The sequence below is a fragment of the Lactobacillus rizhaonensis genome, from assembly GCF_036246345.1.
In the GTDB taxonomy this organism is placed as follows: domain Bacteria; phylum Bacillota; class Bacilli; order Lactobacillales; family Lactobacillaceae; genus Lactobacillus; species Lactobacillus rizhaonensis.
On record NZ_BTTV01000001.1, the window covers coordinates 1 to 57,671 of the forward strand.

Genomic DNA, 57,671 nt, shown 5'->3' on the forward strand with positions numbered 1-57,671 from the left:
GGTATTGGGCGCATAGCTAAAGCCTTGATCTAAGAGTGCACCATGCATACGTCGATAACCGTAAGTCTCATCACTTTCTTGGTAGAAGATAGACTTGATTACGCCTTTAACAGCAGCGTATTTATCTAATCGGTTCAATCGGTGACTGCGGTTGTCGTAATAAGTTTTGCGGTTAAGGTGCAGCTTGGCAAGCAAAAGCTTTAACGGCACCTCAGGTCGCTCAGCCCGAATCTCCACGACTATTCTGGTTTTTTGCCGGTTGGTGAGCGTGGATATCGGGCAGCCACTTTTTTTAGGATTAAGTTATCCAATTCTAAGTCGGCTTTTTGTGCCTCTAGCTCAGCAACCTGACGACGCAATTGTTCTACTTCGGTTAGCTTCTTAGTGGGTTTAAGCTTCTTCTGACGCTTCTTTTTAGTCATGGTTGGTGGTCTCCCCTTGGATTTTGGGAGCAGCCCAGAGTAGCCTGCAGCCTGATAAGCCGCCAGCCATTGTCTTACTACTGACCGCGAAAGATTAAAAACTGCAGCTACCTGGAGTACTCCCATGTGATGTTCATGATAGAAGCGTACCACATTTAGCTTGAATTCAGGCAAATAAGTTTGTCGGGTGTGAGTAACCTTTAAAGCGGCTAAGCCATGTTTACGGGCACGTTCTGCCCAGGCCCTAATCTCGGTATGATCAATGCCGTATTCGCGTTCTAGTTTAGCTAAAGAGGTTTGGTGGGATAAGTATTTACTGCAAATTTCCATTTTCAAAGTAGTTGAATATTTAGTCATGAAAAAAGTGCTCCTAATAGTCAGATTAATGTCTAACTATTATGGAGCACTTCAATTCCGGGGGTTAACTTCATTCACTGCTGTTTTTTTATATCTCTTGGAACAAGTTGTTATAAGTTAATAAATATTTTTGGTATATCTCCTCAATTATCTTGCTGCTATGATTTCCACTAATAGTGGCAAGCTCCAAAACAAATTATATAATTAAAAAAATTGAAAGATTGGTATGATTTGTATCCTTTTTGATGAGTAAAAAAAGATTTACATTGGTGGAGATACTGCCTTTGTTATGTTTGATAAAACTTAAAATTACCAAATTTTATATAAGTAAATTGTTGCAATGAGAAGTGTATCGGCAACATCATCTTTTATTAATAGCAGAATATATAAAAAATTGAAATGAAAGATTTGCCAATGAGGTTAGCTAAAAACAATACCTTCAAGTAAAACTACAGACTATAACTTGTCTTTTTTTGACTTGAAAATTAATTGAAAGAGCAATAAGAATATCTCTATTTAAACATAAACTTTTAAACAGATTTTGGGAAATAAAAAAGCAGAAGAAAACTTCTGCTTTAAAAACTTTTTTATTTTACGCTAGGCACGGGTAACTTTACCAGATTTTAAAGTCTTAGTTGAAACCCATACACGCTTTGGTTTGCCATCAACAAGAATACGAACTTTTTGAAGGTTTGGCTTCCATGCACGACGGTTTGAATTCAACGCGTGTGAACGTGTGTTACCAAAAGTGGTCTTTTTGCCAGTGATATAGTCTTTTGCCATTTGCTAAACCTCCTTTATTGTGTTTTCATACTAAGTTAAGATAGCATAAGTTTAAGATCATTGCAACTCCAAAAGTATTTTTTATGAAGGGAATTTTGTATTTAAACTTGATTACTATGATAAAATAGATTCATAATATTGAGAACAATGATACGGAGGTAAACATGGCTGTAAAAATCAAAACAAAGAACGGTTTGATTGATATTTCAAACGGAGTGATTGCAACTGTTGTCGGAAGTGCGGCTACATCCAATTACGGCGTTGTTGGCATGGCTTCAAAAAATGCTATCCGTGATGGTTTCGACGGAATTTTAAATCGAGCAAATTATAAACGTGGTGTTGTTGTCAGGTCTGAAGATAATCGGATTACGGTTGATGTCTATATAATTGTCGGCTATGGTCTAAAAATATCTGAAGTAAGCCGCAATGTCCAGGATAGTGTTAAATTCAATTTGAAAAATCAACTTGGAATTGAAACTAAAGCTGTCAATGTCATCGTTCAAAGTGTTAAAGTGCTTGACGAATAACTCAAGCGGAGGTTAAAAATATTGGTTTTAAAGGAAATAGACAGTAAAAAATTTAGAGATATGGTTCGCGTTGCGACACACAGACTTGGACGCAATGCAGAGTTTATTAACTCTTTGAACGTTTTCCCGGTTCCTGATGGAGACACTGGAACAAATATGAATTTAACTATTGAAAGTGGTGCAAAGGCTGTTGCCCAAAATAATAGTGATAGCGTAGGGGACTTGACAGAAAGCCTCGCAAAAGGAATGTTAATGGGAGCTCGGGGCAATAGTGGAGTTATTTCTTCTCAGCTATTTAGAGGAGTCTATAAAGCCACTCAGGGCATGAAAACACTTAATGCACAAGAATTAGCCAACGCTTTTTCAAATGGAGTTGCCACTGCATACAAAGGCGTCATGAAACCCGTTGAAGGAACAATTTTGACTGTTGCCCGAATTGGTGCTCAGGAAGGTGCTAATAAAGCCAATGAAACCGATGATGTTGCAGAAGTCATGAAAGCGATTGTTGAAGGCGCCAAAAGAGCGTTAAAATCAACTCCTGACCTATTGCCAGTTTTGAAGCAAGTTGGAGTAGTCGACTCAGGAGGACAAGGACTTTTATTTATTTATGAAGGATTTCTTGAAGGACTTCTAGGTGAAGAATTTGCTGATCGTTACCAGCCGGACGAAGGTGAAATGGATGAAATGATTAATGCAATGCATCATCAATCTGTCCAATCTCAGCTTTCCACTAAAGATATTGCTAATGGTTACTGTACTGAAATTATGGTTGATTTAACTGCTGACGTTCCTGCAAAGAAAACCTTTAATTTAGATGAATTTAGAGAGCATTTGTCTAAACTTGGTGATTCTCTTTTAGCTGTTTCAGATGAAGAAGTAGCAAAGGTTCATATTCATACAGAGCAACCTGGAGCTGTTTTTGCATATGGCAGTCAGTTTGGTCAGTTAGGAAAAATAAAGATTGATAATATGCGAATTCAACATGAAACTATTGTCAATAACAATGAAGAGAATCAAGAAAGCGTTGATTTTGCTGTTATTGCCGTAGCTTCAGGTAATGGTATTCGAAAGCTGTTTGAAAGTGAGGGAGTTAACCGGATAATTTCTGGTGGACAAACTATGAACCCTTCAACTCAAGATATTATCGATTCAATCAAAAAATCTGGTGCCAAAAAAGCAATTGTAATGCCAAATAACGGTAATATTATTATGGCGGCTAAACAGGCTGCAGAAGTTAGTGATATTCCTGTTGGTATAGTTCCTACTAAAACTATTTCACAGGGTTTGACGGCGATGCTTTCGTTTGATCCGGATGATTCTCTTGATGACAATGTTGCTAACATGACTGATGCACTTGATACTGTTGTTTCGGGAGAAGTTACTAAAGCTAACCGTGATACAACGATTAATGATATAGCAATTCATCAAGGTGACTTTTTAGGAATAATTGATGGAGATATTAAAGTAGCAGCTTCTGATCTAATTGTTGCTGCCTCCTCTATGATAGAAAAAATGCTGGATGAAGATTCAGAAATTATCACAATAATGTATGGACGTGATTCTAATAAAAAAGAAGCCCAAAAGCTTGTCGATGAATTAAAGAAAAAGCATGATGACCTTGAGTTTGAGCTTCATGATGGCGGTCAGCCTGTATATAATTTCCTGATTTCCGTTGAGTAATTATGATAGCAAAAGAACTTTTTGCTCCAGTAACCGATTTGAAAGGTGTGGGAACAAAGACTGCTGCTGCTCTTGGAAGTTTGGGAATTTATAGCGTTTATGATTTGTTGTATTATTTTCCATTTCGTTATGATGAGCTTCAAACGATTCCTCTTGATCAGATCATGGATGGTCAAAAGGTAATGCTTAAGGGAATTGTTGCAACAGATGCTTTTGTAACCAGGTTTGGTTATAAAAAAAGCCGCCTTAGTTTTAAGTTAAGAATTGACCATGATGTCATCATGGTCAATTTTTTTAATCAACCATGGTTAAAAGAAAAAATTGCAGTTGGCAAAGAAGTAGCAATTTACGGTAAGTATAATGCTGCTAGACAAAGCCTGGCTGCCTTTAAGTTCGTTGCAGCAAAAGAAAATGACAGTGGTATGGCACCCATTTATTCAGTAAACCGGCAGATTAAGCAAAAAAAACTAATAGATTTAATCAATCTTGCCTTAGATGATTATTTAGCTGAAGTTGATAATGTAGTTCCTACTAAGATAAGGCAAAAATACCGCTTGCTACCTGAAAGTAGTATTGTACAAGAAATGCATCATCCACAAAATGCTACAGAATCTCAGGTTGCTAAAAGAAGTGCCATTTTTAGAGAGTTTTTTATATTTCAAACTGAACTAGCCCAGTTGACTGAATACAATCCGCGTAATAAGGGGATTGCTAAAAAGTATAACTTAGATGAAATTGCCAAGCTTACTAAGTCACTACCATTTGAACTATCTGCAGATCAAAAGCATGTAATTAACGAAATTTTTACTGATTTATTTTCTTCAGTTCAAATGCAGCGACTGTTGCAAGGGGATGTGGGTTCTGGAAAGACAATAGTCGCTGTTTATGCACTTTTTGCGGCAGTGACAGCCGGCTTTCAAGCTGCACTGATGGTTCCAACAGAAATATTAGCAACGCAACATTTTAAAAAGATTGATGAGTTGCTGAAACCTATGGGAGTTCGCTGTGCTCTTTTGACGGGTTCTACCAAAACTTTGGAGCGTAGAGAAATTTATAATGAACTAACTGATGGTACTATTAATGTTGTGATAGGTACTCACGCTTTAATTCAATCTAGTGTGATTTTTAAAAAATTGGGATTAGTTATTATTGATGAACAACATCGCTTTGGTGTTAATCAAAGACAAGCCTTAGTCAATAAGGGAAATTTGCCTGATGTTTTAGCAATGACAGCCACACCAATTCCGCGAACTTTAGCTTTAACAGTGTATGGCAACATGACTATTTCCGAAATACACCACCTGCCGGCAGGACGAAAAAAGATAGTTTCCTGGTGGAAAACGAGCACGCAAATGGATCAAGTATATCAACTAATGCGTGAGCAATTAGAGCAGGGATTCCAAATATATGCTGTCACACCTTTAATTTCAGAATCGGAAGACTTAGATTTAAAAAATGCTGAACAGCTTTACTACAAGCTAAGTCGTGACTTTCCTAATGAAAAGGTTGCTTTACTTCATGGGCAAATGCCAGGAAATAAAAAAGACGACATTATGGCTGCTTTTGCCGCAGGTGATATTAATATCTTGGTTACTACTAGCGTAATTGAAGTAGGAGTAGACGTTGCTAATGCTAATATGATGGTCATTTATAATGCTGATCGCTTTGGTATTAGTCAACTGCACCAGTTGCGTGGACGAATTGGTCGGGGAAAAACTCAGAGTTACTGTATTTTTTTAGCTGATCCCAACACCCAGGCCGGTAAATCCCGCATGAAAATAGTGGCATCAACAACAGACGGATTTAAGTTAGCAGAAGAAGATTTAAAGATGCGCGGTGAAGGTGATCTGTTTGGTAAGGCACAATCTGGTTTACCTGAATTTCAGGTAGGAGACGTTGTTAACAATTACAATACCATGGTAGTGGCACAAAAAGAGGCCAAAAAATTGATTAAAAATGATCCTCTCTTGCAAAAATCTGAAAATAAAACTTTAAAACAAGTGTTAGAATATAAGCAATTACAACAAAAAAGAACTTAGTAAAGGTTGAGGATAAGATGAGAACTATTGCCATTGATGCAATGGGCGGAGAAAATGCTCCTGAAGCAATTATTCAAGCAGTATTGCAGGCAAAAAAAGAACTGCCGCAAACGAAATTTATACTTTTTGGCGATCAAGCGAAAATAACGCAGTTATTAGGCGAGGATAAAAGTCAGACAGAGGTTATTAATACCACTCAGATAATTAATGATGAAGATGAACCAGTTAAGGCAATTAGGTCTAAAAAGGATTCATCACTTGTCGTGGCGGCGCAATTTGTGAAGCAGGGCAAGGCAGATGCACTTTTTTCACTAGGAAATACGGGTGCCATTTTAGCTTGTGGTATATTTATAATAGGACGAATTAAAGGAGTAACTCGTCCGGGTTTTATGCCGACCCTGCCAGTAAAGAATTCTGATGATGGTTTCAATATGATCGATGTTGGTGCAAATGCCAAAAGCAGACCGGAATATTTGCTGGCTTGGGCTAAAATGGCCTCATATTATGCTGAAAAAGTCAGAGGAATAAAAAACCCCCGGGTTGGTCTGCTTAATAATGGGTCTGAAAATGATAAAGGTGATGATGTTCATCAGCAAGCCTTTCAATTATTGCTGAATAGCAAGCTTAATTTTATAGGTAACATTGAGGGCAACGAATTATTGGACGGTAAAGCTGATGTAATTGCGACAGACGGTTTTACAGGCAATGCAGTTTTAAAAAATATTGAAGGCACTTCTGGTGTTTTAATCCATCTGTTAAAAGATAGTTTGCTCAATAATGGACCTTTTGTTAAATTAGGTGCATTGATGATTAAAAAGGCACTAAAAAGTTTAATTTCAAAATTTGATGTAGCTAAATATGGTGGTGCTGTTTTACTCGGAGTTAATGCTCCTGTAGTTAAAACACACGGTCGTTCAGATCAGCGTGCTGTATATTTTACAATTAAGCAAATTGATAAAATTTTACAGGAAAAAATAATTGATAATTTTAAAGCAGAATTTGCTAACGAAAGCAAGTAACAACAAGGAGTAGCAACATGAGTAAAGAAGAAATTTTTAATAAAATCAGGGATATTTTAGCAGATAATTTTGAAGTTGATAAAGACAAAATAACCGATGAAACTAATTTCACTAGTGATTTGGACGCTGATTCCATTGACTTAGTGGAATTCATTTTACAATTAGAAGATGAATTCGGCGCCGAGATTTCTGATGAAGATGCAGAAAAAATTAAAACTGTTGGTGATGCTGTTAATTACGTTGCAAATCATCAAAACTAATTAAAAAAATTAATTATTAGTTTGCATACAATTTGTTTCACGGTTATAATTAGAAATTAAATAAATTTATTAAATATCTTTAATAAATTCATTGAAGATTTGAGAGGGGAAATGACCTTTGGAAAAACAAAGTGATCTCTTGCTAGATATCCAGCATTTACATACAGCATATCGTTTAAATGGGAAATTTTATGATGCTGCAGATGATATTAATTTAACTTTGAAAAGGAATGAAATTTTATCAATTGTAGGTGAATCTGGTTGTGGTAAGAGTACAATCGCATCTAGTATTATCGGTTTGTACGACCATAAAAATACAAAAGTAACAGGTGATATTCTTTATAATGAATTGAACTTGGTAGGCCTGAATGAATCACTGTTCGATAAAATTCGTGGGAATAAAATCGGAATGATTTTTCAGGATCCTTTGGCCAGTTTAAATCCACTAATGAGAGTTGGTGATCAAGTAGCAGAAACTTTGTATTACCATACAGATATGGATGAGAAACAACGTCATGCACGTGTAATTGAGCTTTTTAATCAGGTGGGTATGCCGAAACCTGAAGAAACATACGCCATGTATCCATTTGAATTATCTGGTGGATTAAGGCAACGTGTGGTTATTGCCATGGCTGTTGCATGTAAACCTGAAATTATCATTGCTGATGAGCCGACAACTGCCCTTGATGTAACTATTCAAGCACAAATTTTGGACTTGCTTGAAGATATCCAAAAGCAGTCTCAATCTGGTATTATTTTAATAACTCATGACTTGGGAGTAGTTGCTGAAACAGCTGATGAGGTTGCTGTTATGTATGGTGGTCAAATAGTAGAAAAAGCTGATGTCAAAACAATTTTTGAACATCCACTTCACCCTTATACCCGATCTTTGTTAAATTCAATGCCTCAATCTGAAGATGAAGAAGAAGATTTACATGTTATTCAAGGAACAGTTCCATCATTGCAAAATATGCCTAGAAAAGGTGACAGGTTTGCTGCTAGAATACCGTGGATACCTGCAAGTGCCCATGAGGAAAATCCAGTAATGCATGAAGTTGAACCAGGGCATTGGGTTAGATGTACTTGCTGGAAGACGTTCCACTTTCAAGATGAAGTGAGTGGGGAGTAGTTTATGGCTAAAGAAATTATTGAAGTAAAAAACTTAAAAGTTCATTATCCTATCAGATCTGGTTTTTGGAATCGTATCACCGATTATGTTCGTGCCGTTGATGATATTAGTATTACTATTAACGAAGGAGAAACTTACGGACTTATAGGTGAATCTGGTTCAGGCAAGTCGACTACTGGCAAGGCAATTGTTGGAGTTGAACCTGTTACCAGCGGCAGTATTATATATAAGGGTGTCGATATTACCAAATCTAAAAATCGCCACAGACTCAATTACAATAAAGACGTCCAAATGATTTTTCAGGACTCTCTGTCAAGTTTAAACCCGAGAAAACGAATTGAGGATATTATTGCAGAGCCAATACGCAATTTTGAGAATTTAACAACTGATCAAGAACGTGACCGTGTGCAAGAATTACTTGACATCGTTGGTATGCCGAGTGACTCAATATATAAATATCCGCACGAATTTTCCGGTGGTCAAAGACAAAGAATTGGCGTAGCCAGAGCGGTTGCTACTAATCCACGTCTGGTTGTCGCTGATGAGCCAACAAGTGCCTTAGATCTATCAGTTCAAGCACAGGTGCTAAACTTTATGAAGCATATTCAGCAGCAGTACAATATTGCTTATCTCTTTATTTCTCATGACTTAGGTGTCGTTAAACATATGTCCGAGAATTTGGCTATTATGCACCGTGGTCGTTTGGTTGAAATTGGTTCAAGAGAAGATATTTATCAGCATCCAATGCACATCTATACGAAAAGGCTGCTTTCTGCTATTCCGCAAGTCGATGTTGAACACCGAGATGAACATAAGAAGCATCGTCAAGAAGTTGAACAAGAATTTCAAAATGATCAAAGTAAGTGGTATGACAAAGATGGCCGTGTTTTTCCACTTAAGCATGTATCAGATAATCATTTAGTTGCTTTACCTGAAAAAGAAATAGTCGAAGAAGAAACAAATGATAAGGAGGGAGCATAATCATGTGGAAAACTGTTTTAAGACGTGTTTTAATTATGATCCCACAATTGATCATTTTAAGCATCTTAGTCTTTTTCTTGGCAAAAATGATGCCGGGAGACCCATTCACGGGACAAATTAATCCTAATACTGACCCTAGGCAACTAGAAGCTCTGAAAAGAGCTGCCGGACTATATGATCCGGCCCCTGTTCAATATGCTCGTTGGGTAGGTAATATTTTTAAAGGCGATTTAGGTACCAGTTATATACAGCACGTTCCGGTGACCTCTTTAATTGCCGATAGAGCTGTAAATACATTTTGGCTTTCGCTGTTAACAACAATAATTAGTTACAGTATTTCAATACCTCTTGGTGTGATTGCTGGTAAACACCAGGATGAATGGCAAGACCAAGCTGTACAAATTTTTAATTATGTTACTTTTGCTATTCCTGCTTTTGTATTTTACATTTTAGGTATCTGGCTGTTTGGTTTTCTCCTAGGCTGGTTTCCTATTTCAGGTTCGGTTTCTCCTAATGCTTCTGGTTTCTGGGGTACATTGGGTAGTCAGCTTTACCATATCATTTTTCCAGCTATCTTGAGTGCGTTGATAACAACTACTGGAATCGTACAATATTTAAGAACGGGAATTGTTGATAATAAAGTTGAAGATTACGTCAGAACGGCTCACAGTAAGGGTGTTCCTGAAAAGGTTGTGTTTAATAAACACATTTTACGTAATTCACTGTTACCAATAGCTTCCTCATTTGGTACAGTTATAACTGGTCTGTTAAGTGGTTCAATGATTATTGAAACTGTCTTCAGTTATCCTGGTATGGGAAAATTGTTCTTAGACTCAATACAACAGCGTGACTATACTACGCTAACTGCATTAATTTTAATCTTTGGTTTTCTTACTCTACTCGGTAATTTATTATCAGATATTATAATGAGTATAGTAGATCCAAGAATTAGGATAAAATAAAGAAGGGGAGACAAATGTTGAAAAAAAATAAAACCACTTCGACTGATAAAGCCAAGAAAGTGCAAGTTTCTCCTCCTGCTTCAAGTTTTAGAGTAGTTGTACGAGAAGTTGTAAAGGACAAGAAAGCTTTAACTGCCTTCATAGTGATAGTCTTAATTTTGTTATTAACTTTTGGCGGTTCATTATTTCTGAATTCTGATAAAGTCACTGAGGCAAACATAATTGAAGCTTATACAGGCTGGTTCACTGATGGTCATATTCTGGGAACGGATGATGGTGGACGAGATGTTCTCAATCTATTAATTATGGGTGGTCGTAATTCTATCCTTATTGGATTAGGGGTTACTGCTGTTTGTGAGACTGTTGGTTTAATTGTCGGTCTCGTTTCAGGATATTATGGTGGCTATATTGATGCAGTCATTATGAGAATAGTGGACTTTGTGCAGGTTTTGCCTGCAACGCCTATAGAAATTGTCTTGGTAACTGTTGTACCGCATTACAGTCCTGTTACTTTAGTTTGGATTATTTCGATTTTTGGCTGGACAGGTACGGCAAGGTACTTTAGAGCATTTGTTCTTTCTCAAAGAGAAAGAGACTATGTTCTGGCATCAAAAACTTCTGGTTCATCAGACTTGAAAATAATGTTTAGAGAAGTCCTACCAAACATTGGCTCTATGCTGATTATCGATGTCGTACTAACAATTGCCGGTAACATCGGTATTGAAACCAGCTTGTCGTTTATTGGCTACGGCTTACCGCCTACAGTTCCTTCCTTGGGTACTTTAATTGGTTTTGCCAACGATCCGGTTAACGTTGTCAACAGGCCTTGGCTATGGTTGCCGGCTACAATATTGTTACTAGCTATTTCCTTAAGTATCAATTATGTTGGTCGTGCTTTACAAAGAGCTGGTGACGCCCGGCAAAGGGAAAATTAAAACTGAATTTTTAGCAATTATATTTTAAAATCTCTGCTAATAGATAATATCGTGAGTTTGCTATATTATTTATTAGCAGTTTTTTCTCTAATTTCTCTATCACTAATTTTTATAGCAAAATTTTCAACATTAAACTGTTTAATTTTTACCCCATAAAGACTGAAAAAAGTAAGTATTAGGTATTTACGGCAACAATTAATATCAGAAATTGCTCTTTTTGAAATAAATATCTATTAAATAAAAATGAATAAACCGTTGCTTTTTTAATTTTATGTGGTAATATTTAATTATTAACTTGTTTTGAAAATTAAATTTTCCTGATAATAAAAAGGAGTTATGTAGAGATGAAAAAATCTAATTTATATAAATCATTGGGGGTAGTAACAGCAGCTGCTTTAACGCTGGTAGCTTGTGGTAAATCTAATAATACGGCCAATGACAATTCTAATGCTAAAACTGCTAAGAAGTTCCCAGAAGCAGTGCCTAAGAAGGAAGCTAAGCAGGGTGGAACTGTTAAAGTTGCCTTGGAAACTGATACGCCATTCACAGGAATTTTTTCTGATGAGTTAGCTATGAGTGCAATTGACAGTTCAGTTGCATCTCCTGGTGAAGAATCACTTTTTGATACTGATGACAACTACAAGATTAACGATAAGGGTCCAGCTACCATGAAGTTGGATCATAAAAATAAGACTGTCACAATCACTATCAAGAAAGGTGTTAAGTGGTCAGACGGGAAGCAGGTTAATGCTAAAGACATGGAATATTCTTATGAAATATTCGCTAATAAAGCTACTCAATCAGAAAGATATACCAGCCAGTTAGCCACTATTAAAGGTTTACAAGCATATCATGATGGCAAGGCTAAAACAATTTCAGGTATTGAAATGCCTGATGGCCCTAATGGTAGAACAATTGTAATTCACTATCCTGAATTAAAACCAGGTATGAGCAACAGTGGTAACGGTTATTTCTGGGAATCTGCGGCTCCATATCATTACTTAAAGAATGTTCCTTTTAGTAAGCTAAAGGAATCTGATCAGATTAGGAAAAAGCCTTTGTACTTTGGCCCATTTAAGGTTAGCAAACTTGTTCGTGGTCAATCAGTAACGTGGACACCAAATAAATATTACTGGCGTGGTAAGCCAAAACTAGATAAGGTCATTTACCAGGTTATTAATCCTAATTCAGCCAGTCAGGCCATTAAGAGTCACAAATTTGATATCATTGGAGTTATAAATTCACAATGGGATCAAGTTAAAAAGACTAAGAATGTTAATTTTATTGCCAATATTCCTTTGTCATATAGTTATTTAGCATTTAAAGTTGGTAAATGGGATGCCAAAAAGGGCAAAAACGTTATGGATCCAAATGCCAAGATGAATCATAAGCCATTGCGGCAAGCTATTGCATATGCGATGAATATTGCAGAAGTTGATAAGCACTATACTAAAGGACTTTCTTTCCAAGTACCTACCCTGATTCCAGCGCAATTTGGTGATTATTATAATAAGGATCTTAAGGGTTATACCTACAATCTGAAAAAGGCGAACGAGATTTTGGATAAAGCCGGCTATAAGAAGAAGGGTAAATGGCGTACTCAACCAAATGGCAAGCCATTGAAGATTCATTATATGGCAATGTCTGGAAATGCTACGGCTGAGCCTATTGCACAGAATTATTTACAACAATGGCATAAAATTGGTTTAAATGTTTCTTTGGTTGGTGGCCGTCTGACAGAATTCAATTCATTCTATGATAAAGTGCAACACGATGATCCTTCTGTTGATATGTTTACAGCAGGTTGGAACCTTTCAAGTGAACCATCTCCAGCTGACCTTTACAAAGAAGCAACACCATCCAATTACTCACGCTTTGTCACTCCAGAAAACAGTAAATTACTTGATGAAATTGATTCTCAAAAGGCTTTTGATCATAAATACCGTGTTCAAAAGTTCCACGAATGGCAAAAATACATGTTTGATCAAGCTTATGTAGTTCCAACATCAAATGCTTATGGCATCGATGCTGTAAATGATAAGATTACTGGATACTCCTTGAAACCATCACAAAATAACAATGGTCACCAGTTATGGTACCAAGTTGGTTATGTTAAATAATTGAATTTAACTAAAAATATCAAACTAGCAAAATAGTTTGATATTTTTTATTTTTGCTTTTTAAAACCACTTTTTATGATTTTCTATAAAATAATTTTTGATAACACATTATTAAAATTAAATTTTTAAGCTTTTAAATCTAAATTCTTTCTGGTATTGGCTGACTTATACATTTGAAAGAATTTCTATTATTAAATAATATGTATTTTGATTACTTTACTATTTATAAATAGTATAATTTCTGAATTTGCCTTGCTTTTTTAATGATTAATGTTAACATTTATCTGTTAGCTTGTTTCCAAAATACTATTAACTTTGCATATAAAGGAGACATGTATGATGAGAACAAGAAAAATTTTGAGCTCAGTCGGAGTTGTAACCGCAGCTGCGTTAACTTTGGTAGCTTGTGGCAAGAGCAATAAGACCGCCAGCAATGAGGGAGCTAAGACTGCCAGCAAGTTCCCAGTTGAAACCCCAGTTAAGACTGCCAAGAAGGGTGGAACAATTAAAGTTGCTGAAATAACTGATACACCATTCACCGGCGTCTTTAATGAAGAATTGCAAATGGATCAACCGAGTGCTGATGTTGCAAGTCCTGGTCAAGAATCATTATTTGAAACAGATGATGATTACAAGATAAACGACAAGGGTCCAGCTACTCTTAAACTCGATCGTAAAGCAAAGACTGCCACTATCACAGTTAAAAAGGGTGTTAAATGGTCTGATGGCAAACAGGTAACTGCCAAGGATATAGAATTCGCATATGAGATTATTGCAAACAAAGCAACTAAATCTCAAAGATATGCCAATCAACTCAATATTATCAATGGCTTGAAGGAATATCATGAAGGTAAGGCCAAAACAATTTCAGGAATAGAAATGCCTGACGGTCCAGATGGACGAGTTGTAGTGCTGCACTGCAAAGAATTAAAGCCTGGTATGTATTATAGTGGTAACGGCTATATTTGGGAGGCAGCCGCACCGTATCACTATTTAAAAGATGTTCCGTTTGATAAACTAGAATCTTCAGATAAGTTGAGAAAGAATCCTTTGTTCTTTGGTCCCTATAAGCTTGATAAAATTGTACGTGGTCAATCTGTTACCTGGGTTCCAAATAAATATTATTGGCGTGGTCAGCCAAAACTAGACAAAATTGTTTACCAAGTTGTTTCTCCAAACTCTGCTTCACAAGCAATTAAAAATCATAAATTTGATATTATCAGGGTTACTAACAGTCAGTGGAAACAAGTTAAGGATACTAAGGATGTCACATTTGTAGCTAAAATTCCTCTATATTACAGTTATTTAGCTTTTAAGGTTGGTAAATGGGATAGTAAAAAATCAAAGAATGTGATGAATCCGAATGCCAAAATGAATAACAAAGCATTACGCCAAGCTATAGCTTATGCAATGAATACTGATGCTGTTTATAAACATTATACTGACGGCTTAAGCTTCCAAGTTCCAACTTTGATTCCAGCACAATTTGGTGATTATTTTGATAAAAGCGTAAAAGGCTATACTTATAACATTAAGAAGGCCAATCAAATCTTAGACAAAGCTGGCTACAAGAAAAAAGGTAAATGGCGTGTACAACCTAATGGCAAGCCATTAACTATTCACTTCATGGCTATGTCTGGCAATTCCGTTCAACAACCGATCATGCAAAACTTCATTCAACAATGGAATAAGATTGGTTTAAATGTTAAATTAGTTGGTGGCCGCTTGACAGAATTTAATTCATTTTATGATAAAGTTCAACATGATTCACCTGACGTTGACATGTTTATGGCTGCATGGGGTCTTTCGTCTGAACCTTCTCAAGAACAAATGTACAGTGAAGGGACAATGTCCAACTATTCACGTTTTGTCACTCCAGAAAATACGAAACTAATCAAAGAGATGGATTCTCAAAAGGCGTTTAACCATAAGTATCGTGTAGAAAAATTCCATGAATGGCAAAAATACATGTTTGATCAGGCTTATGTTGTTCCACTTTACAATGCATATCAAATTGATGCCGTTAATAGCAAACTTACCGGTTATTCACAAAAACCATCCAAGCAAAATAATGGGCATCCACTTTGGTACAAGGTTGCTTATACAAAATAAAAGTTAATATAGAATAAAAATTAGAAGGCTATTGTTTTTTTGAAACAATAGTTTTCTTTTTTATACTTAAAAACTGGTATAATTTAGGTTATTAAGGAGATGATAGAATGGTTAGTACCAAGTTTATTAATCGATTAGATAAGAAATATAAAATTAAATTTAACGATCAGAAGTTATTAGAAGAAGCCTTTACCCACTCTTCATATGCCAACGAGCATCCTGGAGACGGCATTCGTGATTATGAAAAGTTGGAATTTTTGGGGGATGCAGTTTTAGAATTAGCAATATCTGATTACCTTTATCGTAATTTTTCGAGTCTTAATGAGGGTGAATTAACCAGGATGCGTTCTAATATTGTTGATACTGAAGGCTTTGCGGAATTTGCTCAGAAATTTGGCTTTCCGGCTGAAATTAATCTAGGTCATGGTGAGGAAAAAGCTGGCGCGCGTTCTCGTAAGACACTGCTAGAGGATGTTTTTGAAGCATTTAACGGAGCGCTTTTTCTTGATCAGGGCATGGAAGCAGTCGAACATTTTTTGAGTTTAACAGTGTATCCATTAATTGATGCTGGGAAATTTGATGCTTCACGTGATTATAAGACTGATTTACAAGAATTATTGCAGCAAAATGGACCAGTAAAGATTGAATACGAAGTCTTAAAAGAAGAACAGCTGCCGTCTAGTTTTACGGTCCAGTTAGTTGTCAATGGCAAAGTATTGTCTCAAGGGCAAGGCCATAATAAAAAAGCTGCAGAACAAGAGGCTGCGAAAACTGCTTTAAATAAGCTTAATTAGGGAGATGAGTGTGTGCCACTAACTGAACTAATAATTGACGGCTTTAAATCTTTTGCCGAAAAAACAAAAATAGAATTCGATACTGGTATTACAGGCATAGTTGGTCCTAATGGTAGTGGTAAAAGCAATATTACCGAAGCAATAAGATGGGTCATGGGAGAGTCAAGCGCCAAGTCTTTGCGGGGCTCAAACATGAAAGACGTGATATTTGCGGGCAGTGAATTTCGTAAGCCGGCCAACCACGCTGAAGTTTCCCTTATTTTTGACAACAAAAAAGGTGAACTTAATTTTAAGGATGACCAGGTAATTGTAACTCGGCGAATTTTACGGTCGGGAGATAACGAATATTTAATAAATAAAAAAAATGTTAGACAACGAGATGTCCGAGCCTTGTTTCTGGATTCTGGCATTTCACAAGAAAGCTTAGCCATTATTTCACAGGGACGGGTTGATCAAGTATTAAATTCCCGTCCTGAAGAGCGGCGCTCACTGTTTGAGGAAGCAGCTGGAGTATTACATTTTAAAAAGCAAAAAGAAGAAGCAAAAGTTCAATTACAAAAGACCACCGATAACCTGGTACGCATCAATGATTTAGTAAAAGAACTGGAGCAAAGAATTGAACCTCTTCATGAACAAAGTTCTCTGGCAAAGGAATATCAATTTCAGAAAAAAGGTCTGGATCATGAACTAAAAACTTTGTTAGCATTTGAGATTCAAGATTTAGATAAACAAAAACAAACAGTGCAAGAAAAAGCTGACCAAAATCAAAATCTGTTAACAAAATTAGATCAAGAAGTTAAGACATCTCAGGGTGCGGTAGCTGACAAAAGAAAAGAATTTCAGACTTTAAATGCTCAAAAAGATCAAATTCAAAATGACTTATTTTCGTTGACAAAAAAGCTTTCCGAAATAAATACGCATTTGCAAGTTTCCGAGCAGAGCAAACAGTATAATGAAGCTACTAAAAAAGAATATCAGTCCGAATTAAGCGACTTAAAAGAGCAGGTAGTGAGTAGCAGAAAGGAAACAACTAATCTGCTTGAAGAAGAAAGCCATCTAAAAAAAGAACAAGAGGAGCTAAATCATAAGAGAGTAGGGCTAACGGCACAGCTTAAAGAAAACCCGGAACAACTGAACCAAAATTTAGAGCAGCTGCGGTCAAATTATATTCAGTTGTTACAAGATCAAACTTCTAATAATAATGAAATCGTTTATCTTAATTCTGAATTGAAAAAGCTTAGCGATAATACCCAACTGCAAACAGAAAATGTTTCTGACGAACTAAAAACAGAAAAAGATGAGCTTAATAGACTTCAGGTCGAAGGCAAAAGGCTTAAACAAGATTATCAAAATAAGAAACAACAGATAAAGGAGCTATCTGAAGAGCAAGAACTAACGCAAAATAATTTGTTGACTTTGCAAAATTCTCTTTCTACAGAAAGCCAACAATTCAGTCAATTAAGGGCACGCCATGATGCACTGGAAAATATCCGTAAACGTCACGAAGGGTATTTTTATGGTGTTAAAAATGTGCTAAATAATTTAGCAGATTACCATGGTGTTATAGGTGCTGTGGGTGAATTAATTACTTTTCCTGCAAAATATGAAATTGCCATGGCTACGGCTCTAGGTAATGGAGTTCAAAATTTAGTAACTGCAACAAAACTGGATGCTCGGGATGCCATTAACCAGTTAAAAGAAAATCGTGCTGGACGAGCTACTTTTTTGCCCCTTGATGGCTTGCGGGAGTATTCGATCCCTTCTTCGACGATTAAGACTATTTCATCTTTTTCTGGCTTTCAAGGTATTGCAAGTGAAATAGTTAAAAGTTTGCCTGGTCAAAATATTACGCCTGCGATTAACTATTTGCTTGGAAATACTATAATAGTTGATACCATAAATAATGCGCTAAAAATTAGGCAACGCGTTTCTCGCTATCGTATTGTTACGCTTGATGGCGATGTTATTTCAACTGGTGGTTCAATGACAGGAGGAGTGCGCAATCAAAAAAGTAATTCTCCGCTTCAAACTACAGCAGAACTTGGTGAACTAAAGCAAAAAATTGGCAAATTACAGCTGAAAATAAAAAATAGCGAAGCAGATTTAGCTGTTGTCAATAAGAAAAATAATGTTCTGCTCAAAAAAGTAAAAGATGCACAAGCAAAGCTCCAAAATCTGAAACAGAATTTAGGTGAGACAGCACTTTCGTATCAAAATCAGGAAAAAGAAGTTAACAGGTTAAAGGCTGCTAATAGTTTATTTGAACAGCAAAAAGAAGAACGCAATCAGGAAATTGATTCCACTAAGCAAAAGATTATGCAAGCGGAAAAAGAAAAGAAGAGATTTCAAACAGAAATTTCTCAGCAAAAGCAAAAAATTAGTGATCTGCAACTGCGAATTAAAAACTTTACTGAACTAAATCATGATATTCAGTCCAAATTGAACGAGCTTGATCCGCAGATTGCTGTTTATGCCAACAAGTTGGAAAATATTACAAAACAAATATCTGAAAAAAGACGGAATGCAAACCAGCAGCAAAAACAAATTGCTACTTTAGAGCAAAAATTAAATGAACTTAAACAGAATGATCTTCTTGATCATAAAAAACAGACAGCTTTTGAGCAGGAAAAAAATGATGGCGCCGTTAAGAAGCAGAAATTACAAAAGCAGCTTAATAGTTTGAGTTCTAAACTAGGCCAGTATGATGCACAAATTAACCAGCTTGATCAGGTGGCAAGCCGAAATTATGATCTGCGTAAAGATGCGGCTGCCGAGCAAAAAGAATATTCTGTCAAAATAGCGCAATTAAATAGCCAGATAGACCAGCGTTTAGATACTCTGAGTTCTGATTACTCGTTAACATATGAAGCAGCTTTGAATCAAGCAGAAAAGGAAAATACCGAAGCAAATCGTGCCCAACTGCAAAAAGATGTGAAATTGCATCGTATGTCTATTGCTGATATCGGGCCAGTTAATCTAAAAGCAATTGAAGAGTATGATAATGTTAAGAAACGGTATGATTTTCTTAATGCTCAACAAAATGACTTGCTAAAAGGGCGAGATAACTTAGAAGAATCGATGTCGGAACTTGATCAAGAAGTTTGTAATCGGTTTAAATCAACTTTCACTGCTGTAGCTAAAAGCTTCAGTGAACTATTCCCAGTTGTTTTTGGGGGCGGTAGTGCCAAGCTAGTCTTAACTGACCCAGATCATTTATTAGCTACTGGTATCGAAATTATAGCTCAACCACCAGGAAAGAAACTGCAAAGACTCAGTTTACTTTCAGGTGGGGAACGGGCATTGACCGCAATCACTCTTCTTTTTGCCATGCTGAAGGTTAAGCCAGTGCCATTTTGCGTGTTAGATGAAGTCGAGGCTGCGTTGGACGACTCTAATGTCACTCGCTTTGCCAACTTTTTAGAAGAATATGACATGCATACCCAGTTTATTGTAATCACACATAGAAGGGGCACAATGGAAAGAGCAGACCAGCTTTATGGTGTTGTAATGCAAGAATCAGGAGTTTCACAAGTATTATCCGTTTCTTTAAAAGAATTAAAAAATGAGGTGAAATAAAATTGGGTTTATTTGATAAAATAAAAAAATCATTGTTTGGTGAAAATGACGAAACCAAAAATAACGAAAATAGTGCTCAACCTAAAAACGAAAGTCCTAAAGAGGATCAAGACGTTTCCGCTGACCAAGCAGAAGATGAAAAAACAAAAATTACTAAAGACGGTAGTAACGAGTCAGCTGCAGTAGAAAAAGATTCTGCTGAGACAGATGAATCTGAAAAGCAAAATGAAGATTTTACTACTTCATCGCTGGAGCAGACTCCAAATGAAGAAGCTGAGGACGAAACAGCTAGCGAAGATCAGGATGAAACTGAGTTATATGAAAAAGGCCTGGAGAAAACTAATCAAGGCTTTGGTGCCAGATTAAATCGCTTTTTCGCACAGTTTAGAACAGTTGACGAAGATTTCTTTGACGATTTGGAGGAGCTACTAATTGAGTCTGATGTTGGCTATGAAACAGCCGAAGAACTGACAGACGAACTGCGTGATGAGGCTAAATTGCAAAAAGCCAAATCACGAGATGACCTAAAAAGGGTGATAGTAGAAAAATTAGTTGACCTTTATGATGAAAGTGGTAATTCAGAAAATGAAAAGCTAACTGTCCATAATGACGGTAAACCAAATATCTATCTCTTTGTTGGGGTGAATGGCGCCGGTAAAACCACTACAATTGGCAAATTAGCAAAACGTTTTAAGGACGAAGGTAAGTCTGTTCTTTTAGCTGCAGCTGATACATTTAGAGCTGGTGCAGTTGAACAACTGTCTGAATGGGGAGAAAGAGTTGGTGTTCCTGTTGTAACTGGCAAGGAACAAGCCGATCCGGCTTCTGTTGTTTATGACGCCACGACAAAGGCTCTTCAAGAAAATTATGATTTTTTACTTGTTGATACGGCCGGTAGATTGCAAAATAAAAAGAATTTAATGAATGAGCTGGAAAAGATTGAAAGAACGATAAAAAAGCAAGCTCCAGAAGAACCTACTGAAACTCTTTTAGTACTTGATGGCTCAACGGGTCAAAATGCATTATTGCAGGCCAAAGATTTTGATAAAACTACCAAACTAACAGGTTTGGTGCTCACTAAGTTAGATGGCTCCTCAAAAGGTGGGGTAGTTTTAGCAATTAGAAATGAAATGAAGTTGCCAGTAAAATTAGTTGGTTTAGGTGAAAAGGCAAGTGATTTGGCAGATTTTGATGCTGCAAATTATGCAGTTGGACTATTTCATGATTTAATTTAAGAATAAAACTTGTGCAAAAGGAAGATACTTAATGAAAGAATACAGTGCGTGTACAACAATTTTAGTAGGTAAAAATGCGTCGGTTGATGGTTCAACTATGATTGCTCGTAATGATGATACTTTTCGTCCTATTACGCCGCAAAAGTTCATTATCAGACCTGCCGCTAAAAATGAAAGTGGCCGTCAAATTAAATCTTGGTTGAATAATTTCAAATTAGACCTACCAGAAAACGCTCAGGCAGTCCCTGCTGTACCTAACGTTGACTATAAAAATCGCGGCTATTATGATGAGAGCGGCATTAATCAAAAGAATGTTGCTATGTCCTGTACTGAATCGACATATGGCAATGAACGTGCACTGGCTTTCGATCCCCTGGTAAAGGACGGACTTGACGAAGATTGCATGCAATCTGTTGTGCTGCCATATATTGATTCTGCTAGAAACGGAGTTGAATATTTAGGAAAACTGATTGCCAAATTCGGTTCGCCAGCTGGTAACTCAGTTCTCTTTAGTGATAAAGATGAAATATGGTACATGGAAATAGTTACGGGCCATCATTGGGTTGCTCAGCGTATTCCAGATGATGCCTATGCGATAGCAGCCAATCGGGTTTCAATTGAACAAGTGGATTTTGATGATTCGGACAACTTTATGTGGAGCGAAGGCATTCAAGAGTTTGTGGCGCAACATCATTTAAACGTTGATCATCAAGGTTGGAATTTCCGTCATATTTTTGGTACCTATAGTCAGCAAGATCGATTTTATAATACTAACCGCGTATGGTACGGCCAAAAATATTTTAACCCTGAAATTGAACAAGAACCCACTGACGGTGATTTACCATTCATTCGGCGTGCGGCGAAGAAAATAACCAGAGAGGATATTGAATTTGTCCTCGGCAGTCATTACCAAAACACACCTTATGATCCATTTGGTAAAGGAACAGAGGAGGAAAAACACCGTTTTCGGCCAATTGGATTAAACAGAACCCAAAATTCTCATATCTTGCAAATTAGAAATGATGTTGATCATGATAAAGCTGCTATTATGTGGTTGTGCATTGGTGGTCCAACTTTCACACCATTTGTACCATTTTTTGCTAATATGAATGACACGGACCCTTCATATAATAATACTTCTATGACATATAATCTTAACGATGCCTGGTGGTACTATAAATCACTTGCAGCCTTAGTTGAAACCCACTATCCGCAATTTGTGCAATTGGATACAGATTATTTAAATGAATTGAACCAATATTATCGTCGCCGGGTTTATGATGTTATTAAAACAGCAGGAGCTAAAAAGGGCAGTGAATTGACTACATATTTGACCAAAGCAAACCAAGAAACAGTTGCTTATACCAGAAAACGGTCTGAAAAACTTTGGGCGCAAATGATGATAGACTCCATCAACATGTCAAAATTAACTTTTAATATGGATGAAAACCTATAAATTCAATTCTGGTTTAAAAATACTTAAAAAAGTCTGGAAAATTTTTCCAGACTTTTTTGTTAACTATAGCTAAATGATTCAATTTTTGTTGCTTTTATTCATGGCTGAATGACGAATACCATAAACAAAATAAATGACAATCCCCATTAGTGACCAGATTAACATGTATTTCTTTGCTTGCAGATCTAATCCCCAAAAAACAGCAAAAGAGCCAAGGAAAGCTAAGAAAGGCAGAACTGGGTACCAGGGCATTTTAAAAGCCGGATCGGCAATATCTCTTCCTTCACGTGGTCTCAAACGGTAAATACCGATTGAAACAAACATGAAAGCTATCAAAGTACCGGCAGAAACTAATTGTGTTAAAAATGAAAAGGGAATAAAAGCTGAAATAATAATCGCAATTATTGCCACAGTCCATAATGAGTTTGCGGGACGGTGATTATTATTTAATTTACCCAGTTTATTAGGAATCATACCATCACGGCCAAATGAATATACCAAGCGAGAACTTGCCATACATAAGCCTATCAAAGCCGTAAACATTCCTAAAATAGCAACAGACTGTACAATAGTGGCTATGTGAGTAAAACCAGCTGTTCTCAAGGCATATCCGACTGGTTCAGCAGAATTTAAATATTGCTGGTAAGGAACCATTCCCACTAAAACCAGGCTCACGGCAACAAAAAGCACCACTGCAATTAATAATGAGCCGATAATTCCACGCGGCATAGTCTTTTGGGGATTAACAGCTTCAGCCGAGTTTGAAGCGATTGTATCAAAGCCTAAAAAGGAGATATAAATCATTGAAACTCCGGCATAGATTCCTTGCCAACCTCCAAAAGGGCCGTGACTTGTAGCACGATAATGAGGTATGAAAGGAATAAAATTAGCTTTTTTGATAACTGTTAAGCCAACAACGACAAAAAGTAAAATAGCAAGCACTTTGACAACTACTAGAATATTTTCAACTCTAGAGGCTTTAGAAACGCCAAAACTAACTAGAAAGGCTGCTAATAAAATAGCTAATAGAGCGACTAAATCTAATAAACCGCCATTGACACCTAATGGATTAGCTAAGCTAGCAGGTAGTTTCCAGCCGAGTGGAGCAATTAGTGCACGCAAATTGGCTGACAAACCTGAGCTGATAAAAGCCATTCCTATCAAATACTCTGCTAGTAAAGCCCAGCCTGAAAACCAGCCCCAAAATTCACCGAAAATAACATTAATCCATGAGTAAACAGAGCCTGCAAAAGGCATAGCAGCAGCCATTTCTGCATAAGCAAACGCTACCAGACCAGCGACAACAGATGCTATCACACATGATATGGCGACGGCTGGACCGGTGTGTAAAGCCGCAACCTCTCCAGGCAAGGTAAAAATTGAAGTAGAAACAATTGTGCCCACACCAAGTGCCAGGAAGTCACGAACCTTGAGCGTTCTAACTAAATGACCGTCTTTTTCTTGATAAATGCCTGGATCTTCTTTGCGATTCATTAATTGCCATAAATTCACATTAAACTACCCCTTAACTTTAGTTTATAATTTGTTTGAAAATACACTGCGTTTTTAAAAGCACTTGCTAATATTTAAATGCAAACGGGTCAAACAGTTGTTACTAACTAACCTCATTTAGATATTTTGGCAGAGATTCCAAATAAAAAACGGTACGAAATTATATAATAATATGTACCGTTTTTAGAATTTTAAGGGATAATTTATTCAAAATTGACATAGGTATCCCCAAAACCAAATTAAAAATAATGATACAGATTTACATTTCAGAAAGCAAGAATTTATATTTTTCATTTACTTAAATTTCGGCTTTCAAGATCGTCAACTTCTGACATTTTTGCTATACTGGTTCAAGGTGAGAGTAATGGACGAACTTGAAAAAAATGAAATGCTAGGCGATCTATACGCATACTATGGTAGTCTTTTAACCAAGAGTCAACAAGATTATTTTGAAGATTATTATTATAATGACTTATCTTTAGGAGAAATAGCTATAAACCATCAAGTTTCTCGTCAAGCCGTATACGACAATTTGCGTCGTTGCCGGCGCCTGCTTAAAAAATACGAAGATAAATTGCACATGCAAAAAGATTACAACATGATAGAAGACAAATTGCTTAAAGTTACGACTGCACTTCGGAAAGACAAGTCAGACCTGGCTTTGCAAATAACTACTGGTTTATTAAACCAACTGAGGGGAGAATAATTCTATGGCATTTGAAAATTTAAGTGAGAGAATTCAAAAAGCTTTAAAAAATTTAACCGGTAAAGGGAAAATATCTGAAGAAGATATCAACAGCGCTAGTCGAGAAATCAGACTGGCCTTACTTGAGGCTGACGTCAACTTTAAGGTTGTTAAAGATTTTATCAAAAAGATTAAACAAGAAGCCTTGGGTAAAGAGGTTCAGGAAAGCCTTAATCCCGGTCAGCAGGTTATTAAAATCGTTAATGACGAATTAACCAAGATGATGGGGGAAAGTGCCATAACCTTAAACAAGTCTAAGCACATTCCTACTATTATTATGATGGTAGGATTGCAAGGTACCGGTAAAACTACCACAGTGGGCAAGTTGGCTAGCAGATTAATGCAAAAAGAAAAAGCGCGACCTTTATTAATTGCTGGTGATATTTATCGTCCAGCTGCCATTGACCAGCTTGAGCAAATTGGTGATCAATTAAACGTTCCTGTTTATAGTGAAAGAAATGAAAAAGACGTTGCTCAAATTGTCCAAAATGGGTTAAACCAAGCTGATAAAAATAAAAATGACTATGTCATCATTGATACGGCTGGTCGTTTGGAAATTGATGAACCATTAATGGCAGAACTTGAACGAGTCAAAAACGTTGCTCAGCCAGACAACATCTTGCTGGTAGTAGATGCCATGACTGGTCAAGCTGCAACAGATGTTGCCAAAGGCTTTGACAGTCGCTTGGATATTACGGGAGTGATTTTAACCAAACTTGACGGTGATACTCGTGGTGGTGCTGCACTGTCAATCAGAGCTGTAACTGGTAAACCGATTATCTATACCGGACAGGGTGAAAAATTAACTGACTTAGAGCCGTTTTATCCTGACCGGATGGCATCAAGAATCTTGGGCATGGGCGACATGCTGACTTTAATTGAAAAAGCCCAGCAGGATTATGATGCTAAAAAGGCTGAAGAAGTTGCTGAAAAGATGAAGGAAAATACCTTCGATTTCAACGATTTTGTCGATCAGATTGAACAAGTTGAGAAAATGGGTCCTCTTGATCAATTGATGAAGATGATTCCCGGAATGGCTAACAATCCCCAGCTTAAAAATGTTAATTTTGATAAAAAACAAATTGTCTACATAAAAGCGATCATCTCATCTATGACTAAAGAAGAACGAGAAAATCCCGAATTGCTCAATCCAAGTCGCAGAAGGAGAATCGCAGCTGGTTCCGGTCGGCCAATTGTTGAAGTCAACAGAATGATTAAGCAATTTAAACAAGCTAGGGATATGATGAGTAAAATTACCAAAGGTAATTTTAAGGGAATGGATAATTTGCCCGGAATGAATTCACCAATGGGACGAATGGCTATGCGTCACATGGGGAAGAAATTTAAGAAGAATAAGAAAAAACGGATGAAGGTCAAGAGGTATCATTCATAAAAAAAGCACCTGTTAAGTAAAAACACTTTACACCTTTAAAAATACGTGCTATATTATTTAACGTAACTTTTAGGAGGAAATAATTTTATGTCAGTAAAAATTCGTATGCGCCGTATGGGTGCCAAGAGAAAACCATTTTACAGAATTGTTGTAGCTGATTCCAGAATGCCACGTGATGGTCGTTTTATTGAAGAAGTTGGCTACTATAATCCAGTTTCTGTTCCTAAGGAATTGAAATTAGACGAAGATAAAATTTTTGAATGGCTAAAGAAGGGTGCACAACCTTCAGATACTGTACGTTCACTACTTTCAGGTGCAGGCTTAATGAAGAAGCTGCATGATTCAAAGTTCGATAAATAGTGAATCGTTTATTAAAAGTTTGAAGTCAACTGCTTCAAGCTTTTTTCTTTGAGTAGGAGAAACTATGCAATTTTATGATGTTGCGCGTATATTGTCTACCCATGGACTAAAAGGAGAGGTAAAAGTTGCTCTGATTACTGATTTTCCTGAAGAACGCTTTGCCTCAAACCAAGAACTAGCTTTAAAGGATAATCCGCAAACCAAATTAACTGTTAAATGCGGTAGACCTTTTAAGCAATTTTGGCTAGTGCAATTTAATGAAATAACTGATATTGATAGCGCTGAAAAATTGCTAGGAAAAACGCTAGTTGTCAGCAAGCAAAATCAACATGACCTGCCTGATGGCTCATATTATTACCGCGATATTTTGGGTTGTGCAATCATAGATAATCAGTCCGGCAATGATTTAGGTAAAATAACTGGTATTGAGACTCCCGGTGCAAACGATGTCTGGGAAGTTACCGAACAAAATGGTAATGAATATTTAATCCCCTATATTGATGAAGTAGTTAAGAAAATAGATATTGCACATAAAAAGATATTTGTAGAACTTTTGGAAGGATTACGCAATGAAGATTAATGTATTGACGCTTTTTCCTGACATGTTTACCCCGCTCACGACTTCGATGCTTGGGCGTGGGCTAGATGATAGCAAATGGCAGCTCAATTTAGTCAATTTTCGTGATTTTACTACTGATATTCACCATCACGTTGATGACAGTCCTTATGGTGGGGGTGCTGGCATGGTTTTGCAAATTATGCCGATCAAAAAAGCACTCGACTCAATTAAGAATAAAGGTAAAGTAATCATTACCGCGCCGCAGGGTAAAACTTTTAATCAAAAAATGGCGCAGGATTGGTCTCAAGCAGAAAACCTGACATTTATTTGCGGTCATTATGAGGGTTTTGATCAACGAGTTTATGATTTGGCTGATGAAATTGTTTCAATCGGTGATTATGTTTTGACAGGTGGTGAACTGCCAACAATGAGTATGATAGACGCTACAGTCAGGTTAATTCCCGGAATTTTAGGTAATGATTCTTCACCAATAGAGGAAAGCTTTGCTCATGGGTTACTAGAATATCCCCAATACACTAGACCGGAGAATTTTCAAGGAATGAAAGTGCCTGCGGTTTTAACCTCAGGCAATCACCAAAAAATTGCGCAGTGGCGTCATAAAGAAGCATTGCGGGCAACTTATTTACGCAGACCAGATTTACTTGAGCAACATGCTTTAAGTGCAGAAGAAGAAAAAATGCTGGCAGAAATAAAACAAGAAGAAGATCAAACTTGATTTTACCTGGTATTTTTGCTAGTATGATTGAGGTGTAAATTTATTTTGCACTAATAGTTAGGGGTATTCCGCTGACGTAGAGAACGCTAATGAATGCCGCAGAAGGAGAAAATAAAAATGGATCCATTAATTCAAGAATTAACTAAAGAACAATTACGTGATGATATACCTGACTTCCGTGCAGGGGACACTGTTCGTGTTCATGTGCGTGTTGTCGAAGGTTCGCATGAACGTATTCAGATGTTTGAAGGCGTAGTTATCAAGCGTAAGGGCACTGGCATTGGTGCCAGTTACACAGTGCGTAAAATGGCATCTGGTGTCGGTGTAGAACGTACTTTTCCTGTAAACGATCCCCGTGTTGCTAAAGTTGAAGTATTGCGTCATGGTCGTGTACGTCGTGCTAAACTTTACTACTTACGTGATCGTCACGGCAAGTCTGCTAGAATTGCAGAAAAGCGTCGTTAATTCACGCTTAAGTGAAAGAGAATCATTTCCAAAAGGGATGATTCTCTTTTTTGTTTATGTTAAAATCTTTAGCAATATATTTTTATTGAGGAGGAGAATTATGAAAGAACCATTTTTGTTAAATTTTGATACTGATCCGAGGGCTGTTTTAGAACCAGATCACGAACAAGAAATTAATAACTTTCATTTTCAGCCTAAGTTGCTGTTTGCATTTTTAACTCCTGCTGTGATCAGTGCTTTTTTGGCTCGTTATCCTCATAAAAAGTTGGGTTGCTTTGACTGCTTTGAAGGAGAAACTCCAATTTATGAGGTTGATTTAGACGGACAAAAAATTACTTTTTGTCAGGCAAAGATAGGTGCTGCAGCTGCTGTAGAGCTATTAGATTGGTTAATAAGCTATGGTGTTAAACAAATTTTAGCAATCGGATCAGCAGGCTGCTTAGTTGATTTACCAGAGAACTATTTTCTAGTGCCTATAAAAGCTATTAGAGACGAGGGCACATCCTTTCATTATATGAAACCAGGAACGTATATTGACTTAAAGTCAGAGTTTTTAACTAAGACCAAAAAATTGCTGAAAGAAGAAGGTCTTAAGGTTGAGGAAGTAACTACCTGGACAACTGATGGCTTCTTTAGGGAAACTGTCAAGAAAGTAAAGCAGGCTAAAGAGTTGGGAGCCTCTTGTGTAGAGATGGAATGTGCAGCAATGGCTGCGTGTGCACAATTTAGAGAGGCAGATTTTGCACAAATATTATTTACGGCAGATTCTCTTAAAGACATAGAAAAGCATGATGACAGAGGCTGGGGCAGGGATGCTCATGAGACTGCTATCAATTTGGCAGCAAATATCATTAGGTTAATTTAACAAACTTTGTGAAAAAAGATTGCCGTGGAACCTAAGTGAAACGCACTTATTTTTCACAAATAAAGATTATAAATCTTGAAAGTACAGCATTTTCAGCTATATTTATTAAAAAATCATTGTGAATTCGGTTTAAGCAATACTTGTGGAAAGTCGATTCTGTGCTTTTATTAAAGTGTTTTGAACGGTTACATTTGACATATAGCGGCAAATTTATACTTTGGTCACCCAAAATATTTAAAATTCAACCCAATTAAAATGACAGTCAAGGTGAGTCTAGTTAGCCAATGAAGCCATTTAACGTCACCGTGAAGAAAAAAGCCATTGGCTAAGGAATATAGTAAAAGCCCTAGCAAAACGATAGCAGTCAAAATTGGCTTTTTAAAAACACAACTTATGATTAAACATAAACCAAAAAAAGTATTAATGGTAATTAACCAGACCGGCAAGCTATGATAAGACAAAAGATTTGCGCTAATCATGATTACTCCATATATAATAGTTAAAAACATAGTAAGATATATCATCGTTAATGCCTCCTGCTATATTTTAACCATCTGGGGTCGACCCAACGTCAAGGAAATAATTATGTATTTGAAAGAATTTATTCAAAAGGAAAATACTACACCTGATACAGTTAGACATTATATCTATTTAAAATTACTAAATCCTGGTCGTAAGGGAAGAAACTATTGGTTTACTGAAAACGAAACTGATACTTTTGAAGCAATTAAAGAGTTTCAAGACTTAGGTTTTTCGCTTCAAGAAATAAAAGACATAAAAAAACTACACGATGAATCGTGTAGTACTGAAAAGCAGCGTAAACAAAACTTAAAATTAATTAAGGAGAAAATCGCTGTTATATCTGTAAAAATTAATAAATTAAAAATGCAGAAAAAAGTGCTGGAAGAAGTAGGAGAAATTTTGCAGAAAAAAAGCACTATTGAAACTCGTAAAAAATGATTTTTACTAACCCCAATAATGCTATAAAGTCATGTTGTTAAATAATAGTGTTACGATACAGTCCTACCACTTTGCCTAAAATGTGAACACTTGACAAAATAATAGGTGCCATAGTATCATTTTCCGGTTGCAGGCGATAGTGATCTTTTTCTTTGTAAAATCGTTTGACTGTGGCTTCATTTTCATCAGTCATAGCCACTACAATTTCTCCGTTGATTGCTGAAGACTGCTTACGGACAATGACATTATCGCCGTTTAAGATACCAGCGTTTATCATACTTTCACCATGAACTCTCAGCATGAAAAGATCTCCGGCATCGTTTGCCAGATCTGGAGGTAAAGGGAAATAATCTTCTATATCTTCAACAGCCAAAATCGGTTGACCTGCTGTGACATCACCAACTACGGGAATTTCTTTCGGCTGGACACCAATTGCTTTTTTACCTTCATCAGTTATTTCCAGCGCTCTTGGTTTGGTGGCATCCTTGATCAGTAGACCCTTATTTTCTAACCTGGATAAATGGCCATGTACAGTTGAAGTTGAAGATAAATCTACAGCATGACAAATTTCGCGGACAGTAGGAGGAAAGCCTCTGTCCTCAACTGTTTCATATATATAGCGTAGAATTTGCAACTGCTTATTATTTTGTTTAGTTGTCATAATTATCTCCAGTATTATAAACGTTTTCTTATATGTTTAATTTTAGCAAAACATTTCGTATAATACAAACAAATGTTCTAAGAATTTTATACTTTTTTTCATTGTTAAAATAAGGTAGAATTTTTTAATTGAGAGGTGCAAATATGAGTGAAGATCCCGAAAAAAAATTAATAAATCGTATTAATGAGCTTTATCACAAAAAGAAATCCGTAGGCTTAACTGAAGCTGAAGAGAAAGAGCGTAAGGAATTACACCAGGAATTTATCAAAAATTTCAGAGCTGGCTTCAAGCAAGATGTTGAAAATTTAGTCATAATTGACAAGAATGGTAAGGAAATTACGTCTGAGAAAGCAAAACGGGCTCAAAGAAAAAAAGGTTTAAGAAAAGATTAACTTTGATCTTTAATTTTCCTTAATTATTAGGTAAGATATAACTATTGGACAAATTGAGGTGATATTTTTATGAATTTTGGATTAGCGATTTTTCTGATTGTGATTGCACTATTATTGGGCCTTGTAGGTGGCTTCTATGGTGCTAGGTCATATATGAAAAAGTATTTTAAAGATAATCCGCCAATCAGTGAAGATATGATTGTTGCTATGATGTCTCAAATGGGCCAAAAGCCTTCGGCTAAGAAGGTCAACCAAGTGATGAACATGATGAAGCACCAAAAATAACAATTTTACTAGATTGAATTAGTGCGGCGGAGAATAATTTCTCCGCTTTTTTACTGAATTTTAAGGTGAATAATGGGAATATTTTTTAAATTAGGTTGGTTTTTTAAAAAAGAAAAAAAGCGTTACCTCATCGGTATTACATTTTTAGCACTTACATCTGTTGTAAATTTAGTACCACCAAGAATATTAGGCTTAATGGCAGATCAATTGGATAAGGGTCACATTAGCTGGCAAAAATATGGTCTGTTAATTTTAGCTATTATTTTGTCAGCCCTTTTGCTATATGGTTTTCGCTATTTTTGGCGTAGACAAATATGGGGTGGAGCTGCTGAACTTGAATTACAATTGAGATCGAAATTATTTGATCACTTTATGGCAATGGATCGTACTTTTTATCAACGTCACAGAACCGGCGACCTGATGGCTCATGCAACAAATGATGTTTCAGCTGTCCAGGAAGTTGCTGGTGAAGGCGTTTTAACTTTGGTGGATTCTCTTATCATGAGTGTATCGACTATGGTTGCTATGATTGCATTTGTTGATTGGCGCCTAACGATTGTTGCCCTTTTGCCATTACCATTTCTAGCTTGGGGAGCTTGGAAATTAGGTGACAGACTCCACGATGCATTTGACAAATCCCAGGCAGCTTTTTCAAAGCTGAATAATAAAACTCAAGAATCGGTTTCAGGTATCAAAGTTTTAAAAACATTTGGTCAGGGTAAAGAAGATACTGCAGCTTTTGACCAGATGGTTGAAGACACCATTAAAATTAATAAACAAGTTTTCAAATGGGATTCATTATTTGATCCCTTGGGGACATTGCTTATTGGTTTAACCTATACTATTACCATTATTTATGGTGGTCTATTAGTTTTTAATAAAGCTCTTACTATTGGTCAACTGGTTTCTTTTATTGCATATATTGGCAATATGGTTTGGCCAATGTTTGCGATTGGCTATCTTTTTAACATCTTAGAGCGTGGGAGTGCCAGTTACGACCGTATAGAAAAGTTACTTGAAGAAAAATCAGAAATTACTGATAAATATGCAGATCAAAAGATTTCGGCTAAGGATATAGCAGGAGATCTTGATTATCATGTTAAATTTTTCGCATATCCGGATGAACCAAATGTCCAAGTGCTGAATAATATTAATTTTACTCTAAAAACGGGACAGACTCTGGGACTTGTTGGTAAAGTTGGAGCGGGCAAGACAACTATAATTCAACTTTTGCTGAGAGAATTTGATAAGTATGATGGTCATATAACTCTAAATGGGTATGATATTAGAGAAATTCCACTAAATGTTTTATTGCGGCAAATTTCTTATGTACCACAGGATAATTACTTATTTTCTACTAGCATTCAAAAGAACATTGCATTTTCAAATGCAGACAGTGATAAGAATGCAATTATTACTGCTGCAAAAAAGAGTGATTTACACAATGATATTTTAGAAATGCCTGGAGGCTACAATACCTTAGTTGGTGAAAATGGTGTTTCACTTTCTGGTGGTCAAAAGCAAAGGATGTCAATTGCTAGAGCGTTACTTAAGCACAGTCAGATATTAGTTTTGGATGATGCTTTATCTGCTGTTGATGCCAGAACAGAAATGGCCATTTTGCATTCCTTAAAGAAAGAAAGAAAAGGCAAGACAACTTTGATTGCGACGCACAGACTTACCTCTGTGATGAATGCCGATTTAATTTTAGTATTAAAAGACGGTCGCATTGTTGAAAGGGGTACTCACGATCAGTTACTCAAACTTAATGGCTGGTACGCTGATATGTGGCAAAGACAGGAATTAGAAGACAAGGTGGGTGAATAAGATGGATGATGAAAACTCATTTCAATCAGTTTGGTCTCAAGAAATACCGGTAAAAGAACAGCTCAGTATTTTTAAACGCCTTTTGCGTTTCGTAATGCATTTTAAGAACGAAATGATTATTGCTGGAGTTGGAGCGCTTTTAGTAAGTATTATTAATGTTCTCTTGCCTTATGGTTTACAGTATTTTTTAGATAACTTTTTGGTAAAAGCTGATGTAACTACTCAAATAATATTATTTGCTGGTTTTCTCTATGCTTTTGGTTCAGTTGTCAAAGGAATTTTGCAATTCACTTATGAGTATTTCTTTGCATTAGGTTCTGAAAAATCCCTTGAAGGCTTGCGGGCAGAATTATATCAAAAATTACATACTCTGGGTATGCGCTACTTTGATCAAACACCGGCTGGATCGATAGTTTCAAGAGTAACTAATGATACTATGACATTGAGTAACTTTCTTACCGTTTTATCCAGTGTGGTAATGTCATTTTTCTCAATTATTTCGGCCATGGTGGCAATGTTTTCTACAAATGTGACGGCTGGGCTAATAGTATTGGCTTTTCTGCCTTTACTTTTGGTAATTATATGGCAATATTCTAAAAGAAGTTCCAAACTTTATCGCAGTTATCGTGAGCGACTGAGTCGTATTAATACCAATTTGAATGAATCAATCGAGGGGGTTTCGTTAATCCAGCAGTTTAAGCAAGAAAAACGTATGACTAATCATTTTGAAGATGAAAATACAGCTTTAATGAAAACCAGATTCAATATGATTAATCTTAATTCTCTTTTACTTTCGCCTTTGACTAGTTTATTGTATTCTCTTGCTCTAGCTTTAACTTTAATGTATTTTGGGTTTCCATTAAGGGAAACTTTTGTACCAGCTGGTGTGGTTTATGCATTTTCACAGTACATCTCACAGTTTTTCAATCCAATCGCTAATATGATGGATCAAATGACTTTCTTCCAGGATGGTATTGTTGCGGGAAAAAGAATTTTCCGTATTTTAGATAATACTGACTATGAACCTAAACAAAATGCTGAAGATGGATTGACAATAAATCAAGGAAAAATTGAGTTTAAGCATGTCAGCTTTTCTTATGATGGCAAAAACGAAATTTTGCATGATATTTCTTTTACAGTTAATCCAGGAGAAACTCTCGGCATTGTAGGTCATACTGGCTCCGGTAAAAGTTCAATTATAAATGTGATGATGCGATTTTATGAATTCTATCAGGGTGAAGTCCTAATTGACGGTGTAGATATCAAAAAGTACCCTAAAGCAGAATTACGTAAAAAGCTGGGGCTAGTGTTGCAAGAACCATTCATGTTTTATGGGGATATAAACTCTAATATCCGTCTTTATAATAAGGATATTACGGATGAACAAATAAAAAAGGCTGCTGAAACTGTCCAAGCGGACGGCTTTATTGAAAATCTTCCTGGTAAATACCATGCAAAAGTAGGTGAAGGAGGAAGTGAGTTTAGCCAAGGACAAAGACAACTTATTTCATTTGCTCGTACATTAGTTACTGACCCCAAAATTTTAGTTTTAGATGAAGCTACAGCAAATGTTGATACTGAAACCGAAACGCTTATTCAACAGGGATTAAAACGGCTTCGTAAGGGTCGTACCACTCTTGCTATTGCGCACAGACTTTCAACTATTGTGGATGCAGATCAGATTATTGTATTAAATGATGGCAAAATCGTTGAAAGAGGCAATCACGAAGAGCTCCTTTCACAAAAGGGTTATTATTATAACTTGTATACTTTACAGAACAATCAAAAGTAAAAACGGTAGTCGATAAAAAGCTTTGATAAAACCTCCAAATTAGTTAAATTTGGAGGTTTTATTGTGTCTATTTTTAATAAAAGAAACCAAATTTAAAGCTTTTATTTTCTAGGATTATAGGAGATTAATTGAAACTTTTAATGCCCTTTAACTTATAAAATATTTATATACGTTATAAATATATACACTATTGACAGCGTTTGCAGTATAGAGTAAATTAATTTATAAGCATAGGATACTATGCTTTTTAGTAAGAAGGGAATTATAATGGAATATCATAAAATCAATGAAACTGATTTGGAAAATTTAAGAAAATTTATCTCAGATCCAGAAAGATTTATTACTAAACCCACAAAGCACTGGGATCATGACCAATTTCGTACTGTAAAAGCAATGCCGGATTTGGTAATTCAGCCAACAACTAATGAAGAAGTTATGAATGTTGTTAAATATGCAAGTGACAACTCAATACCTATCGTTCCAAGAGGTAATTCAACCGGTTTAATGGGGGCTAACTTAACAGTTGATGGCGGAATTTCACTTGATATGATCAAGATGAATAAGATCTTAGAATACGATCCTGAAAACTTGACAATGACAGTTCAAGCTGGGATTAGGCTGAAAGATTTGGATGAGTTTTGTGCTGATAAACCATTTGTATATATGCCAGCACCTGCTATGCATTGGGCTACAATAGGAGGCAATGTTTCAACAAATGCCGGTGGTCTTAAGGCTATTAAGTATGGCGTAACGAGAGAGCATATTCGTGAGATCAAAGCTGTTTTGACAAATGGCAAATTATATAAATTTGGCTCAAAAGCAGTTAAATCATCGTCAGGTTATTCGCTGAAAGATTTATTTATCGGTGCTGAAGGTACTCTTGGAGTTATAACAGAAGTTACAATTCGTTTATATCCAAAACCTCATAAGTCAATAAATGCAATTATTCCATTTCCAACTCTGAATGATGCAATTAAATCCGTTCCAGCCATTCTAAGATCAGGTGTTGTGCCCACAACAGTTGAATTTATGGGACGCAAAGTAATTAAATTATGGGAATCATATGCTAAAGATGAATTTCCACTTAAACAAGGCGATGGCTTCATCATGATTGGTATTGATGCCTTTACTGAAGATGAGTGGAAGGCGGAACTGAAGGAAACTTTAGAAGTAGTAAAGCCGTTTAAAGCTGAAAAAGCTGTTGTCCTGGGTGCTGATTCTGAAGAAGCGAAGAAAATATGGAAATGTCGTGAAGAATTGCTTTTAGCTATTCAAAAGTCCACTCCAAAAATGGATGAAATTGATGTTTGTGTACCAATAAATCACATTCCTGTAGTTTTGGATCGTATTGAAGAACTTGAACAGGAACTAAATATTCGCATTCCAAACTTTGGCCATGCTGGTGATGGTAACCTGCATATCTATCTTTGCTCTGACAATATGACAGATGAAGAATATGTCAAGACTAGCGATAAGGTTATTTCTGAACTATATAAGACTGCTAAATCTCTTGATGGTAATATGTCAGGTGAACACGGAATTGGTTATGCCAGAGCAAATTACTTTGAAGACTTTTACGGCAAAGAATATACTGATTTATTACGTAAAGTTAAAAAGCTATTTGACCCTAATTATGTTATCAATCCAGGAAAAATTTTTGAGCCTTAAAATTTTTTCTGTTTTTTAACAATAAAAAAAGCTGATAAGTTTTGTTTTATCAGCTTTTTTGTATGTAATAATTTTTACTTGTTTAACATATATTTCCTAGTCATAGGCAAATTTTTACCAGATGGTCCTTTGGTAATGAGATATTGCACAACATCAATATTTCCAGATTCAAAAGAAGCAGCGCAAGCCTGTAAGTACAGATCCCACATTCGGGTAAAACGTTCGCCCATATTCTTTTGAATTTGATCTCGTTTACTGTTGAAGTTACGATCCCAAATTTCCAAAGTTTTTTGATAATGCCTTCTTAGCATTTCGATGTCTGCAATTTGCATATCATTTTCAATAATATGGTCAATATTTTCGGCTAAACCAGGAATATAACCACCTGGGAAAATGTACTTATTGAGCCAAGCATTTTTAGCACCACCTTGCTGGCGCGTTATGCCGTGAATTAAAGCGACTCCGTCCTTTTTTAAGTATTTCGCAACATCTCCGAAGTATTGCCCTAAGTTTTCTTTACCGACGTGTTCAAACATACCGACAGAAGTTACATAGTCCCACTGTTGATTGCCTAATTCACGATAGTCCTCTAACCTGACCTCGGCAACATCTTGTAAGTTTTGGTCATAAATTTTCTTTTGTACTAACTTATATTGTTCTTCACTCAGGGTTACACCTGTCACTTTCAGCCCATATTCTTTTGCAGCTAACAGCATAAGTGTCCCCCAACCACAACCAATATCAAGTAAAGTTTTTCCTTTTTCCGGATTTAATTTATTTAAAATATGATGTATTTTTGCCAACTGTGCAGTTTCAAGGTCATCATTTTCATTTTCAAAATAAGCACAGGAATAAGTTAAAGTAGGGTCGAGCCATAGTTTGTAAAAATCATTACCTATATCATAATGACTTTGAACGTCTTTTTCGCTTTGTTCTTCAGTATGCTTTTCTTTCGGCAAAAATTTACGGAATTTACTAGAACGCAAAAAGCTTCCCGCACTTTCATAAGCTCCGCATATTAATTTTTGTAAACTTCCTTTAATCTCAATTTTTTTATCCATGTATGCTTCTCCAAGAGCTAAAGAAGCATTTTTAGAAATAGCGCTCGTTGGGATTTTCTCGTTAAAAATAATCTCAATACTCGGGGTGCCGTTTCCATATATTTCGCTTTTACCGTCCCAGTAGGTCACTTTAACAGGGAACGGGAAAGACTTGCTTAACATTGTTCTATAAAAAGTTTTTTCTAACAATTTTCAAAATCCTCCGTCTGACATTTTTACACTAATATTCTAACACCGGAATAAAATAATATTTATGTAAAGCTATATCTTTTTATTGAGGATGGTAATGAAAATTTGGGTTCTGTTCATAATCAATTTTATCCCAGGCTTTTTTCAATTTATTATCTATTTGTGCTTCATTTTCGTGCGTAAGCTTAGTTTTACGATCAACCATAAATGGTTCACCAAAACAAATTTCCAAAGGTTGCCGTTTTAACAATCCGGTAAATGTCAGGGGCCCTTGATAAACAACGGGGACTATAGGCTTATTTGACAGCTTGGCAATGGCAATAGTACCACCCTTCATTTCGGCTGAATGTCTGGTACCCGATGGAAATATGATTAAAGAAAAGTTTCCGTTTTTCAAGCCCTTAATTGGTGTTTTTAAAGCTGAAGGTCCAGGATGTTTCCGATCGACGGGAAAAGCATGAGCGTGCTTTAAGATAAAGCGCAATATGGGATTTTTGAATAATTCTATCTTAGCCATAAACATAAATTCTTTAGGACTAGCGGCAAGTGCAAACAATATAGGTTCCCACCATGTTCTGTGCGGTGCTGCTAAAATATAGTTGCCTTCTGGAATTCTTTCTTTATGATTAACGTGTAGATGTCCGTTTAATAGCCAAACTATAAAGCGAGCTACGGGACGAATAAAATGATAAAACATAATTTCCTCCAATTGATGTAGAATATTATAACAAAGCTGAGGAAGAGGACAAATTTTTATGGCAAAATTATTGAAAAATGAACGTATTGATTATATGTATAGTGATGATTTACAAATTATTCAAAATAAAACCTCTTTTAGTTTTTCTTTAGATACGCTGTTATTAGCGGCAGCCGCAAAAAATGCTATCAAAGACAGTTCTAAAGTAGCTGATTTATGTGCCGGCAATTGTGCAGCTACGATGTACATGGCTTTTTTTAATCGTGCTAAATATGATGCAATTGAAATTCAAAAAGAGGTGGCATCACAGGCAAGACGATCTATTGCATTAAACCATATGGAAAACAGGATTCAAGTTTTTCAAGAAAATGTTAAGGATGCCCCGAAATTTTTAAGAAAAGATTCTTATGATGTTATTGTCGTAAATCCACCGTATTTTAAAGTGGCACCAAACCATAAAGTCAATCCTGATCCAGCAAAAGCCATTGCTAGACACGAGATCTTAATTAATCTTGAAGAAATAATTGCTGTGGCGAGCGGCCTGCTTAAGATGAAGGGAAAAATGTTTATGGTTCATAGACCCGAGCGGTTAAACGAAATTGCTTATTTTTGTCTTCTGCATGATTTGAGTATTAAAGTGATTCAACCTTACGTTTCCCACCGTGGAGAAGACTGCAATTTGATAATTATTGAAGCAGTTAAGCATACAGGTAGCGACGGATTAGTGTTAAAAGATGCAATTGAGGTACACGATCAACAAGGCAATTATCTTCCTGCTATTCAGTGTATCATTCGTGAGACTGAACAAGATAAGGTCAAAAGGAAAAAATTAAAAAAATACTTTTTTTATGTTTTGTTGTGTAGTGATGGCAGCTTTTATGGGGGCTTTACGGATGATCTATTAAAAAGATTAAAGGCTCATAACAACGGTAAGGGTGCTAAATATACTAAATCACGCAGACCAGTAAAATTAATTTATCATGAAGAATTTCAAGATAAAAATTTGGCACTTAAGAGAGAATACTGGTTTAAACACCATAACAGGTTATGGAAAGAAAAATTTTTAAAAGAGCATAAAGTTAACTTTTAGCCTTGCATCTTCAGCAATAATCTAGTATTATTTTAACGTATGCGTTTTAGCATATATGTAAAAAACATCAAGAGCGATCGGTATTTTGGTGCCACACAATGGTAAAATACTGAAATGACCGCTTGAGAGGATTAAAACCGTAGGAGGAATTTAATATGTCAGTAGTTTCAATGAAACAATTGCTTGAAGCTGGTGTCCATTTTGGTCACCAAACCAGAAGATGGGATCCTAAGATGGCTCCTTATATCTTCACCCAAAGAAATGGTATTTACATCATTGATTTGCAAAAAACCATCAAAATGTTGGATGATGCTTATGCCTTTGTTAGAGCTGTTGCTCAAAATGGCGGAGTTATTCTTTTTGTTGGTACTAAGAAGCAAGCACAAGATTCAATTGCTGAGGAAGCTACTCGTGCTGGTCAATACTACGTTAACCAACGTTGGTTAGGTGGTACCTTGACTAACTGGAAGACTATCCAAAGCCGAGTACAAAGATTAAAAGATTTGAAGAAGATGTCAGAAGATGGCACATTTGATGTGTTGCCAAAGAAGGAAGCCTCTCTTTTGACTAAAGAAAAGGATAAATTGGAAAGATTCTTAGGTGGTATTGAAGATATGCCTAGAATTCCTGACGTTTTATTCGTAGTTGATCCTAAGAAAGAAAAGATTGCTGTTCACGAAGCTAACATTCTTGGTATTCCTGTTGTTGCTATGGTTGACACTAACACAGATCCAGATCCAGTTGACGTAGTCATTCCTGCAAATGATGACGCTATCCGTGCAATTCGTTTAATTACTGGTGCCATGGCTGACGCTGTTATTGAAGGTAAACAAGGTCAAGATGACGATGATGCCGAGGCTGAAATGGCTAAGAGTGCAGAAGAAAAGCATGCTGATACTGAAAATGATGCAGAAAAAGCAGTAGAAGCTGAAGAAACTTCTGACTCAGATGAAGACTAGTTTTTAATTATCAATAAGTTTTTATTTGGAAGGGAAAATAATGGCAAGTATTACTGCTAAACAAGTAAAAGAATTACGTGACCGCACCGGTGCTGGCATGATGGATTCCAAGAAGGCTTTGGTTAAAGCTGATGGTGATATTGAAAAAGCAATTGACATTTTAAGAGAAAATGGCGTTGCTAAAGCTGCGAAGAAGAGTGGTCGTATCGCAGCCGAAGGTCTTGCTGAATATGCTTTTGATGGCAACGATGCAGTTGTGGTTGAAGTCAACTCAGAAACTGACTTTGTTTCATCTAACGATAAATTCATTAAGTTGGTAGATGATGTTACCAAAGCTATTTTGGCAGCGAAACCAGCAAATGTTGACGAGGCATTGAAAGCTCCGCTAGGTGATTCAACAATTGGTGATGCTATCACTAATTTAACAGCAGTTATTGGTGAAAAAATCACTTTAAGAAGATTTGATTTAATTACTAAAAATGATGATGAAGTCTTTGGTGCTTACAAGCATAATGGTGGTGCAATTGTTGCGGTTGTTACCTTAAAAGGAAACAGTGAAGAAGCAGCTAAGAATATTGCCATGCATGTTGCTGCAATTAATCCAGAATACTTGAATAAAGATTCTGTACCAAAGGCTGACTTTGATCGTCAAAAAGAAGTTTTCACTAAGGAAACTGAAAATGAAGGCAAGCCTGCTAAGATTATTCCTAAAATTGTTGAAGGTAGAGTAAACAAGTATCTTAGTGAAATTTGTTTAGTAGACCAACCTTATGTTAAAGATGGCGACATGACTGTAGCAGAATATGCTAAATCAGAAGGCTGCGAAGTTGTCGGATATAAGCGCTATGAAGTTGGCGAAGGTATTGAAAAGAAGCAAGAAGACTTTGCTGCCGAAGTAAAAGAACAAATGAAATAGATAAGTTCAATAATCTTATCTAATAAAAAGCTCTTATCTGTATGGATGAGAGCTTTTTGCATATAAAATTTTTTGTAAAAACATTGTTAGGAAGTGATAAGCTTTAAGTATTAGACTTCTCTTTTTGATGACGAGAATGATTTTAATAAGAAATGAGGTTCTATTAATGAGGGAACTAGCAGAATTTGATTATATGCTGGATTCATTTGATAAGGATTCAGAAAATCTGAATCAGTTAAGATGCGATTTTGTTAATAAGTATACCTTAAGCTACATTAAAAATCGAATGAAATTAGACGATTTTGTTGTTGGTAAGGAAAATAAAAATAGTTTTTGTTATGAGCTTGAATTTAATTTAGCTCAATTGGGTAGTATAAAAGGTTCAAGTTCAAAAAAATTTGGAATTTACTACAGTCAAAAAGAAAATAAGTATATTATAACGAAAGCTTGGGAAAGAAAAAATATTGAAGAATCATTTATCGAAATAAAGAATGCCATTATTGAGATAATTAAATTGGGTGAAAAAGATGGCAAAGACGCAATTGAAAAAATAGATTCAATTCCATTGTCAAGTATTTTTAAATATAAAATTTTATCTGTTTATTATCCAAACAATTATTTAAACATTTTTTCAAAGAACCCACTTTTATACTTTCTTTTTCAATTTAATCCAGAATGTAATTTTCAAAATAATTCTATATATGAAATGCAAAAAAAGTTAATTAGGATAAAAAATTCCAATAAAATTGTTAAGAACTGGACTAATATAGAATTTGGTAATTATCTTTTCTATTTATTTCCAAAAGTAAAACACTTAAATACTTCTGATAATTCAAACAGACAAGAACAAAATAATTTCACTCTTCAAACACCAGTTAATCCGGATATTTATAGATATGAATATAAAAAAATATATGATAATCCAGTAGTAATAGATGTTCAAACCACGAAATACTCTAAACCATCCAAAAAAGTAAGATCAAAATCCAAAAAAACTAAGATAAATTATTTAGTTAGAGAGCAAAAAAATAATAGGCTTGGCAAAATTGGAGAAAAAATTGTATATAATTTCGAGGTTAAGAATGTAAAAATGTTTGGAAATTTAAAAGTCAAGTGGCAATCTAAAGTAGATGATTCATTAGGCTATGATATTTTATCCTATGAAGAAGATGGAAGTCCACGTTATATTGAAGTCAAAACAACAGAACAAAAAAATAATAATGAAGAACTTAATTTTTTTATTTCGCATAATGAACTTGAAAAAGCAAAAGTTTTAGAAAATTATTGGATTTATCAAGTTTACTTTACTTTTGATAAACAACCAGTAATAAAAAAGTTAAAAGATCCTTTTAAAAAAGATAAGATCAAATTACAACCAACTCTTTATTTAGCTCACTTTAAGATTAAAAACAACAATAATTAGTTAAATTTTACTTTACTTTTTATTTTCGAATTCCTTTAATGATTTATTTGCTTTAAATTAATATAAACAAAAGTAATATAAATTACTAGACTTATTTAATTGGAGGAATTTATGGGTTTCTGGGTTATGATTTTGGTTTTGGTGTCTGGAGCAATTCTAATATATCTTACCTTTGCTGGGCGGTTTTCTAAGACAGTAAAGTATATTGCTTTTTTAGCAGGGTTACTACTAATAGCAGGAGCTATTTTCTTGTCTACACCGGATGGAGCGGAATTTGTCATGAAAATTACATAGGAAATAGAAATGTATTTAATCTATTAGAGATTTTTTAAAATAAAAATTGTGACTTTTGGCACTTATCATATTGCAAACGAAGTTACATCATCATATAAAATATATTTGATAGTAAATTGTAAGATGAAATAGCTTCTAGTATAGACAAGCAGAGAAACCGTTTATGATAAAGACAGAATAGCTAGTCTAATAAAGAGAACATTAGTAAAAAATCTGCTGAAAATTAAATCTTGTGTAGTATTCAGAATATAAGCCTTCATTAAAGGAGGAGTATTTGGACGCGCTGCAGCTAAAGATGCCGTTTCTAAATTGAATGAAAACTAGTTAAAAAAATTTAAAAGACTTTGACAAAATATGTTAAAGTCTTTTTTTCTGCTTTAATATAGCTATAAGCATGCAAAGGAAGTAGAAAAATGATAGATCATAAAGCGTATCCCTATGTCTATACTTCTTCACAGCTGGGTAAGTATTTTGGGATTTCCATTAAGGGCATAGAATATTATGAGAGAAAAAAATTAATCAACCCTAAAAGAGTTGGCAATAATAATCAGAGACAATTTAATTTAAATGATACATATCGAATTTTCATGGCTAGGTATCTTTGTCAGTCGGGTTTAACTCTTAATGACACACTGGATGTATTAAACGCTTCAAATGAACAAATTGCTTTAAAGTTTTTAGTGAAAAATTTGCATGATTCTGAAAAAGAATTTGAACGTATCAACGCTTCTATAGAAGTAATGACGCACAACATAAAGCTTTTACAAAAAGTTTTGAACTATCACAATTTTTTTGAAATAACAAAATCACCAACATTAAAAACATTGTTTTTACGAGAAATGGACGGCCCTCATAAAAGTAATCAAGAACAAACAGATGAATATCGCACTTGGAATGAGTTAATGCCAATAACCAATGGCTCAATCCGTTACAGAAAAAAGGATATTTTGAATAAAACATCAAAAATTGAACCAGAAATTGAAATGATTATCAGCGAAAAATATTTCAAAGCTTTTGGTTTAAAAAATAGTAATCGTGTTAATACTATCCCTTCCAAAACTTGCTTGCATACAGTTGTAGTGGGTAATGCTCAAAATATTGATAATAAGTGGTGGTTAAATTCTATAAGATCTTATTTAAAAGAAAATAATTATCTTTTAAGTGGTGATATCATAACTTCCTTACTTTTAGTCTTAGATAATTCGCAAAAGCATATCAGATATGATGAGGCCTGGATACCAATAAAAAGTAAGTGGTGAAAATAGTAACATAGGAGGAAATTTATGAAGTTTTGGATTATGGTTTTAGGTCTTGCCTTTGGAGCAATATTAATTTATCTTGGTTTTGCTGGTCGGTTTTCTAAAACAACAAAATATATTGCTTTTTTGGTCGGTTTCTTATTAATAGCTGGAGCTATTTTCTTGTCTACTCCAGACGGAGCCGAATTTGTAATGAAAATCACCTAATTTATCATGAAATCGCTTGCAAAATATTAGCATTCCGTGTATACTTTAAAACTGCACTGTTAATTTACAGCGCAGTATTTTAGTTTTTAATGGAGGCGTGAAAATGGAATTTACTGAGCAAGATTTTGAAAATCGTAAAAATTTTGTCAAAGGTATGTTTTCTTTGGGCGGATTAAGTGAATGTGGCAAATCAGCTGCTGGAATCTATTTTGACAGCATTGGTATCAAACGAATGAAGATTATTGCAATAGAAAAAGAAATGATGATAGAACGTAATTATCAGTTCACTGGACATCCATCAGAACAAGATTTTACCAATCTTTATGCCAAAGACACTGAAAAAGTATTTAAAGAATTTTTATATCGTTTAATAGGTAAAATGCGAGAAGAAAATATTCATTATGCATCAATAGAAAGCCTCTACCGTTCGGAATTAGGTGTCTATCTTAAAAAAGAACTGGGTCCTAAAATGATGAACATTTACGTTGAAGCGCCTCTTGAAGTTCGCGCACAAAGAGAATATAAAAAGCAAACAATCGATAACGGCGAAAATTTTACTTTTGATGAAATAGTAGAACGGACCAAAAAGAAGGATCAGTTCAAAATCAAGCATGGAGCGCTAAAAGTAAAGGATATAGCAGATATTATTGTTAACAATGACTCTTTTGTGGAAAATGAAAAACAATACTTAAATATTATGGCAGGTATTGCTTCTATAGTAAAAAAGTAATAACAAAAAGCACTTTGACTTTAATTATTGTCAAAGTGTTTTTTGTTATTTTAAACTAAGGCTGTTTAAGAACTTTTTGGTTTTTGACCACCAAATATGAATAAAAAATGCTGAAGTGAAGGACAATGTCCAAGTCAGTATCCACATGCCAAAAAATGTTAGAAATGGATGATAAACAGCGTGATAACCCAGATTTAGTCCACGCCAAAGCAGTTGATCCCAAAATACATTTGATAAATATGCTCTATAGGCATAGGTTGCTAGAAAGTGAAAAACTTTTAAACATTTCTCTGATTTATGCCTAACATTAAATAGACATAGTGCAGCTATCAAAGCAATTACAGCCAAGCAATAAAATGTCATGGACGGTTTATAATAAGGCGCATTTTTGAAAAGAACAGGATGGCCAAAGCCATGCAATTCAAAATTAGTCCAGAAAAAGCATACAGTAAAACCAATTAAAATCAGCCACCAAAACTTATATAAAAATGTGTTAACGTAATCCCTAAGTTGCCAAGCCAATACACCAAAGACACCGTAAATCAGGAACGAAATGAAAATACGATCCAGCAGGTACCAGCTTTTTTCATGTGGCCCATGAAAAACATAAAAGTCATAAAACCACAGCCAAGCAAAATACAATACAAACGTAATACCAGCAACTGATAAACCTCTCTTTACGTTGTTACCAACATAACGACTAATTCCCCAAAAAAATGGCATTAAAAGTATAAATTGCAACATCATGGTGTTATACCACAGATGAGGAGCAGCGTTACCATTGATAAATTGCCAGCAAAACGTACCGAAATTATTAAAATTTCTTATTTGCTGGAGCCAGGGCATTCCCAACAAGTAGATCAAAGTCCACCAGATTGTAGGAATAAACAAATTTGACCAGTTAGCTCGCAAGTGTTTTTGATATGAAAAATTCCCTGCTATATCGTTAGTACGAATTGTTGTATACAAAATACCAAAGATAAATGCAGGAGCAGTGTACTTAACCAAATTATACATAACGCCAAAAATATCTTGCGTATTATATGGTTGTCTCATTCCCATAATTAAGGACATTATTGGTTGTGACATAACGGCACTGCAAGCGAAAACCTTTAGGTAATCACCAATGTCAGCTATTTGGTATGCCGGATAATGATATTTATCCATTTTATTTAAGACCTTTCTTAGTAGATTTGTGAGATCCCTAAGAAGTTAAATTCAATATATGCGCTTTTTTAAAAAAATGCAAGCTCATTTTTTGTAATTTAATATGATTGTGCTTCTACCAATACATTAGCAATTTCATTACTGAACAATCTTTGCGTGTCAGTTAATGTCTGGTATGGCGTGTTTAAATAAATTATGCGATGAGGAGATTTAGGAACAATTCTGGCAATATCAATTGCATTTGAATTTTTAAAGTATCCTCCCCAAGTTACTGAAGGAATAAAACCTATTCCTAATCCGGCAATGATCATTTCTCTAACAGTTGCCGGTTCATCTGACTGGTATTTAAAATTCAATTTTAAATCATTACTGAGTATAAATTTATTGATAGTTTGCTGTAATTCCGTTTCGTCATTTTCACCTACAAATATAAAATTTTCTAATTCATTGATATTAAAAATATTCTTTTTTCGCATAAAATTTCTCTTCCAGCCAATTACAATTTCTTCTTTTAAAAGTGGAATTGTTGTAAAACCAGCGATTTTATGTGAAGAAATAATAAAATCAAATTGCTTGAGATCCTTGGCAAAAGTTGTCCTTTGATGAATGTTCAAACTGACATTGGGCAGTAATTTTTGCATTTTTAAAGCAATAATAGGAATTAAGGGAGAACCAACTGTAAAAAGTACGTTAATTTCACTAGTTTTATTTGTAGAATTAACTCTAACAGCGTTTATGCCACGATTTAATAAATTAAGGCTGTCAGAAACATATGAGTAAAAAACTTTTCCCTGTTGATTCAATTTAATAGTTCTTCCTTGGCGATCAAACAACCTAACCCCAATTTCTTCTTCAAGTTGTCTAATCGTTTTACTAATTGCCGATTCACTTACAAACGCCCTTTTAGCAGCTTCAGTAACTGATCCTAGGCTAGCGACACTGACAAAATACTTCAGACCTGTTAAATTCATTTTTTACCTTCATTAATAACTTTTTGGTTAACTATTATTCCTATTGTCTATTATAAATGGTTATTAAATGGGATTAAACTAATATTGTGAGATCCAAAGAGGTGATAACGTGAAGTGTTTGTGGTTGTTTCCTGGGCAGGGAGGTCAAAACCCAGGTATGTTAAAGGATATAGACCCAGGTTTGAAAATAAAAGTTGAAAATTGGACGGGAGTGAAGTTAACAGACAGTTTAGAAGGCTACCTAGATTCACAACAGATACAGCTAAGTATATTGCTTTTGCAAGTAAACGAGGTTGATCAACTTAAAAAAATGGGTTGGCAACCGGACCTTGTCGCAGGTCATTCTCTCGGTGTTTTTGGCGCTGCTTATGCCGCAAATGTAATTGCCAAAGAGGATGTTTTTAAATTAGTTAGTTTAAGGGCAAAATTAATGCAGTCTTCTTATCCAGAAGGCTATGGTATGGGAGTAATAGTAGGTTTATCTCGGCAAGAAGTTGCTGCCATGGTTAAGGCCATACATACTTCAGAGAATCCAGTATATTTGTCCAATCAAAATTCGGAATTGCAAAACACATTGTCGGGCAAGCTCTCTGCTATTAAACAGGTACTAGAACTTGCTAATAAAAGTGGTGCGACAAAAGCTAAATTGTTGCGCGTTCCCAACCCATCACATTCGCCTTTAATGGCAAAAGTAGCAAATAAATTGAGTCAGGAAATAAAAAAACTTAACTTGAATGATCCTGACTGCATTTATCTAGCAAATAGTAATGGTCATCCTGTGAAAAAAGCTGAAGAAGTTAAATATGATTTGGCAAACAATTTAATCCATCCAGTTTTTTGGGAAACAATGATCAATGTAGCACTTGAGTATAATCCTCAAATTAGTGTTGAGTTCCCTCCAGGGAACGCCTTTACCAAATTGTTAAAAGTAAAAACAGATCAAATAGCTAATATTGTTTTAAGCGAAATGTCAGTATCAGATGCCGACTTTTTACTTAATAAATGGAAAGGATAATAAAATGAGTGAAAGAAATTGGCATTCTCATCGAGATGCAAAACTTGCTCGGCTAAGTAGTGCAAGTAAACTTCTGGATGGTAAGTTTGCTCAAACAGAAGATGTCGTTAAGGTTCTTGAGACTTTGATTAAGCCTAAAGACAAAGTGGTTTTAGAAGGTGATAACCAGAAACAGGCTTCCTTCTTGTCTGAAGCATTAGCCAAAGTAGATGTAGAAAAAGTTCATGATTTGCATATGATTATGTCCAGTATTTCCAGACCGGAGCATCTCGATATTTTTGATTTAGGTATTGCCACTAAAATGGACTTTTCATATGCTGGACCGCAGAGTACGCGAGTATCACAGATGATTGCCGATGGGACCATGAAAGTAGGTGACATTCATACTTATCTAGAGCTTTTTGGTCGCTTGTTCATTGATTTAATTCCAAATGTTGTTTTAGTAGCAGCGGACAAAGTTGACCATGAAGGTAATTTATACACCGGCTTTAACACTGAAGAAACACCTACGATAGTTGAAGCAGCAGCTTTTCATGATGGAATTGTCATTGTGCAGGCAAATGAGATTGTTGATAAGGTTCCTCGGGTGGATATTCCAGCTGATTGGGTAGATGTAGTAATTCCTGCAGATAAACCTTATCAACTTGAACCCTTATTTACGCGTGACCCCCAGGCAATTAGCGAACTGCAAATTTTGATGGGGATGATGGCAATTCGGGGAATTTATGAAAAACATAGTGTTCAAACTCTTAACCATGGTGTCGGCTTTAATACTTCTGCCATTGAGCTTTTACTGCCAACATATGGCGAGCAGTTAGGTCTTAAGGGTAAAATTTGTCGTAACTGGGAACTGAACCCAACCCCAACTTTAATTCCTGCAATTGAAAGTGGCTGGGTCGATTCAATTCATTCCTTCGGCGGTGAAGTTGGAATGGAAAAATATATTGCTGCTCGTCCTGACGTTTTCTTTGTGGGTAAAGATGGAACTATGCGTTCTAACCGCGCTCTTGGGCAGGTAGCTGGTCAATATGCCTGTGATATGTTTGTTGGCTCAACTTTGCAAATCGATCAGTGGGGCAACTCTTCTACCGTTACTCATGGTCGCCTGTCAGGGTTTGGCGGCGCTCCTAACATGGGTTCAAATCCTACAGGAAGACGCCATTCGACTGCAGCTTGGCAAAGCTTAAAGCCAGTTGATAATCCGTTAGCAAAAGGTCAAAAATTGGTTGTACAAATGGTTGAAACCTTTGGTTCAAATAAAAAACCAGTCTTTGTCGATCATTTGGACGCAGAGGAAGTTAGAAAAGAAGCTAAACTAGCTAATGTGCCAATTATGATTTACACGGAAGACACCACACATATTGTGACTGAAGAAGGGATTGCTTATCTTTATAAAACAGATAGTATGCAAGAGCGTAAAGCTGCTATTGAGGCAATTGCCGGTGTCACTCCTATTGGGCTTCGCTCTGATTCTGCAGAAGTTAAGAAGCTACGTGCCAAAGGAATTGTTGCCTTGCCTGAAGACATAGGAGTTCGCAGACAAGATGCTAAACGCTCATTACTAGCTGCTCAAACGATGGATGATCTGGTCGAATGGTCACACGGTTTATATAATCCACCAGCTAAGTTCAGGTCATGGTCATAATGGAGGTCAATTAAGATGGAGAAACTTAATTTTACTTATCAAAATTCAGAAACCGTAAAAAAATTTGTTCATGTTGGTGTAGTGGCTTCCGGAGACTTGGAAATCTTACTTTATCCGGCCAATAAAACAACGGTAGACATCGTAACTGGTAGTGATGGTTTCAAAGAAGTTTGGCATAATGTTCTTGACCGCTTTTTTACTCGTTATCCTTTAAAGGGTAAATTTGTTATTCATGATTTTGGAGCAACCCCGGGCGTGGTTAATCTTCGCCTCACTCAAGCAATGGAGGCATTAAACGATGAAAAATAGTTTTGTAGAATTGAATGGGCGTCAACGTGCTTTTAGTTTACTTGATGAAAATTTAGGCCGGGAAATTGTTGGCCCTGAATTTAATTTTATTTCACCACATTTGGAACCACAAAACATTGTTCCTGAAAGTGATGATGGCGTGATTGTCGTCAAGGGTAAACTAAATGAAAAGGATGCCGTTATTATTTCAATTGAAGGAAGCTTTCAAGGAGGCGGAATTGGTGAGGTTTCTGGAGCAAAAATTGTAGCAGCTTTAGAAAAAACACTCGAGGATAATAAAAAAGGTGAAAAGGAGTATCCAATTATTATCCTTGATACTGGTGGCGTTCGTTTGCAGGAAGCTAATTACGGTTTGTTGTCAATTTCAGAAATACAAAATGCAGTTATTGCCCTCAAGAAATATGTGCCGGTAATAGGTGTTGTCCCTGGAAGAGTAGGTAGTTTTGGTGGAATGTCTATTACAAGTGCAATTCTTTCATATCTTATTACAACTCCAAAAGCCAGGATTGCGTTGAACGGTCCAGAAGTTATAGAGCAAGAAGCTGGTGTAAGAGAGTTTGACTCAAGTGATAAAAATTTAATATGGGACACTTTAGGTACACGTCAAAGAGTTAAAACAGGCATTGCTGATGAAATTGTTGCAGATGATGTTTCAGCAATTAAAGAGGCAGTTTCAAATGCAATTATAGAAAATAAGGATGCACATAGAACTGAGCAAGCTGATTTTTATCTTTCTTTAATAGATAAAATTGATTTTACTCAACCATTAGATACCAAGGAATATATTAATTTATTTGCGGCAAACAAACCACTTGAGCATGAAGTTCAAGAAGCTCATGCAAGTAAACAGCCAAAAGCAAAATCTCGTGGTCGACTCTGGTTTGAAAAACTAACCGGAATTGAAAATGCCGAATCTAATTACTCGACGGTTCTTCATGCTGCAAAAGATGGGAAAGAATATATTGCTATTGTTCCTGATGAACATAATCGTTTTCCTCGAGTACGAGAAGGTGAAGTTGGTTTACAGGAAGGTTTCTTAGTTGCTAAAGTTGTTAATAAGATTGTTGCAGAAGACAAAGATAAGAAAACAAAGCGTCCACTTGTTTTGGTGGTGGACGTACCGAGTCAGGCATATGGTTATAAAGAGGAATTAATTGGTATTCATATAAGCTTAGCCTCTGCTGCTGCGGCTTATGCAAAAGCCCGTCAGTCTGGTCATCCCGTAATTGCCTTTATTCCTGGTGATGCTGTGTCAGGAGGATTTTTGGCCCACGGATTGCAATCAAATCGCATTATTGCTTTAGCAGACGATTCAATCACAATCCAGGCCATGTCTAAAGCTTCCGCCGCTCGGATTACTGAACGTACAATTGCCGAGCTTGAAGAAGCTACTAAGCACGTTCCAGCAATGGCCTATGATATTCATAATTATGAAAAACTAGGTGCTTTATACAAGTTAGTGCCTGATGTTTCTTCATGGGATGCTAATGCGGAAGCGACTCAAAAAATTAAATCAATTATTGATGAAGCAATTGCAAGCACAAAAAATCAACCAACTGATTTAAGTTTTAGATACAAGACGCCAATTGCTGTTGAAAGTGGACGAAAAGCAACAAACGAAATGCGCCGGATTGTGTTTGATCAATGGAAGAAATAAAACAAGTTTGGCCGCATGACTTGCTAACATTCAATGACAACCATGATTTAATTCCAAAAGTGAATCCTTTACCTGATTGGGCAAAGGATTCTTTGTCTAAAGCCAAAATCGTTGTTGTCAGGCGCGGACTTTCAAGGAATGGCCTTATTCCTGTGGGTCTTAGAGGAAGTCATAGAAGTCAGCGCTTAGCTGGTTTTTTAGCGAAAAAGCGAGTAATAGGTTGTTACAGTCCAGTTGATTTTATTAAAAACAAATCATGGCAAAAATTAGCTCCTGAAAGGCGTAAGCTACCTCAGTTTCAAGCTCTAGAAAAAATATATCCCATATTAATGAAATATACTTGGGGTATTGGTGGTTCCTTGGCTTATGAAATGGCAACAAGCATTGCTACAGTACAAAATAATTCAAAGCATAAAAGTGATTTAGACATAATTTTAATTGCAAAAAGAAAGATTAGCATTAACCAGTCTCGAAAATTATTGACCATGTTAAATCAATATCAAGTTCACGCAGATGTTCAGGTAGTTAAAGGTCAAAATGGGTTTGCGTTAGCAGAATATGCAGCAAATCGTAATCCCAAAGTATTAATCAAAACAAATGCTGGTCCAGTCCTTACGGCTGATCCATGGCATTTTTTAAAGGTAAACTAAATGAGTTATTATCAAACAAAAGACGGTATAAATTTAAATTTTCATCTTTATGGTAAAGGTAAACCTATAGTGTTAATAACTGGCTTTGGTGGTTATCAGGAAATTTGGCTGAAACAAATCTCTTATTTGGTTAGTATGGGTTACCAAGTTTTAACATATGATCATCGTAACATGGGTCAAAGTGAGCGGACGACATGTGGTCATACTCTTCAACAATTAACTACTGATCTAATTGGTTTATTAGATTTTCTTGATATTAGTCGCGCTGCTTTTATTGGTCACTCGATGGGAGGCAGCGTTTTATTTGCTTTAATTGATTCCAAACCAAACTTAATTGATTTAGCTTGTATTGTTGATCAGAGCCCATATATGCTAAATACGAAAAAATGGCATTTTGGCTTTATGAATTTCACTGCCCAAAATTACAAAACTCAATGTCAAAAAGCTCTAAATATTAAGGAAACTTTACATGGACTTGATTCGGATGTAGCCCATAGACTTAACTTAATTAAAGCAAAATTTCCCTTTAATAGACAAAATAATCTGGACCTTTTACAAGAGCATATTCAATATGACTGGCGCGATCTTATAAAATATACTGATCGCAAAATAGTTGTTTTTGCCTCCCACCAAAGTCCATATTACAATGCAAAATTTGCCGAGTGGATGTGTCAAAATAATCTGCACACTAGGTGCGCCATTTTGGATAACTGTGGACATGATATAATGGCAGAAATACCAAACCAGTTCAACCAACTTTTACGCCATTTTTTATTATCGAGTGGCTATTTACCTAGAGGGGGCAATTAAAATGTTTCGACACGAAATAGTCACTACACAAGGAATTTTACCCTTTAAAATTATTATTCATAACAAGTCTGTTATTCAAATTACTAAGCACTGGCATCAATCTCTCGAAATTGATTATACAGTACATGGTGATGGTGACTATTTTGTTTCAGGTCATAAAACTCATTTAAAAGATGGAGATTTCATAATTATAAATTCTGGAGAAGTTCATGGTGTTGAAAACATCGCTCCAGGTGATAAAAGAAGATCGCTCACTCTTTTAATTCCTGCAAAAACAATGAAAAAGATGGTGCCTAATATTGCTAACTGCTACTTTATTTCCCAACATAACAATCCTGCAAAAAATAAAATCATTAAAAAGGAGTTAGCGGCTATTTATTATTTATGGACGAAGAAGGATTATCACTATGCCCAAATTGAAATCCTTGGTCACTTTTATCTATTATTTTCGCATCTTCTGAATGATTTTTTAGTCCAAAAAAACGAAGTTTTGACATTTAATGAAGTTAAAAAACAGGATAAAGTTAAAGAAATTATTAATTATCTTTCTCAAAATTTTACCGAAAATTTGACACTTAGCGAGATAGCAAAACACTTTAATTTTTCTAAAAATTATCTTGATCGTCTTTTTGAAAAAGAAGTTCATACAAGTCTTATGCATTACCTCCAATTGATCAGATTGCAATATGCTTATCAGGAAATTGCAAATACTAATTTACCCATTAATATTATTGCAGATCATTGTGGCTTTGCTAATGTTAAGAGCCTACAAAAGCTATTTAAAAAAATATACGAAGTTTCTCCTAAAAAATATCGTGAACAACTAAAAAGTCAATAATTTGCCTATTTTAAGTTAATTTTTGCAACTTTGTAAAGCACATTTTCCCTATACTTATATGTAGTTAATGCAAACGATTACATAATAAGGAGGAGCTATGAATCTTAAAATTGATAAGAATAAGCCGCTTTTAAAAATAGGTATTTTAGCTATTTCAACTCTATTGACAGCTGCTAGTGCAGTTTCTGGTACTATGCCAATGATGGAAAAGCAGTTTTCAGGTGAAGGATCAGCAAATGTCAAGGCTTTGCTGACTATACCGTCAATCGGAATGGTAATCTTTGTACTTTTGTCATCTATTTTTATTAAATATTTAGGTAAGCGCAAAACCGTTTTGTTGGGGTTATTTTTAGGTTTAATTGGCGGCACTATACCATTTTTTATAAATAATTTTCATGTCATTCAAGTTTCGAGATTTGTTCTCGGAATGGGTAATGGACTCTATTCCACCTCAACTGCGAGTTTAATAGGTGATATCTGGTCAGGAGACGAACAAAGGACACTTCTTGGATACCAATCCGCCATTCAAACTTTTGGCCAAAGCCTGGCAGTTTTTGTTGCTGGACTGTTACTCGGAATAAATTGGCATGCAGCATACTTAGTTTATTTGCTTTTTATCCCGATTATTATCCTTTTCGCCTTGGGATATACACAAAGTACTGAAAATCAAATACAAGCTGAACAAAAAGAAATTCTCAAAAATGCTAAGGCTGAAAAAAAGACCACCAATGTACCAGTTTTGGCTTTAATAGCTATTTTGATGTCTTTTGTTTATTTCAACGCCATTATGCCTCAGCAAACTGATGCACCACTAGTAATTCAACAATTAAATTTGAATCATCAGGAATTTTTTTCAACGTCTTTAGCTTTATCTGGCCTTGTGGGAGCTATTTTTACCGCTTTTTACGGTAAAATTTACAAAGTACTGAAGCACTTTACTCCTGTATTTGCAATGGTTTTAGGTATTATCGGTTATTGGGGCATCATACATTCGCCTAACATGCTGGTCTTTACAATTTCAATGATGATTATTTCGGCTACAAATATCATTTTTCCTTACATTTATGGCGCAGTAATGGAAGAGGTGCCGGCAACTTCGAAAGACTTTTTCCTCTCTCTTGCTAAGGTATTTAATAATGGGGGAGCGTTTCTTTCGCCGTACACAATGGCACTAACAGCATCCATTTTGGGTGTTTCCGGCCCAATTGCAATTATTAAAATAGGAATGTGGTATCTGGTATTCGTGGGAATAGTTTTTATAATACTAGCAGTTTTACGCAACCAATTAGCAAAGAGAAATTAAGGCAGGTATACTAAAATGAATATTAATATAATTTATCAAGAAGAAGTTACAGATAATGGCACTTTTGTGTCTAGTGCCATGCTCAAGTCAGATAGTGATTTAAAGAAACTAGAAAAGGACGTTTCTTTTTCGGTAAATAATAAAGAAATTGTTATTAAAAACGTTGAAGAAAAATCAAATAGCCTAATTTATTACTTTGAAGAAATGCGTGAGTTGTCAGTTTTAAAATTTGATGCTGACAAATTTATTAATAATGTATCGTTGCCTAATATTCTCGTTCAGGTAAAAAATCATTTCCCGCATATTTCAGCAGAATACCACAAAGATCCTTTTTTAAATGATTTTGAGGAAAAAATTATACAAACCGACAAAGTACAGTTAAGCTATTCAATTTATGCTTCTGGTAATAAAATTGTACCAAGACCTTTAGTGCTATTTTTACATGGTTCAGGTGAACGAGGCTTTTATAATGGTATGCCACTTTTAGGAAATGATGTTCCTAAGACCTTGTATACATATGCTAAGGAAAAAGAAAATGCTGTAATTTTGGTTCCCCAAGCTACCTGGGCACCGACATTAAATGGTTGGTTTAGAAGGGAATTTCGCGCAGCTCTGTTTCAACTATTGAAACAGGTAATAAAAGAATATCATATTGATTCAAAACGAATTTATCTAACAGGGCTTTCAAATGGTGCTTCTACTACCTGGTTTTTGGGAGCTAATTATCCTGATTTGTTTGCAGCACTCGTTCCATGTTCAGGCTATGTCTATGAAGATGGTAAAAAAGGTTATGGAGAACAAGGAAAGGGCAGATATATGTTGGCTACGAGTAAAGAGGGACAGTCCTTAGCGCAACTACCGATCTGGGCTTTTCATGCTGAAGATGATCCGGTAGTAGGGGTTTTAGGCACTAAAAAAGCTGAGGAAGCAATTAAAAACGCTGGCGGAAAGAAACTCAGGGTGACAATTTTTCCTAAAGGGAAAGTAAGACCAAATCCACATGCTAGCTGGTCTTACGCATATAATAATCCTAAACTTTTGCCGTGGCTTTTTAAGCAGCATAAATAAAAGCTGTTCTAAGTTTGTAAATTTTGCTATAATGAACAACTTGTTGAAATAAAATTTAAACAAAAGAAATAAATTATATTTCAATTGAAAACTGTTTTGGTGTAAAATTTTTAGTGCTGGATTTAAAGCCAAACGTTTTATTGATTTTGTCATTATATGGAAGAGATTTATGAAAAATTATTTGAGCATTGATATTGGCGGAACTGAAATTAAATTTGCTAAATTAGATTCTGCAGGAAATATAATTGAAAAAGATAAAATTGCTACTGATCAAGATAAAGCAAATCTTTTAGAAAGTATTGATGAAATTGTCAATCGCTATATTTCAGATATCAAGGGCATCGGCTTTTGTGCTCCTGGTAAAATTGAAAATACTAAAATAAGATTTGGCGGTGCCTTACCCTTTTTAGATGGCATTGACTTTGCCGAAATATATGGAAGAAAATTTCACATATCGGTTGCTGTTATTAATGACGGTAAAGCCAGTGTTCTAGCGGAAAACTGGTTGGGGAGTCTAAAAGGCGAACAAAATTGTGCCGCTATAACTTTGGGAACAGGAGTTGGCGGTGGCATAATTATTGATGGTCACTTATTAAGAGGAACGCATTATCAGGCTGGCGAATTAAGTTTTATGATTAATGATTTATCTCATCCAGATAATATGCAGGGCTCTTTGGGTAATATTGGCTCTGCTGTCAATTTCATTAAAAAGGTAAACCACAAACTTAATTATCCTAAAGAAAATGATGGTCTTCATGCTTTTGCGGCAATTAAAGAGAAATCTCCTGATGCGTTAAATATATTTG

55 protein-coding genes and 1 pseudogene (1 of these 56 running past the window's edge) are annotated in these 57,671 nt (G+C 35.6%); 46 read left to right on the top strand and 10 right to left on the bottom strand.

Annotated elements, in window-relative coordinates:
- The 3 genes and pseudogenes from AAA915_RS00005 to rpmB all read right to left on the bottom strand — a co-directional run.
- Positions 1-210 (bottom strand): annotated as a pseudogene (locus tag AAA915_RS00005) (IS3-like element IS1223 family transposase); the annotation flags it as partial.
- Between the two features lie 29 nt (positions 211-239).
- On the bottom strand, positions 240-779 hold the full coding sequence (locus AAA915_RS00010) for a helix-turn-helix domain-containing protein (RefSeq protein ID WP_034981760.1): 540 nt from the start codon (positions 777-779) through the stop codon (positions 240-242).
- Positions 780-1,376: 597 nt separating this feature from the next.
- Positions 1,377-1,562, bottom strand: a complete 186-nt coding sequence (gene rpmB / locus AAA915_RS00015) for a 50S ribosomal protein L28 (RefSeq protein WP_046325054.1) — start codon at positions 1,560-1,562, stop codon at positions 1,377-1,379.
- A gap of 164 nt (positions 1,563-1,726) precedes the next feature.
- Between rpmB and AAA915_RS00020 the strand changes: the two genes are divergently transcribed.
- The 15 genes from AAA915_RS00020 to AAA915_RS00090 all read left to right on the top strand — a co-directional run bounded on the left by AAA915_RS00020 (position 1,727) and on the right by AAA915_RS00090 (position 22,387).
- Positions 1,727-2,089, top strand: a complete 363-nt coding sequence (locus tag AAA915_RS00020) for an Asp23/Gls24 family envelope stress response protein (RefSeq protein ID WP_046325053.1) — start codon at positions 1,727-1,729, stop codon at positions 2,087-2,089.
- Positions 2,090-2,110: 21 nt separating this feature from the next.
- Positions 2,111-3,769 carry a DAK2 domain-containing protein gene (locus AAA915_RS00025; RefSeq protein ID WP_338198739.1) on the top strand — a complete coding sequence of 553 codons (1,659 nt, stop codon included), beginning with the start codon at positions 2,111-2,113 and terminating at the stop codon, positions 3,767-3,769.
- A gap of 2 nt (positions 3,770-3,771) precedes the next feature.
- Complete coding sequence (recG, locus tag AAA915_RS00030; RefSeq protein WP_294878532.1) at positions 3,772-5,808, top strand: ATP-dependent DNA helicase RecG; 2,037 nt, start codon at positions 3,772-3,774, stop codon at positions 5,806-5,808.
- Positions 5,809-5,825: 17 nt separating this feature from the next.
- Positions 5,826-6,827: a phosphate acyltransferase PlsX gene (plsX, locus tag AAA915_RS00035; RefSeq protein ID WP_198202150.1), complete on the top strand. Its 1,002-nt coding sequence runs from the start codon at positions 5,826-5,828 to the stop codon at positions 6,825-6,827.
- A gap of 17 nt (positions 6,828-6,844) precedes the next feature.
- Complete coding sequence (gene acpP, locus AAA915_RS00040) at positions 6,845-7,087, top strand: acyl carrier protein (RefSeq protein WP_046325049.1); 243 nt, start codon at positions 6,845-6,847, stop codon at positions 7,085-7,087.
- A 118-nt stretch (positions 7,088-7,205) separates the two neighbouring features.
- Complete coding sequence (locus AAA915_RS00045) at positions 7,206-8,216, top strand: ABC transporter ATP-binding protein (RefSeq protein ID WP_046325048.1); 1,011 nt, start codon at positions 7,206-7,208, stop codon at positions 8,214-8,216.
- Between the two features lie 3 nt (positions 8,217-8,219).
- Positions 8,220-9,197: an ATP-binding cassette domain-containing protein gene (locus AAA915_RS00050; protein WP_110446221.1), complete on the top strand. Its 978-nt coding sequence runs from the start codon at positions 8,220-8,222 to the stop codon at positions 9,195-9,197.
- A 2-nt stretch (positions 9,198-9,199) separates the two neighbouring features.
- Positions 9,200-10,159: an oligopeptide ABC transporter permease gene (gene opp4B, locus AAA915_RS00055; RefSeq protein WP_110446220.1), complete on the top strand. Its 960-nt coding sequence runs from the start codon at positions 9,200-9,202 to the stop codon at positions 10,157-10,159.
- A gap of 14 nt (positions 10,160-10,173) precedes the next feature.
- Positions 10,174-11,094 (top strand): ABC transporter permease, encoded by a 921-nt coding sequence (locus tag AAA915_RS00060; protein WP_110446219.1) that lies wholly within the window; start codon positions 10,174-10,176, stop codon positions 11,092-11,094.
- Positions 11,095-11,438: 344 nt separating this feature from the next.
- On the top strand, positions 11,439-13,214 hold the full coding sequence (locus AAA915_RS00065) for an oligopeptide ABC transporter substrate-binding protein (RefSeq protein ID WP_110446218.1): 1,776 nt from the start codon (positions 11,439-11,441) through the stop codon (positions 13,212-13,214).
- A gap of 339 nt (positions 13,215-13,553) precedes the next feature.
- Positions 13,554-15,326 carry an oligopeptide ABC transporter substrate-binding protein gene (locus AAA915_RS00070; RefSeq protein ID WP_338199797.1) on the top strand — a complete coding sequence of 591 codons (1,773 nt, stop codon included), beginning with the start codon at positions 13,554-13,556 and terminating at the stop codon, positions 15,324-15,326.
- Positions 15,327-15,433: 107 nt separating this feature from the next.
- Entirely contained in the window at positions 15,434-16,120 is a 687-nt protein-coding gene (gene rnc, locus AAA915_RS00075; RefSeq protein WP_046325042.1) for a ribonuclease III, read from the top strand.
- A 12-nt stretch (positions 16,121-16,132) separates the two neighbouring features.
- Entirely contained in the window at positions 16,133-19,696 is a 3,564-nt protein-coding gene (gene smc / locus AAA915_RS00080; RefSeq protein ID WP_338198754.1) for a chromosome segregation protein SMC, read from the top strand.
- Positions 19,697-19,698: 2 nt separating this feature from the next.
- Positions 19,699-20,931, top strand: a complete 1,233-nt coding sequence (ftsY, locus tag AAA915_RS00085) for a signal recognition particle-docking protein FtsY (RefSeq protein ID WP_338198756.1) — start codon at positions 19,699-19,701, stop codon at positions 20,929-20,931.
- A gap of 31 nt (positions 20,932-20,962) precedes the next feature.
- Positions 20,963-22,387 carry a C69 family dipeptidase gene (locus AAA915_RS00090; RefSeq protein WP_338198758.1) on the top strand — a complete coding sequence of 475 codons (1,425 nt, stop codon included), beginning with the start codon at positions 20,963-20,965 and terminating at the stop codon, positions 22,385-22,387.
- A 78-nt stretch (positions 22,388-22,465) separates the two neighbouring features.
- Here the strand turns inward: AAA915_RS00090 and AAA915_RS00095 are convergent, their stop codons facing one another.
- Entirely contained in the window at positions 22,466-23,899 is a 1,434-nt protein-coding gene (locus tag AAA915_RS00095; protein WP_338198760.1) for an APC family permease, read from the bottom strand.
- Positions 23,900-24,263: 364 nt separating this feature from the next.
- On the opposite strand from AAA915_RS00095, the gene ylxM reads away from it, so the two are divergent.
- The 7 genes from ylxM to AAA915_RS00130 all read left to right on the top strand — a co-directional run bounded on the left by ylxM (position 24,264) and on the right by AAA915_RS00130 (position 29,022).
- Positions 24,264-24,605 carry a YlxM family DNA-binding protein gene (gene ylxM, locus AAA915_RS00100; RefSeq protein ID WP_338198762.1) on the top strand — a complete coding sequence of 114 codons (342 nt, stop codon included), beginning with the start codon at positions 24,264-24,266 and terminating at the stop codon, positions 24,603-24,605.
- A gap of 4 nt (positions 24,606-24,609) precedes the next feature.
- A complete protein-coding gene (gene ffh / locus AAA915_RS00105; protein WP_338198764.1) occupies positions 24,610-26,037 on the top strand; it encodes a signal recognition particle protein in 1,428 nt (475 codons plus the stop codon).
- Between the two features lie 87 nt (positions 26,038-26,124).
- Complete coding sequence (gene rpsP / locus AAA915_RS00110) at positions 26,125-26,397, top strand: 30S ribosomal protein S16 (protein ID WP_338198766.1); 273 nt, start codon at positions 26,125-26,127, stop codon at positions 26,395-26,397.
- A gap of 64 nt (positions 26,398-26,461) precedes the next feature.
- Positions 26,462-26,977 carry a ribosome maturation factor RimM gene (gene rimM / locus AAA915_RS00115; protein WP_338198769.1) on the top strand — a complete coding sequence of 172 codons (516 nt, stop codon included), beginning with the start codon at positions 26,462-26,464 and terminating at the stop codon, positions 26,975-26,977.
- A complete protein-coding gene (trmD, locus tag AAA915_RS00120) occupies positions 26,967-27,692 on the top strand; it encodes a tRNA (guanosine(37)-N1)-methyltransferase TrmD (protein WP_338198771.1) in 726 nt (241 codons plus the stop codon). The genes rimM and trmD overlap by 11 nt, the downstream gene beginning before the upstream one ends.
- Positions 27,693-27,809: 117 nt before the next feature.
- Positions 27,810-28,157, top strand: coding sequence for a 50S ribosomal protein L19 (rplS, locus tag AAA915_RS00125; protein WP_034981588.1), 348 nt, complete (start codon positions 27,810-27,812; stop codon positions 28,155-28,157).
- Positions 28,158-28,254: 97 nt separating this feature from the next.
- A complete protein-coding gene (locus AAA915_RS00130) occupies positions 28,255-29,022 on the top strand; it encodes a nucleoside phosphorylase (RefSeq protein ID WP_338199799.1) in 768 nt (255 codons plus the stop codon).
- A 221-nt stretch (positions 29,023-29,243) separates the two neighbouring features.
- On the opposite strand, the gene AAA915_RS00135 is transcribed toward AAA915_RS00130, so the two are convergent.
- On the bottom strand, positions 29,244-29,546 hold the full coding sequence (locus AAA915_RS00135) for a hypothetical protein (RefSeq protein WP_338198775.1): 303 nt from the start codon (positions 29,544-29,546) through the stop codon (positions 29,244-29,246).
- A gap of 61 nt (positions 29,547-29,607) precedes the next feature.
- Between AAA915_RS00135 and AAA915_RS00140 the strand changes: the two genes are divergently transcribed.
- Entirely contained in the window at positions 29,608-29,982 is a 375-nt protein-coding gene (locus tag AAA915_RS00140; protein ID WP_338198777.1) for a MerR family transcriptional regulator, read from the top strand.
- A gap of 37 nt (positions 29,983-30,019) precedes the next feature.
- Here AAA915_RS00140 and lexA read toward each other — a convergent pair whose 3' ends face one another.
- Positions 30,020-30,643 (bottom strand): transcriptional repressor LexA, encoded by a 624-nt coding sequence (gene lexA / locus AAA915_RS00145; protein ID WP_294601897.1) that lies wholly within the window; start codon positions 30,641-30,643, stop codon positions 30,020-30,022.
- 143 nt (positions 30,644-30,786) lie between these two features.
- Between lexA and AAA915_RS00150 the strand changes: the two genes are divergently transcribed.
- The 5 genes from AAA915_RS00150 (at position 30,787) to AAA915_RS00170 (ending at position 36,607) form a co-directional block, all read left to right on the top strand.
- Positions 30,787-31,035, top strand: coding sequence for a DUF896 domain-containing protein (locus AAA915_RS00150; protein WP_046325031.1), 249 nt, complete (start codon positions 30,787-30,789; stop codon positions 31,033-31,035).
- Between the two features lie 69 nt (positions 31,036-31,104).
- Entirely contained in the window at positions 31,105-31,320 is a 216-nt protein-coding gene (locus AAA915_RS00155; RefSeq protein ID WP_294836193.1) for a YneF family protein, read from the top strand.
- A gap of 72 nt (positions 31,321-31,392) precedes the next feature.
- Positions 31,393-33,147 (top strand): ABC transporter ATP-binding protein, encoded by a 1,755-nt coding sequence (locus tag AAA915_RS00160; protein ID WP_338198784.1) that lies wholly within the window; start codon positions 31,393-31,395, stop codon positions 33,145-33,147.
- Between the two features lies 1 nt (position 33,148).
- Entirely contained in the window at positions 33,149-34,939 is a 1,791-nt protein-coding gene (locus tag AAA915_RS00165; protein ID WP_338198786.1) for an ABC transporter ATP-binding protein, read from the top strand.
- A 267-nt stretch (positions 34,940-35,206) separates the two neighbouring features.
- Positions 35,207-36,607: an FAD-binding oxidoreductase gene (locus AAA915_RS00170; RefSeq protein ID WP_338198788.1), complete on the top strand. Its 1,401-nt coding sequence runs from the start codon at positions 35,207-35,209 to the stop codon at positions 36,605-36,607.
- A 74-nt stretch (positions 36,608-36,681) separates the two neighbouring features.
- Here AAA915_RS00170 and AAA915_RS00175 read toward each other — a convergent pair whose 3' ends face one another.
- Together AAA915_RS00175 and AAA915_RS00180 are read right to left on the bottom strand one after the other, a co-directional pair.
- The gene (locus tag AAA915_RS00175; protein WP_338198790.1) at positions 36,682-37,857 is read right to left on the bottom strand and encodes a class I SAM-dependent methyltransferase; all 1,176 of its coding nucleotides are present in this window, start codon (positions 37,855-37,857) and stop codon (positions 36,682-36,684) included.
- 82 nt (positions 37,858-37,939) lie between these two features.
- Positions 37,940-38,554 (bottom strand): lysophospholipid acyltransferase family protein, encoded by a 615-nt coding sequence (locus AAA915_RS00180; protein WP_294836198.1) that lies wholly within the window; start codon positions 38,552-38,554, stop codon positions 37,940-37,942.
- A gap of 58 nt (positions 38,555-38,612) precedes the next feature.
- On the opposite strand from AAA915_RS00180, the gene AAA915_RS00185 reads away from it, so the two are divergent.
- From AAA915_RS00185 to AAA915_RS00220, 8 genes are all read left to right on the top strand, one after another.
- Positions 38,613-39,644: a GIY-YIG nuclease family protein gene (locus AAA915_RS00185; protein WP_338198792.1), complete on the top strand. Its 1,032-nt coding sequence runs from the start codon at positions 38,613-38,615 to the stop codon at positions 39,642-39,644.
- 155 nt (positions 39,645-39,799) lie between these two features.
- Positions 39,800-40,603: a 30S ribosomal protein S2 gene (gene rpsB / locus AAA915_RS00190; protein WP_338198794.1), complete on the top strand. Its 804-nt coding sequence runs from the start codon at positions 39,800-39,802 to the stop codon at positions 40,601-40,603.
- A gap of 40 nt (positions 40,604-40,643) precedes the next feature.
- Positions 40,644-41,519: a translation elongation factor Ts gene (gene tsf, locus AAA915_RS00195; protein ID WP_338198796.1), complete on the top strand. Its 876-nt coding sequence runs from the start codon at positions 40,644-40,646 to the stop codon at positions 41,517-41,519.
- A 166-nt stretch (positions 41,520-41,685) separates the two neighbouring features.
- Complete coding sequence (locus tag AAA915_RS00200; protein WP_338198798.1) at positions 41,686-42,942, top strand: protein NO VEIN domain-containing protein; 1,257 nt, start codon at positions 41,686-41,688, stop codon at positions 42,940-42,942.
- A gap of 111 nt (positions 42,943-43,053) precedes the next feature.
- Positions 43,054-43,236: a hypothetical protein gene (locus tag AAA915_RS00205; protein WP_338198800.1), complete on the top strand. Its 183-nt coding sequence runs from the start codon at positions 43,054-43,056 to the stop codon at positions 43,234-43,236.
- A 413-nt stretch (positions 43,237-43,649) separates the two neighbouring features.
- Positions 43,650-44,495 carry a MerR family transcriptional regulator gene (locus tag AAA915_RS00210; protein ID WP_338198802.1) on the top strand — a complete coding sequence of 282 codons (846 nt, stop codon included), beginning with the start codon at positions 43,650-43,652 and terminating at the stop codon, positions 44,493-44,495.
- A 24-nt stretch (positions 44,496-44,519) separates the two neighbouring features.
- A complete protein-coding gene (locus AAA915_RS00215) occupies positions 44,520-44,702 on the top strand; it encodes a hypothetical protein (protein ID WP_122037689.1) in 183 nt (60 codons plus the stop codon).
- Between the two features lie 103 nt (positions 44,703-44,805).
- Positions 44,806-45,432 (top strand): nucleoside/nucleotide kinase family protein, encoded by a 627-nt coding sequence (locus tag AAA915_RS00220; RefSeq protein ID WP_338198806.1) that lies wholly within the window; start codon positions 44,806-44,808, stop codon positions 45,430-45,432.
- Between the two features lie 45 nt (positions 45,433-45,477).
- Here the strand turns inward: AAA915_RS00220 and AAA915_RS00225 are convergent, their stop codons facing one another.
- Both AAA915_RS00225 and AAA915_RS00230 read right to left on the bottom strand, forming a co-directional pair.
- Positions 45,478-46,599 (bottom strand): acyltransferase family protein, encoded by a 1,122-nt coding sequence (locus AAA915_RS00225; RefSeq protein ID WP_338198808.1) that lies wholly within the window; start codon positions 46,597-46,599, stop codon positions 45,478-45,480.
- Positions 46,600-46,697: 98 nt separating this feature from the next.
- Positions 46,698-47,570, bottom strand: a complete 873-nt coding sequence (locus AAA915_RS00230; RefSeq protein WP_338198810.1) for a LysR family transcriptional regulator — start codon at positions 47,568-47,570, stop codon at positions 46,698-46,700.
- A 109-nt stretch (positions 47,571-47,679) separates the two neighbouring features.
- Here AAA915_RS00230 and AAA915_RS00235 point away from each other — a divergent pair, with 109 nt between their 5' ends.
- The 10 genes from AAA915_RS00235 to AAA915_RS00280 all read left to right on the top strand — a co-directional run.
- The gene (locus tag AAA915_RS00235) at positions 47,680-48,585 is read left to right on the top strand and encodes an ACP S-malonyltransferase (RefSeq protein ID WP_338198812.1); all 906 of its coding nucleotides are present in this window, start codon (positions 47,680-47,682) and stop codon (positions 48,583-48,585) included.
- Positions 48,586-48,589: 4 nt separating this feature from the next.
- Positions 48,590-50,230 (top strand): malonate decarboxylase subunit alpha, encoded by a 1,641-nt coding sequence (gene mdcA, locus AAA915_RS00240; protein ID WP_338198814.1) that lies wholly within the window; start codon positions 48,590-48,592, stop codon positions 50,228-50,230.
- Between the two features lie 15 nt (positions 50,231-50,245).
- On the top strand, positions 50,246-50,539 hold the full coding sequence (gene mdcC / locus AAA915_RS00245) for a malonate decarboxylase acyl carrier protein (RefSeq protein WP_338198816.1): 294 nt from the start codon (positions 50,246-50,248) through the stop codon (positions 50,537-50,539).
- Complete coding sequence (gene mdcD, locus AAA915_RS00250; RefSeq protein ID WP_338198818.1) at positions 50,529-52,196, top strand: biotin-independent malonate decarboxylase subunit beta; 1,668 nt, start codon at positions 50,529-50,531, stop codon at positions 52,194-52,196. Before mdcC ends, mdcD begins: the two co-directional genes overlap by 11 nt.
- Positions 52,184-52,846, top strand: coding sequence for a malonate decarboxylase holo-ACP synthase (locus tag AAA915_RS00255; RefSeq protein WP_338198820.1), 663 nt, complete (start codon positions 52,184-52,186; stop codon positions 52,844-52,846). The genes mdcD and AAA915_RS00255 overlap by 13 nt, the downstream gene beginning before the upstream one ends.
- Positions 52,847-53,656 (top strand): alpha/beta fold hydrolase, encoded by an 810-nt coding sequence (locus tag AAA915_RS00260; RefSeq protein ID WP_338198822.1) that lies wholly within the window; start codon positions 52,847-52,849, stop codon positions 53,654-53,656. It abuts the gene before it with no gap.
- A 1-nt stretch (position 53,657) separates the two neighbouring features.
- Positions 53,658-54,494 (top strand): helix-turn-helix domain-containing protein, encoded by an 837-nt coding sequence (locus AAA915_RS00265; RefSeq protein ID WP_338198824.1) that lies wholly within the window; start codon positions 53,658-53,660, stop codon positions 54,492-54,494.
- Positions 54,495-54,591: 97 nt separating this feature from the next.
- A complete protein-coding gene (locus tag AAA915_RS00270; RefSeq protein ID WP_338198826.1) occupies positions 54,592-55,797 on the top strand; it encodes an MFS transporter in 1,206 nt (401 codons plus the stop codon).
- 15 nt (positions 55,798-55,812) lie between these two features.
- Entirely contained in the window at positions 55,813-56,865 is a 1,053-nt protein-coding gene (locus AAA915_RS00275; RefSeq protein ID WP_338198828.1) for a carboxylesterase family protein, read from the top strand.
- A 169-nt stretch (positions 56,866-57,034) separates the two neighbouring features.
- Positions 57,035-57,671, top strand: the 5' portion of a protein-coding gene (locus AAA915_RS00280) for an ROK family protein (RefSeq protein ID WP_338198830.1). It continues 275 nt past the right edge of the window; the window shows 637 of its 912 coding nt (coding positions 1-637); the start codon lies at positions 57,035-57,037; its stop codon lies off the right edge, out of view.

Coding starts and splice junctions, on each gene's coding strand:
- AAA915_RS00010 (WP_034981760.1), bottom strand. CDS start 779: ATGACTAAATATTCAACTACTTTGAAAATGGAAATTTGCAGTAAATAC.
- rpmB (WP_046325054.1), bottom strand. CDS start 1,562: ATGGCAAAAGACTATATCACTGGCAAAAAGACCACTTTTGGTAACACA.
- AAA915_RS00020 (WP_046325053.1), top strand. CDS start 1,727: ATGGCTGTAAAAATCAAAACAAAGAACGGTTTGATTGATATTTCAAAC.
- recG (WP_294878532.1), top strand. CDS start 3,772: ATGATAGCAAAAGAACTTTTTGCTCCAGTAACCGATTTGAAAGGTGTG.
- plsX (WP_198202150.1), top strand. CDS start 5,826: ATGAGAACTATTGCCATTGATGCAATGGGCGGAGAAAATGCTCCTGAA.
- acpP (WP_046325049.1), top strand. CDS start 6,845: ATGAGTAAAGAAGAAATTTTTAATAAAATCAGGGATATTTTAGCAGAT.
- AAA915_RS00050 (WP_110446221.1), top strand. CDS start 8,220: ATGGCTAAAGAAATTATTGAAGTAAAAAACTTAAAAGTTCATTATCCT.
- opp4B (WP_110446220.1), top strand. CDS start 9,200: ATGTGGAAAACTGTTTTAAGACGTGTTTTAATTATGATCCCACAATTG.
- AAA915_RS00060 (WP_110446219.1), top strand. CDS start 10,174: ATGTTGAAAAAAAATAAAACCACTTCGACTGATAAAGCCAAGAAAGTG.
- AAA915_RS00065 (WP_110446218.1), top strand. CDS start 11,439: ATGAAAAAATCTAATTTATATAAATCATTGGGGGTAGTAACAGCAGCT.
- AAA915_RS00070 (WP_338199797.1), top strand. CDS start 13,554: ATGAGAACAAGAAAAATTTTGAGCTCAGTCGGAGTTGTAACCGCAGCT.
- rnc (WP_046325042.1), top strand. CDS start 15,434: ATGGTTAGTACCAAGTTTATTAATCGATTAGATAAGAAATATAAAATT.
- AAA915_RS00090 (WP_338198758.1), top strand. CDS start 20,963: ATGAAAGAATACAGTGCGTGTACAACAATTTTAGTAGGTAAAAATGCG.
- ylxM (WP_338198762.1), top strand. CDS start 24,264: ATGGACGAACTTGAAAAAAATGAAATGCTAGGCGATCTATACGCATAC.
- ffh (WP_338198764.1), top strand. CDS start 24,610: ATGGCATTTGAAAATTTAAGTGAGAGAATTCAAAAAGCTTTAAAAAAT.
- rpsP (WP_338198766.1), top strand. CDS start 26,125: ATGTCAGTAAAAATTCGTATGCGCCGTATGGGTGCCAAGAGAAAACCA.
- rimM (WP_338198769.1), top strand. CDS start 26,462: ATGCAATTTTATGATGTTGCGCGTATATTGTCTACCCATGGACTAAAA.
- trmD (WP_338198771.1), top strand. CDS start 26,967: ATGAAGATTAATGTATTGACGCTTTTTCCTGACATGTTTACCCCGCTC.
- rplS (WP_034981588.1), top strand. CDS start 27,810: ATGGATCCATTAATTCAAGAATTAACTAAAGAACAATTACGTGATGAT.
- AAA915_RS00135 (WP_338198775.1), bottom strand. CDS start 29,546: ATGATATATCTTACTATGTTTTTAACTATTATATATGGAGTAATCATG.
- AAA915_RS00140 (WP_338198777.1), top strand. CDS start 29,608: ATGTATTTGAAAGAATTTATTCAAAAGGAAAATACTACACCTGATACA.
- lexA (WP_294601897.1), bottom strand. CDS start 30,643: ATGACAACTAAACAAAATAATAAGCAGTTGCAAATTCTACGCTATATA.
- AAA915_RS00150 (WP_046325031.1), top strand. CDS start 30,787: ATGAGTGAAGATCCCGAAAAAAAATTAATAAATCGTATTAATGAGCTT.
- AAA915_RS00155 (WP_294836193.1), top strand. CDS start 31,105: ATGAATTTTGGATTAGCGATTTTTCTGATTGTGATTGCACTATTATTG.
- AAA915_RS00160 (WP_338198784.1), top strand. CDS start 31,393: ATGGGAATATTTTTTAAATTAGGTTGGTTTTTTAAAAAAGAAAAAAAG.
- AAA915_RS00165 (WP_338198786.1), top strand. CDS start 33,149: ATGGATGATGAAAACTCATTTCAATCAGTTTGGTCTCAAGAAATACCG.
- AAA915_RS00170 (WP_338198788.1), top strand. CDS start 35,207: ATGGAATATCATAAAATCAATGAAACTGATTTGGAAAATTTAAGAAAA.
- AAA915_RS00180 (WP_294836198.1), bottom strand. CDS start 38,554: ATGTTTTATCATTTTATTCGTCCCGTAGCTCGCTTTATAGTTTGGCTA.
- AAA915_RS00185 (WP_338198792.1), top strand. CDS start 38,613: ATGGCAAAATTATTGAAAAATGAACGTATTGATTATATGTATAGTGAT.
- rpsB (WP_338198794.1), top strand. CDS start 39,800: ATGTCAGTAGTTTCAATGAAACAATTGCTTGAAGCTGGTGTCCATTTT.
- tsf (WP_338198796.1), top strand. CDS start 40,644: ATGGCAAGTATTACTGCTAAACAAGTAAAAGAATTACGTGACCGCACC.
- AAA915_RS00200 (WP_338198798.1), top strand. CDS start 41,686: ATGAGGGAACTAGCAGAATTTGATTATATGCTGGATTCATTTGATAAG.
- AAA915_RS00205 (WP_338198800.1), top strand. CDS start 43,054: ATGGGTTTCTGGGTTATGATTTTGGTTTTGGTGTCTGGAGCAATTCTA.
- AAA915_RS00210 (WP_338198802.1), top strand. CDS start 43,650: ATGATAGATCATAAAGCGTATCCCTATGTCTATACTTCTTCACAGCTG.
- AAA915_RS00215 (WP_122037689.1), top strand. CDS start 44,520: ATGAAGTTTTGGATTATGGTTTTAGGTCTTGCCTTTGGAGCAATATTA.
- AAA915_RS00220 (WP_338198806.1), top strand. CDS start 44,806: ATGGAATTTACTGAGCAAGATTTTGAAAATCGTAAAAATTTTGTCAAA.
- AAA915_RS00225 (WP_338198808.1), bottom strand. CDS start 46,599: ATGGATAAATATCATTATCCGGCATACCAAATAGCTGACATTGGTGAT.
- AAA915_RS00230 (WP_338198810.1), bottom strand. CDS start 47,570: ATGAATTTAACAGGTCTGAAGTATTTTGTCAGTGTCGCTAGCCTAGGA.
- mdcA (WP_338198814.1), top strand. CDS start 48,590: ATGAGTGAAAGAAATTGGCATTCTCATCGAGATGCAAAACTTGCTCGG.
- mdcC (WP_338198816.1), top strand. CDS start 50,246: ATGGAGAAACTTAATTTTACTTATCAAAATTCAGAAACCGTAAAAAAA.
- mdcD (WP_338198818.1), top strand. CDS start 50,529: ATGAAAAATAGTTTTGTAGAATTGAATGGGCGTCAACGTGCTTTTAGT.
- AAA915_RS00255 (WP_338198820.1), top strand. CDS start 52,184: ATGGAAGAAATAAAACAAGTTTGGCCGCATGACTTGCTAACATTCAAT.
- AAA915_RS00260 (WP_338198822.1), top strand. CDS start 52,847: ATGAGTTATTATCAAACAAAAGACGGTATAAATTTAAATTTTCATCTT.
- AAA915_RS00265 (WP_338198824.1), top strand. CDS start 53,658: ATGTTTCGACACGAAATAGTCACTACACAAGGAATTTTACCCTTTAAA.
- AAA915_RS00270 (WP_338198826.1), top strand. CDS start 54,592: ATGAATCTTAAAATTGATAAGAATAAGCCGCTTTTAAAAATAGGTATT.
- AAA915_RS00275 (WP_338198828.1), top strand. CDS start 55,813: ATGAATATTAATATAATTTATCAAGAAGAAGTTACAGATAATGGCACT.